Consider the following 57,671-nt stretch of genomic DNA (forward strand, 5'->3'; position numbering starts at 1 on the left):
AACTGGTCATATGTCACGCTGCGGCCGATCATCGTCAGGCATGTGTTCATGGCTTGGCTCTGATGGATGATCAGCGGGGCGGGCTCCATATGAATCCGGAGTTTGTCTTCGGACTCCCTGCGGGCCGGCTCCTTAAAAAATTCGCATAGCCAATACGCCGATTCGCCGATTGCGATTCGGGTTTTGACCACTTTGACCGATTGTCCATCAGGATCCGTTGCATGAAGCATCTCCCGGCTTGGCCCGCCGGGTTCGGATGCGCCCTCGGCGACCGGAATGTCCAGTTCAGGCCGTGCGCCGAACGTTTTCCACTGCTCATATACCACGCTCCCGTTATCCGCTAACACCATCAAGTCGGACGCCGCGGCACGTAAAATCCCCTTCAGCCGCTCGATTTCCTGCCTGCTTTTCGCAAGCCAGCGCGAAACGGTCGCCGCTTCCTTGAACGCATCGAAAATGGATTCCCGGCCGGACTGGATCAAGATCCCGAGCAAGCCGAGCCGCGACGCCGTTTCGAACGTCACCACGTCGCCCATGATCAGCTGGTATCCTTCCTCTTTTAACTGCCGCAATAACGCTTCCGTTTCGCTCTCGTCCCGGATTGTGAACATATCGATCGGAATGTCGAGCAGGTCGATAATCGCTTTCGCGCCGGCCGTAATGGCCGGAAACCCGACGATTGCCTTTTTCCTCGGAAAATCGTTCGCAAGCGTAAGCACCCGCAGCATGTCGTATCCGGACACGCGCACGTCGATCACCGGGATGTCGACCGCTTCGCTGATCAGCTTGGCCGTTCCGCCCCGGCTGATGATGCAATCGAAGCCTTCGGCTTCCGCCTGCTTGGCCAGCGCCACCCCTTCCTGCAGATTGCCTGTCCGGATCGTCAGATCGAGCTCGCTATCCTGCTTCCTGCACTCTTCTATTAAGTTCTCCATTGCCGCATACGGGGCTACGAACAGAGCTTTGATCTTCATGTTAACCACACCTATATCCTTTACTTTTGTATTTCAGTCATAACATATCGGCCGGACCGATGCAACGAACGTCTGACGAAGTCCATTTGCGCTATACCTTTGTCGGAAAATATATATTAAGATGATATCAAGAAACGAGCACTCAGCGAGAAAGGGCTGATAAACGGTGGAACGACGTAACCATATGCAAAACGATATGCACTTGACCCAGTTGGCTTCAGTCGGGCAAATCGCGGCAGGCATTGCCCATGAGGTCAAAAATCCTCTAACGGCCGTCAAAGGATTTCTCCAGCTCTTGAAAGAAAAAAATGATGCGAACTATATCGACATCGCCCAGTCCGAACTGGAGAATGCCATTGACATCCTGCAAAACTTGCTGCAAGTTTCCAAACCCGATCTGGATAACGAGCCCACCGAACCGATTGATTTGACCGTCGAACTGGAGTCGATCATTCAGCTATTTCAGGATCAATTTTATCGGGTGCATTTGCAACGGGAGCTCAGGGACTCGGGGAATTTTATTTACGGCAGGCGCAATCAATTGAAAAAAATGTTTTTCAACTTGATCAAAAACGCGTTCGAAGCGATTCCGGACAAGGGCACCGTCACGATCGGCCACCAGGCCTCCGACAATCATATCACCGTTTACATAGAAGACACCGGCAGCGGAATTCCGAAAGATAAGCTCAGCCAGTTAGGCACTCCTTTTTTTTCGACGAAAGAAAACGGCACCGGCATGGGACTTACGCTTGTTTTTTCCGTCGCCTACCAGCATAAGGGGGAAATCTCGGTCACAAGCGAAGAAGGCGAAGGAACGAGGTTTACGATCGTTTTTCCGAAAGGCGCCGGCAACACCGGAATAAAGGAGGTGAATCGTTTGGACCTGGAGACGTTCAAAGGGGGCAATTTATCCGAGTTTTTCATTTACAACCGCGACATGTTCGAACAAAGGCTTTTGTCCGAGGCGGTTACCGTCAGGGATAAAATCAACGAGATTTTGGACATCGGAAACTTCAACCTGCTGGATAATGCCCATAAGCTCGTGCTGTATATCGTTCAAGGAAAAGAATACGAGGTCATCTCCTTCGCCAAGGCGGAGGGCATCACGTGGGCGAAACATTCGCTGACCCTGGCCTTCAAATTGGAATGGATCCAAGCGGTACGGCGCGTCATGTGGGAGTTTCTCTACAACTACGACCGGATAAACGGCCATACGACGAACAAAGAACAGTTTTACGGGCTGGAGAAGCAGATCAACGAACTGATGGATCTTTTTTTAAGCCATTTTTTCATGAATTATTCCCAATTCAAAGATGATCTGATCCGGACTCAGAAGGAAATGGTCATGGAGTTGTCCGTCCCGTTCATCCCGCTCAGCCAGTCGATTTCGATCCTGCCCCTGATCGGCTCGATCGATAACGTCCGCTACGATATCATGGAAGAGAAGATTCTGGATCAAATCGGCAAAGAGAACATCCAAACGCTCGTCATCGATTTGTCGGGAGTCGTCGGCATCGAAGCCGAAGCGGTGCACCGGCTGATCAACCTGATCGACGGGATCAAAATGATGGGCTGCAAGACGATCATTACGGGACTCCGGCCGGAAATCGTCAAAATGATGATCCGAAACGGGTTGTCCTTCGAGTCCAAGGCCGTGACGAAAGGAACCTTGCAGCAAGCGCTGGCAGACTATCTGACCCATTCGAAGCTGGGCGGCCGGCAAGACCGGGAATTGCTCCCTCCTTCTTCGGGAGCCGCGCTGAATCTGTAGGAATACGGGGAGTGAAAAACGATGTTGATGGACAGCCCGGGAAACATCATGTTAAAGCGCCTCCTGCCGGAACATGCGCAGGAGCTGCTCGAACTTCGGATCCGCAACCGCCAATATTTGCAGCCGTTCGAGCCGATCCGCGACGCGTCTTATTTTACGGCGGAAGGCCAGGAAAAGGATATTTTGACCGGAATGGGCGATAAGGATCAGGCGACGTCGGTGTTATTCGGCATTTTCCTGAAGGAAACGGACGAGCTGGCGGGCAGGGTAGCGCTCACCGGAATCGCGCGCGGCCCGTTTCAAAACGCAAACCTGGGGTATTTTATCGGGCAAGAGCATCGCGGAAAAGGACTCATGACCGAGGCGGTGCGGCTTTGCGTAGGGTATGCCTTTGAGGAAATGGGCCTTCACCGCGTTCAGGCCGGCGTGATGCCGAGAAATCGGCCTTCGCTGCGCGTGCTGGAAAAGGTCGGATTCCGGCGCGAAGGACTTGCCAAACGATATCTGCAGATCCATGGCGTGTGGGAGGATCACGAGCTGTTCGCCATGACGCGGGAGGATTGGGAGGAACAAAAACAACCCGGCTCATAAGAGTCGGGTTTTGTTTTTTCGCCGTAACGTCCGTCAATCTTCGATCGCGGCCTTGCGGGAATTGATGCGCCGGATGGTTTCAGGGTCAAACTTGGCGCGTCTGTCGTAGGTATACAGCCCGTTCACTTCCTGCTCCACGTCGTACAGCTGGGTATAACAAAATCCGAAGATCATCGGATGCTCCAATAATGCGCTTGTCAAGCCCTCGTAACGCTTCATAAACGCTTCTTCGGAATCGGGTCTGTCGCCGTATCCCCATGCCTTGTCGTCCTTTTGATCGGGATTCCACCAAATGCCGCCGTACTCGCTGACGAAATAAGGCTGCCCCTCGTACGTCTGCCGGTCCGGGAAGGTGTTGTACGCCTCCCCGCCGCTTTTCATCGGTTCCAGTTTGGCCCGGAACGTCTCCGGATTTTGGTCATAATCATGGATGTCGAAAATATCGGTGACGACATGGAAGTTTCCGCTGGTATCGATCACCGGGCGCGTCGGGTCGATCCGTTTCGTCATCTCGTACACGATGCGCAGCACGTCGTCGTTTTGCTTGACGCCGTCCTGATCCCAAGTCTCGTTAAACGGGCACCAGCCGATCAGGGCAGGATGGTTGAAATCGCGCTCCACGCCTTCGATCCACTCGGGCAAAAACCGCGCAAGGCTTTCGGCGCCGGTAATATCCAGTCCCCAGTTGGCATGTTCGCCCCATACCAGATAACCCAGCCGGTCCGCCCAATACAAGAAACGCGGCTCGAACATTTTTTCGTGCAGCCTGGCGCCGTTGAAACCCAGTCCCATCGATATTTCGATATCCTTGCGGAGATCTTCGTCGCTTGGAGCGGTGTAGATGCCGTCCGGGTAAAAGCCTTGATCCAGCACAAGCCGCTGGAATACAGATTTGTCGTTGATCCGGAACGCCATGCCGTCCAGCCTTACCGTCCGCAAGCCGAAATACGATTCGACCGTATCGCTGATCCGATCCTGCTTGTGAAGGGACAGCCGCAGATCGTACAGCCTGCCGTTGCCCGGTTCCCACAAGTGGATTTCCGATAACGGAATCGTAAGTTTGACCGCAGTGCCTTGGATCAGCGCGCTGGCACGGCCGACGGGTTTACCGCCGTAAAACGCGGCGGCTTCGAGGTTGTCTCCGGCTGCATTGCCGGCGATTTTCACTTCCAGATGGACGCAGGCGTTGCCCGGATCGGCCACCAGCTTCATGTCCGCCAGATAGGATTCAGGCACGTGCTCCAGCCACACGGTTTGCCAAATCCCCGTCGTGCGCGTATAGTCGCAGCCGTGCGAATGGTACCTTCCGCTTTGCTTCCCGCGCGGCTGGCTCCCCGAACGGACATCGTCTTCGGCATACACGGTCACGACGTTTGTCCCCGGCAGGATGTGCGAGGTGACGTCAAAAGCGAAAGAGGCGTATCCTCCGCGATGTTTGCCCACGGAAGCTCCGTTGACCCATACCTCGGTTTCGTAATCGACGGCCCCAAAGTGCAGCAAAATCCTGCCGTCCTTCCACGTTTCGGGCACCGAAAATTCCCGTTTATACCATACCGCCGCCATGAAATCTTTGTATTCCACGCCGGACAGCTTGCTCTCGGGACAAAACGGGACGGTAATCGTTCCCGACAGCCGATGCGAGGGCTCTGCATATCCGCGTTCTTTTCCGCTTTTGCCGTGATCGATCTCAAATTGCCAGGGCCCGTTTAAATTGAGCCAGCTGCTGCGCACCCATTGGGGGCGGGGGTATTCGGGACGGGGAATCGAAGACATCTGTTCCACTTGCAAAACTCCTTTGCAATTATAATCGGATGATTCATTTAGTTAACATATAAGTTAATCATTAATTTATCAATTCTCGAGTAGATCATAAAATAACCGGAAATTTTAGTCAACATTTTTCTTTTTGATTAATTTATACATTAACTAATGGTTGCCATTTTCAGTTTGCTCACGCAAAAAGCCACCGTTCCTTCAAACGGAACGATGGCGGTTCATGAAGCGCATTCGTTTTCAAATAGCGAAAAAAACCGCGGTCCAGCATGAACGTTTCAGGCGGGCAATATGACGTCGATCGTGGTTCCTTCATTGACGACGCTGTTGATGTTGATGCCTCCTTTATGGTCGCCGATGATTTTGTAGCACATCATGAGGCCAAGCCCCGTCCCCTTCTCCTTCGTCGTAAAAAAAGGCTCGCCCAACCGGGGAAACTGGCTTTCGCTGATGCCGACGCCTTCGTCGGCAATGCGAATCATGACGCTGCCTTCCTGCACGCGGGCATGGATGCGGATCACCCCGCCACACGGCATCGCTTCGATGGCATTTTTCAAAATGTTTACGAATACCTGCTTGATTTCCATTTCCGAACATTCGACCAGAGGAAACCCGTCTTCCACTTTGGTGCGGATTTCTATATTGTTCAGGGCGGCCTGGGCCTCCAACAAGGTGATGACGCTTTGCAAAATATGGATGAGGTCTTGCTTTTGGAATTTCGTGCGAACCGGTTTGGCGATCACCAAAAATTCGTTGACGATGCTGTTGATCCGATCGATTTCGGACAGCATGATGTCAAAGTATTCTTTTTTGTTAGCCCGCCCGGACTGCATGATTTGCAAAAATCCGCGCAGCGAGGTGAGCGGGTTCCGGATCTCATGCGCCAGTCCGGCGGCCAGTTGGCCAACGGCGTTCAATTTATCGGCTTTGCGGTAAAAATCCTCCGATTTTTTCCGTTCGGATATGTCCCGGGTAATGCCGGTCAAGGCGATGATGTCGTCGTTTTCGTCTTTGATCGGGGACAGCGTCAGAAAAACGTGAATGGTTTTGCCGTCCTTCCGCGGCCTCACCGTTTCGAAATGGATCGCTTTTTGGGAATGCAGATGTTTGCAAATTTCATCAAAACGGTTTTCCAGATGGGCCGGGATCATCGGCGCCTGCCTCCCGATCAGCTCGCTCTCCGGCCAGCCGTAAATTTTCTCGAAGGCATGGTTGATGCGGATGACTTTGCCGCCAACGTCCATGATGCAAATGCCGTCGACGGAGCTTTCGTACAAGGATTCCAGCAATTCCTTCGTTTCCCTCAGCTCTTGTTCGCGGGTTTTCAGTTCCGAAATGTCGACGCAGGAGGCGATCAATTCCACGACCTCCCCGAGTCTTCTCATCGGCTGCAGGGAAACCAGATAAAACACCCCGTGAAACTCGCTTTCGTAAATGATCCCCTCCTTCCCCTGCCATGCATCCCGGTAAAACGATTCCTTGTAAGCCGCCAACTCGGCGGGATAGAAGTCCCCCAGCCGTTTGCCCGTGACCTCCTGGGGAGTCAGACCTATTTTGGATAGCAGCCGCCCGCTGCAAAACGTATGTATAAACTGCCCGTCGATCTTTTTGACCTTAAACGTCATTCCCTGCTGCTCGGACAACATTTCGATCAATTCAGAAGAAGAATACTCCAAAAACTCACGCGGCGGTTTCCCCATCGGCATCCACTCCCTCGGTCGATAATTAAATTTTTAACATTTCATTCGACGAGCGGACACCCGCCTCCTTCCCGGGAGAAATTTAAAAAATCCGGTTTCGAAAGCTGCATTCCGGCCGCGGATGGTCCGAACCCGATTTTAATTCCGCCCGGCCATGTTATAATAAGCGCAAGGTTACATTGAGCTTGAAAAACGGTGCTGCAATCGGCAAGGCATAATACCGCCAGATTCAGAGCAGCCGAATTCATCATTATGGGTGTGAAAACATGGAAGTCAATCAGGCAGGATTCAAAGAAAAAAAACCGCTGTATATCAAGGTGTACGACGAACTGTACAAACAAATCATGAACGGTACCTATCCTTGCGACAGCCAATTGCCTACGGAAACGGAACTTGCCAAAACGTTCAAGGTCAGCCGGATGACGCTCAGGCAGGCGCTTGCGCTTCTGCAGGATGACGGGCTGGTCAGAAGCGTGCACGGCAAAGGCAGTTTCGTCACCAAACATCGGCAGGCTAACAAAACCGCAGGTTTGGAGAAAATCGGGAACCCGATTTACAAATGCCTCACCGAACCCATCGACCAGATCGAACTCGACTTCAGACTGGATTTGGAAAGCGAATATACCCAGGAGATTTTGAACAGAAGGGCCGCCGCGGTCGTGGCAATCGAACGGTGGTATAAAAGCAAGGGGGTTGCCGTCGCGTTTGCGTTTACGTTTATGGCGATCGAAACCGTATCGGAATTGAACCTGGACCTGCAGGATACGAGCCAGCTGATGGACCTGCTCGAAAACCGGGTATACGAAATGGCACATTCCGCATCCATTGAGATCAAACGTTCGAGCGCGATCAATTCCCCGTCGCAAAAATACATCATCGCCGGGGGAGCCGATCAATGCGACTTAATTTTGGAGAGCCTGTACGCCAACGAGGAGCATCCGATCGTCTACAACAAATTTTATATCCCCGAGGAATCCAGCGTGATGAAAATCAACGCCGTCAAATAGCCAAGGATAAAAAAACAGTATCTTCCTTTGAAAGAGGGGGATACTGTTTTTGCGTTTGTTTCCGCCAAAATCAAATCTGGCCGCCGTCAAATTTTGTAGTTGAACAACAGACGCTTTATGTGGTATTTTTACATAGTACAAATTAGACAACTAACCATACAACAAATATAGTTGTAATAAGGAGACTGAGAACATGAAAACGCAAACACCGAAGGAAACCCCACACATTAAACCCAACGGGGCGGAAATCGCCGAAACGATTCTGCTCCCCGGCGACCCGCTGAGAGCAAAATTCATCGCCGAGACTTACCTGGAGGATGTCGTCCAGTTCAACGAGGTTCGCGGCATGCTTGGCTACACGGGTACCTACAAAGGAAAGCGCTTATCCGTGATGGGAACGGGCATGGGCACGCCGAGCATGAGCCTGTATTCCTGGGAACTGATTCACGTGTTTGGCGTCAAAAACCTGATCCGCATCGGATCCGCCGGGGCTATCCAGGATCATTTGCAGCTGAACGACATCGTATTGGCGATGGGTTCCTCGACCGATTCCAATTACATGCATCAATTTAACGTTCCTGGGCATTATTCCATTACGGCGTCGTTCGATTTGCTTGAAAAAGCCAAAAAGATCGCCGACGAAAAAGGCCAGAAGGTCCATGTCGGAAATGTCCTTTCAAGCGATATTTTCTACAACGTCGATCCGACCGCGCTCGAAAGATGGAGCAAGATGGGCATCTTGTGCGCCGAGATGGAATCGGCAGGCCTGTACCTGAATGCCGCCTACGCCGGCGTCAACGCACTTTGCATATTGACCGTAAGCGACCATATCTTCAGACATGAGTTCCTGTCCGCCGAAGAAAGACAGACATCTTTTACGAACATGATGGAAATTGCCCTCGAACTCGCATAAACAGACCGGCAAAGGAGATTTTATGGCATGAACCCGACTCATCACGTACCTGACGCTCAGGTTTCTCTTGCGAAAAAAGCGGTTCCCGTTTTGTTGATATTTTTTGTTTTTTCGTTGATCATCGATAACTCGTTTAAGTTGGTTTCCGTCGCCATTGCCAAAGATTTGGGGATCTCGACGACGACGGTCAGCTGGCAGGCAACGTTAGCCGGCCTCGTGATCGGCATCGGGGCGGTCGTCTACGCGTCGTTGGCCGATTCGATCAGCATCCGTTCGCTGCTTGTCGCAGGCATCGGCTTTATCACCGCCGGATCCGTCCTGGGTTTTATCTTCCAGCATTCGTTTCCGCTGGTGCTCCTCTCCAGAATCATACAAACGGCGGGCCTGGCCTCCGCGGAGACGCTTTATGTCATTTATGTCGCCAAACATTTGCCCAAAAACGAACAAAAAAGATTTCTCGGTTACAGCACCAGCAGCTATTCCCTCTCGCTGGTCATCGGATCGCTTACGGGCGGTTTCGTCTCGACCTATTTGAATTGGGCGGCGCTGTTTTTAATTCCGTTGTTGGCGATCGCCTTGCTGCCGCTGATCCTGAAATATATGCCGAAGGAAGAATCGAAAAAAAGCCGCGTCGATATCGTCGGGCTCCTTCTGATCGCTGCGATCGCGACGTCGGTCATGCTGTACATTACGGACTTCAACTGGATTTACATTCTCGTTTTGGCCGCTTCGGTCGTGTTGTTCCTTTTGTATATCAGCAAAAGCAAACACTCTTTTATCGACATTGCCTTTTTCAAAAACAAAAGGTTCGTATCCGTATTGGCCGTTGCTTTCATTATTTATTCGGTGCAATTAGGTTATATCTTCCTGTTTCCGTTCTTATTGGAAAAGGTTTACGGCCTTCACCTGGATACGATCTCGCTGCTGCTTATTCCGGGATACGTAACGGCGGTGGTCGTCGGGGCGTCGTCCGGCACGATCTCCAAGTACCTGTCCAATAAACAAGCGGTTTCGATCGCGATGATCATGATTGCGGCAAGTCTGATTTTGCCGGTGCTGCTTTACGGAGGACCTGTCATCGTGTACGTGATTTCCATGATGCTTTTTTCAGGCTCCTTTGCTTTTATGTACGCGCCTTTGCTCGATTCGTGCGTAAGCGCTCTACCTTCCAGCCAATCGGGAACCGTGATCGGATTTTACAATTTGACGCTAAACGTCGCGACATCGATCGGCATCACCTACACGGCAGCCATGATTGAATCGGTATCGTTTAAAACGATCTTGTCCGCGCTTTCCTTGATTACGCTTTTGGCTTTGTGCGTGTATGGGCTTCTCATCGGAAAAACGAAAGAACACGCATAACGTTCTGATGCCTTCCACAAGATAGATTACGAAAGAAAGGGCGAGGTTGGAAACCTCACCCTTTCTTTTTGTATAAAAAACCAGCGTAAAAAGCCGCTTATTTATTCGCCTGCAAATGCTCCTCAAGCCGATCCATCGTTTCCGTAAATCCTTGTTCCATTCCCATATCAAGCACCTTCTGAAGCGCTTCGGCGGATTCATATACCGCGTGGTTCACGAATTTCGTTTTGCCGTCATGCTCTTCGAACGACAACGTGATCAGAGGGGCCGGCATGCCTTCCGCAACGTTGCCTTCGGCATCGGAGAAATAATCGACGTACACGATTTTTTCGTTTTTCACGATATCCTGATAGACCCCTTTGCCCCAGGATTCAAAACCGTAAAAATCGCCTTGGTTCGGATCGACGCATTTCATGCAATAATGCCAGATGCCGCCCGGGCGGAAGTCGACATGGCAAACCGGGACGGTCCATCCGCGCGGTCCCCACCACTGCTTCAAATGCTCGGCATCCGAAAATGCCTGGAACACCAGCTCGCGCGGCGCATTGAAAATACGCTCAATGAATAACTCTTTGCCTTCCGCTTTCAACGATTGTTTCAACATTCTATTTCCTCCCCAAATGGATTGTTTCCTCCGAATGTTTCTCGTTAGCCTTGCTATGGTTATAATATAACCTTTCGAGAATATTCCCGTCAAGGAATATTTTGAATATATTTTAGAAATTTATTTCTTCCGCGCGCAATATACTGTCTATATAGCCAGCATGGCACCGAAGCTTATCGTCATTCGGTTTTTCGAGAGAACCACTGGGGGGGTCGAAACATGAAGGATAAAAATGAATGGTCGGGAGACATTCCGGCAGCTTTCCATTCGCAGACGGTTGGCGAAGACGGTCCCGTCTTGGAACAGGACAATATCATGCATGAGACGCTGGAAACCTTCATACATAGCAAAATTCCGGAACGGCCCGTGCACGTCAAAGGCTACGGCGCTTTCGGATATTTTCATACTATACATCCCATGGCGGAATATACCAAGCTCTGCTTTTTGCAGCAGCCCGGCCAGCAGGTTCCGGTCACCGTCAGGTTCTCGCTTGCCGTCAGCACGAAGGGCACCCCGGACACTTCCCGCAACGTGCGCGGCTTCTCCACCAAATTTTATACGGAGCAAGGCGTTTTCGATCTGCTCTGCAATCACATCCCGGTATTTTCCGTCCGGGACGCCATGCGTTTTCCGGAAACGATCAACGCCTTCCTCCCTTCCCCGAAAAACAATCTGATCGACCCCGAACGCTTCTGGAGTTTCGTCGCCAGGGCCCCGGAGTCCACGAACTTTCTCGTCTGGCTTTATTCCGACGTAGGCACGGTCAGAAGCTTCCGCTTCATGAAGGGGCACAGCGTCAATACCTTCGTTTGGCGGAATGCGCAGGGCGTCCGCACATACGTGAAGTACCACTGGATCCCTTTCCGCGGAGAGCAGTACATCGATCGGCATGAGGCCGTCCGGCTGGCCGGCGAAAATCCCGATATTGCGGGCAAAGATCTGCACGATACGATCGCGGCGGGAAAAACGGTCGATTACGGGCTTTACGTGCAGCTGATGAACCCCGAAGACGCCGCCCGGCTTCCCTACAACCCGCTGGACGATACCAAGATTTGGGACGAGAAGCAGTATCCTTTGAAACCCGTCGGACGGCTGATCCTCAACCGAAATCCCGATGACTATAAGGAGCAGGTGGAAAAAATCGCCTTTTCGCCGTCAAACCTGCTGGAAGGCGTCGAGCTGTCCGACGACAAAATGCTGCAGGGCCGCGCCAACATTTATTGGGATTCGCAGCGGAGGCGCCTGGGGCCGGATTTCCGCAGGCTGCCGGTCAATCATCAGGAAAACTGGTCCCCGGAAGCGCTCGTCACCAGCGGCGGCGGCAGATTCGTGCAAGGAAAGCTGGTGCGTGCCGACCTGACCGAACCGGATGATTTTGCGCAAGCCGGCGAGTTTTACCGCACGCTTTCCCAGGTGCAGCAGGACCATCTGGCGGATAATCTTGCGGCCGATCTGGCGGGCATCTCCCCGGAAACGCGGCGCATCGTATTGGGGTATCTGAGCAGCGCTGATCCGGAGCTGGGAGAACGGGTTTCACGGCAGATCGGAACGTAACTTCGGGACGTAACTTCGGAACAGCGACATGCCCGGATTCTAAGATTCGCGTTCATGAACATCATTGGGTCGGTCGCTTGAGAAACGCAAAAAAACACCGGTATCCCCGGTGTTTTTTGGGTTATGCGGATATTCCGGATCCGCGGCGCGTTTTTCGATACATCACGCAGCGGCAGCAAAGCCCGAATCGCCGCAAAAATCAGCTTCCGGCGGGACATCGCGGCCCGGTTTCGTTGCTTGATTTGCCTATAGAGCGAAAACCCTCCCCACAGAACGGTAGCTGCGCTTCAAATATCTATTACTACGAACGGAACCCGCGCCCATGTGACAGACTCTCCAAAATAATGAAACGGGCCGTACCCGCGGGACCTTGATTGGATTCTATTCTATCGATGTATTGACACCGATCAGGAAAACTTTTACACTCGGGTCTGGATTACAGAAGCAATGAAAGGAGTCGAAACGATGCAAATCCGCCTCATGAACGAAGAGGATATGGACGCCGTCATCAGCATATGGCTGGCCGCATCCGAACAAGCGCACCATTTCATCGATGGCGCCTATTGGCATTCCAAGCAGGAGGACATGCGCAGCGTTTACCTGCCGATGGCCGAAAGCTACGTGCTGGAGAACGAAGGGGAAATCGCAGGATTTATTTCGGTCGTTCAGCATCTGCTCGCCGCTTTGTTCGTGCACCCGGACCATCAGGGCAAAGGTTACGGCCGGGCTCTGATGGAATACGCCAAGGAACGCGTTCCGAAACTCGAGCTCAAAGTATACAAGGACAACGAAAATGCGATTCTTTTTTATGAACGTCAAGGCTTTACCGTCTTGGAGGAAACCGTGGACGAGGAGACGGGACAAGCGGAATTCGTCATGGGATGGCAGGCTTCTTCCTGTTCATAGCCCCCTCGCCGCAACCTCTTCTTAAAAAAGGGGTAGTCGAGCAGATGAGCAGGCTTTTCGGCCGCCAGGATTTAGCGTAAAATTTTTGCGCCTCCCTTATAGCAAAAAAACAAGCCGACGATCGGTTCTGGACCGAAATCGGCTTGTTTTTGCTTTTGCCAAGTCGCCGGCTCATCGCCCCCAACCTTGCTGCGAACGGTCACCCCGTCCTCTCCTTCATCGCCTGAACCAGCCCGCCGTAATACCGGAAGGATACGTAACAGGTTTCGCCGTTGGCCATCAGGATGATCCGTTTCCGCTTGTCAATTTCGCGTATATTGTCCAGATTGACGATGTATGCCTTGTGGCAGCGGTAAAACCGGTCGTCCAGCTGTGTTTCGAGCTCCTTCAACGTTCCGTAAAATTCGATCTGCCTGTTTCGCTCATGCAGCTTGATTTTGTGGGGCGAAAACGACGTTTCGAAAAAAAGCACGTCCTCATATTTGACGTTGATGATGGATTCTTCGGTTTCGATCGTCATCCGGCGCGGATCGCCGCCCTTTTTCAAATGCCGCTCATACGCCTTGCGAAGGCAGTCCTCCAGCCTCAAGGCGAATTGGCCGGGGTCATCCTTGATCATAAAATCAAACGCCTCCACTTTGTATTGGAAGGTCAAATAACTCAGCTCCGAATGGGTGGTGATAAACGCGATCAGGCAATCGGGGTTCCGGTCGCGCAGCATCCCCCCAAGCTGAATGCCGTTGATGTCGGCTTTCAGATCGATGTCCAGCAAAAACAAGGACGGATGGCCGTCTTTCCCGGACTGTTCGAGCAATTCGCGGTAATCCCCCGTCGAGCAGGCCACCTCCATATCCAGCTTGTGCTTGATGATCGAATGCGTCACGAGCCGTTCGATTTGTTCGCGCTGCCGCTCGTTATCCTCGCATATATAAACGTTAAGCATCACGTCATCTCCTCTGCTTTCGGATTCGTTTGTTCGCGGACGGCTGTTCGGACCACGAGCCGCTGCGTCAATATCATCGATTCGGGATCGATTTCCGTGTCCAGGATGGCTTCGGGATATTTGCGGTCGAGCAATTCGCGCACGGCGGGCAAACCGATGCCCCGGTTCTCCCCTTTCGTGGAAAATCCCGCTTCAAACATTTTATAGATTGGGGGCGTCCGTACCGGGCAGCTGTTTTGGACGATAAACAAAACCTTGTCCTTACGGGATACGATCCCCAGCCTGATGATCGGTTCCGTCGTTTCCCGGGCGGCTTCGATGGCGTTGTCCAGCAGGATTCCCATGATCCGGCACAAATCAAGCGCGGAAATGTCCACCTCATGGATGTCTTCCTCGATGTCGACAAACACGTCGATTTGCTCCGCGAGAGCCTTCAACATTTTCGAGGAAATCATGCCCTTGAGCGGCGTGATCTTGATGCGCCCAAGCAGGGACAACCTCGTGTTCATCTGCAGCAGCTTGTCCGAATAAGCGCATACGTCCCGATAGAAATAGGTTTTCAGTTCCTCGTATTTTTCTTCCTCGATGAACCCCTGCAGAGTGGACAAAATGTTGGCATAATCATGTTTGAATATCCGCATGTCATGCAGCACGTCCTCCAGGGAATCCGCGTATTTTTCAAGCTGCCCCAGTTCCTGCTTCAACTGCCGCTTCTCCATTTCCTTTTTGAACGTGTATGTATATAGCCGGTGGCTTGAAACGATGACCGCCATATAGACGGTCAGCAGCAGGGTGTGCAGCACCATGTCCTGTCCCCCGCCGGCATTGGCGAAAAAAAAGAGCGAAAGATAGACGCCGCCCATCATCATGCACATATTGCCGAACGTGATCCATATACGCTGGCGCAAAGAGAACAGATGCTGCGCCCCAAAGCCGCTCCGGCTCCCGCCGCCCCGAAATAACCTGCCGGCCAGATACGCGACGACCCCGATGAACGCAAACAGAAAAAGTTGTTCCGCGGCCGGGTCCCGGACCTTCAGCATCTCGTCCATAACGATCCGGCTGATTTGCATGGCGAACAGGCAATTCACGAAATTAAGCACGCCGAACAAGGCCGCTGCCGCCGCGTCTTTCGTTTTCAAAAAAAACAGCACAAAAAACAACAGGACAATCCATGCCGTACTAAAATCCATGCCGAGCCACCGGCTTCCGCACACCAAATTCCATTACCTTTGGGTCCTCCCTTTTCGGATTGCATACAGAAGGCACCCTGCAAAAACCATCTGCAAGGCCCCTGCAAACCAGATCGACATATAAGAGTATACCATCAAGGGAGCCGAGACGGTGACCGAGATCAGCCACAGCATATACTTCCGTTTATGTTCGAACATTTGGCGGGGATGGCTCCAATCGAAATTCGGCCGCTTCATATCGTAATACAGCTTGACGAGCGTCGTTAATCCGAGGGATATCGCCATCATCGCAAGCAGCCCCCAGCGATCCAGGCCGGGCCCAAATGCGCAAACGATGCCGTAGGCAGCGGCATATAAGGGAAACATGATCGCCAAGGCGAATATATATTTGCCGGCGAATAGGCCGCCGCGGGAGACGGGCAGCGACAGAAGCAGCTGGCGGTACGGTTTCTCCCAAGAAAACAGCACCCCGGGAGTCGAGCATGTCGACAGCAGCACCAGCAAAAACAGGATCAACTCTACGCCGGCGCGGGAGACCGCGGTGGACATGTACAAGAAAAAAACCAGAAACAGCGAATATCCGATATGGTTCAGGAAAAGCACCTTTTCGCCCGCAAAACGCACGAACTCTCTTCTGATCCAGCCAAACTTCATCGCCGATCTTTCGGGCCTAGACCGCAAAAACCCCCGGTCGTCCAAAAAGAAGACCGCGCTTATGCCGCACCAGCACGCTGCCAGCCCGGCGGCCGCGCACATCAGCCACGTGCCTGCGCCCTCCAGCAACGTAATGTTTCTGTATGAAACGTTTGAGGCAAGAATGGCCAACACAAAGGGCATCACCCGGAACCCGATATGTTTGACCCATACGACGGCGGCATACAGCAACATCAGCGTCGTTTTCCCCACCGGCATGGCGAGCAGCAGCTTGTATTTCCGGTCCTTGAGCTTGGATAAGCCGGAAAGCAAGGACAAATACAGGGCGGCGGCCGCCGTTCCTTTCAAGAGAACGCCGAGGGATCGGGCTTGAACAGCCGTATATTCCGAAGGAACGACGCAAAACAGGACGACGATGAGCACGAGGATCGCCGCCAATTCCTTCAGCGGCCGCCTCCCCTTGATTTCGTCCAGCAGCAGCACGCGAAACAAGGCGCGAACGTCATTCATGGCCGATCACCCGAAAAAACGCCGCTTTGACCTGCTCTTCCCCATTTACGGCGACAGTTTCCCGTATCGTTCCCTGGTGCAAAATCAAAGCCTCATCGCAGATCCGGCTAACGATGGGGAATAAATGCGTGGACAGCAGCACGGCATTCCCCCGCTTCGCATAAGCGCGCAGTTCCCCGTAAATCCGTTCGATCGCGACGGCGTCCAGGCCGACCAGCGGTTCGTCCAGAATCAGCAGCGGACATTCCAGCAGCAGCCCGTTGATCAGTGCCGTCTTCTGCCTGTTGCCCAGCGACAAGGCGCCGATCTTCCGGTGAAGGAACGTCTCGAAGCCGAAGGTCTCGCATAACGCCGCCAACCGTGGCGAATCCACCGTTTTTCCGTATAAGCGGTGCACGAAATCCATAAAAGCAAGCGGCGACATTTCGTCGAACAAGGCGGGATGATCCGGTATGAAATACCGATAACGCTTCACCCGCTTGTCGTTTTTGCCCGTCAGCTTCTCGCCGCAATAACGGACCTCCCCGCTGTATTGGCCGTGAATCGAAGCCAGGACGTTCAGCAGCGTCGTTTTTCCCGCGCCGTTGGCGCCCAGCAGCGCATATACTTTTCCCGGCTCGATTTTCAGATTCACCTGCCGGATCACCGGCGCATGTTTCGTATACCAGCCCGTTACATGCCTGGTTTCAAGGATCATGTCCGCACCTAACCTTCCCGGTCCGGGCTTTTGACCGCGCCGTAAAGTTTGGCCGCCATGGCGAGCGCAACCACAAATGCCGCGATGGAGAACAGCGGGTTGCTTTTGACCGCATATATGATGCCTGCGCCTCCCCATACGGCGACCATGATGCCATAAAATAACATTTTTTTCTTTTTGGAATTCAGCAGCATCGCAGCTCCTCCTTCGACGTTGATGCCGCCATTGTAACATCTTGAACGGTACTCGCCTGCCGTTTTGTCTTCTCCGGCGGCTCATTCGCTCCGACAGTGCTTCCGAAGAGTTCCGGCATGACGTTCAGGACAAAATCGAGCACGTTCAGGATAAGCTTGCCTAAAAATGAAACATATCCCTGATTTCCTTCGTCTAATATCTGTAAACCACGAACACATCTGTGGATCAAGACACAGGAGGGAAACAAAATGAAAAAATTCAAATCCATCACTTTATCCGCCGCGGCCCTGTCGCTGCTGTTGTCGGCCGCTCCCATCTATGCTGCGCCTCAGACAAGCCAGGCCGATGTGCAAATCGCTCAATCCGCCCCTGCCGGGCTGGATCAGGCAACGCTGAACGAATTGACGAAAGTTTTGAATAAGCTCGCCGGAAAAGGCAAGATCGATTTCACGCAAGCGGATACCGCCGGAGCCACCTGGATCATCAGCGGCTACGTCAACGGGGCCGTGAAGGCGGAATTCGAGCAGCTGTACAATCCGGCCAAAAAACGGGTCGAGTCGACCAGCATCATTTACAAAACTTCCAATACGAACGCTGTGCTGGGGGCGACGCTCGCCAACAAAACGGCCTCGTTCCTGAAAACCTTCGATACCGACCGCAAATTCAAAACGGAAGCCATCTGGCGGGTGTACTCCCCTTATCAGGATAACGTTCCGCGGAACTACTGGGTTCTCTGGGGGAACAGCCAGAGCCTGTACATCGATTTGGATCAAGGCAACCAGATCACGGCCAGCATCACGTATCCTTTGAAGAACATGCAGGCTGCCCTGGTCAACAAGGCGAACCGTTCCCTTAAATCGCTCGGCAGCCACGTGATCAAGCCTCTCCAATTTGCTTCGCGCGAGAAAAAGGGGGACAAGGAATTCGTCTGGAACTTCCAGGACAACGAAAATGTCAACCATGTAGCGATCGGCGTCAAAACCGGCAAAGTGTGGGAAGTGGAAAATCTGCATGGCCAGGATTGGGCTAACGACCAGGATTTCGCCAAATCGTTCGCCAAACCCGTGCTCAGCAAAAACCAGGCCCTTGCCGCGGCCAAACCGAAAGTCAAATCCATCTTCGGACTTCAAATGAACGGTTATTCGGTACAGATCAAGAAAAACGAATACACCTTCACCAAAAAAGGCGCTCCGACCATCAGCGGAAAAATCAACAAAAAAGGAGCGTTCTACGCCCTTAAGGTAACGCCGGCGAACGGCGTTCGCAACTGATCCCGCCGGAGGAAATAAAAACAAAGTTCTTTGCGGTGAAAGACACCCGGGCCAAGAAGAGATGCAGCGGCCCGGGTGTCTTGGACTTTGCGCGTCGCATGCCCTTGCCGAAAGTTTGCAGGGGCTGCGACGCTTTTGCAGCGTTAGGCCCTTAAAAAGAGGCAGGCATTGCAAGGTTCAAATCGTTTTCTATGGAATGGAGCGTGAATCAACATGTGCGAAAATGAATTATTGAGGCGCCAGGATCAGCTGCAGGCCGAAGCAAGCAGGGTAGCGGAAGAGCTGGACATGGACGACCTGCTGTCATTAGCCGGCAATCCGGTACGGGTCGGCAGCGCAGCTCTCGGATTAATGGCATGGAGGGATCTGGACATAACCGTGGTCTGCCCCAAACTCGACATGGATCAAGTGGCGGAAATCGCCACGATGCTGATGGTCAAGCAGGGCATCAGGGAGCTTCGCTTCCTGAACGATACGGGGATCTGGAATACAGATATCAACTACCCCGACGGGTTTTACATCGGATTAAAATACCGGGCTCAAAGCGGCATGGATTGGAAACTGGATATATGGTTCGTGGACGAGCCGGACAAGCAGCCGGACCTGAAGCATATCGAAACGTTGCCCAAGCGGCTCACCCCCGAGCTGCGCGAATCCATCCTGACGATCAAACAGGCATGGGCATCGCGCCCCGAATACGGAAAAGAAGTGAAAAGCTTCGACATTTATACCGCCGTGCTGGACGATCACGTCAGGACGCTGCATCAGTTCGAGGAATGGCTGAAAAGCAAACCCCGTTCGTAACAACCCGTGATTCAAAAGGGAGCAGCCGCAGGACCGGAAAAACCAAAGCGGCGGACGCTAAAACCGGCCATGCGCGCCTGAGGAGCGGCCCGGAAGGGCTGCTTTTTGCTGTGGAAAGGGTGGAAAAAGCATAAAAAAGCTACCCCTCGGACTTCGCGTCCGCGGGATAGCCTCTTCCTTGCATGATATTAGCTCTTAACCCCAACATTGCTTTTTGCCTTCAGCTCTTTTAAACCGGCGGCGTAACCCCCATTTGTATCCAACCTTCCTTGGAGGGCCCATACACCGCAGGGATATTTAATCCCGCCTGACGCATAAGCACGGTAACCTGTCCCCGGTGATGGACGATATGTTTGATCAATCCCATAAAGATGGACGCATTCGTTTCCTGTCTGCCAAAAGCGTTCTGCACCTGCTTCAAATCGTCGTCCGTCCATTGTTTTTCAACCGCTTGGGCTGCACGCTCGCTTATCTTTTTAAAAGTCTCGGCGATTTCTTGGGCGGAAGGCACATCATCCGGATTGGGCACCCGCTCGGTCGCAACCCCGAATTCGGTCAAGTAATCCGGGATGTTCGAGACGAAATGCCACGCAATCCTTCCCAGCGTACGCCCTCCGGGATACACCTGCTGCTTTAATGATTCATCGGTCAAGGCGTTCAAAATGTTTTGGGTTAATGCAGCTTCCTTGTTCCATTCCTTGATCAAATCCGAAACCGTCACATACATCATGGATTCATCCTTTCTTGAATGAGCTTGCCGCCGCCGCCTGATCAGCATCGGTCGGTACATTTTCATCATAACCGCTAATAGTGACAGGGTCTGTCATAATCATCATTTTTATTAGCGATTCGGAATGATCCCCTTGTGGCCAAAGTTTCCCGCTAAAGCGGCCAAGACAGTTCAATGCCCTGGTCCTGAAGCAAGCGCTGAAAATCCTCCAGCAGGGAGCCTTGCTCATGAACATCCGAGGGCATTGACCCGCGATTCAGGCAAAATGCAGCCAGCAAACCCGCCGCCTCGCCGATATTCCATTCCACCGGGTGCAGGCGGTAGCAGCCGTTCGTAATGTGGGTCGTCCCGATATTTTTGCAGGCCGGCAGAAGATTGCCGCCGTGCTCCGGAATCAGGCTTCCCAAAGGAATCTGGAACGGAACGCTTTCCACGTCGATGTAATTTCGTCCCGCCGTGCTCGGATGCAGGTCGATGTGATAGAAGCCGATGCCGACGGAGTCGCGAAACGGCGCGGCCAGCTTCGTGCCCGTACAGTCCGGATTGACGTGCTGCTCCTTGACTGTAAACCGCGCGCGGATTCGCCGCGATTCCCGAATATAGACCTGTTGGGCCAGCCCGTCGTCCGTCCCGCACACGTCCGCTCGCAGCCGAAGTCCCGGGTATCCCTGCTTGCCGTCCGGCCTTGGCGCTTCGGTCTGCATCCAATACAGCAGCGAAAGGCTGAGCTGGCGGGCGCCCTCCAAATGGCGGAGCCGCTCCTCCTCCGGCACGTCAATGACCGGGCCCAGCCAATAGTCGTTTTGCGGCCAGTTCACGATCGTGATGTCGCTGGCAAAAGCGCCTTCGCGGAAAAGCTTCTTGTCGATGATCCTCCGGTAATTCCACAACGAAAAAAGTCCGTCCCGCGGAAACAGCGCGTATTCGACCTTTTTCAGCGTCCGCGGCTGCGGCGAAAACCAGCTCAGCTGGCGTTCCGGCCAAAAATCCGCCTGATATTGCCGCCAAAACTCGTAATCTTTCGGTTTATTGATCGTATGGTCTTCGCCTTCCAGGTAGTCCACCGCAAAGCAGTGCGTCACCGCCTGCATGTCCATCGGGTCGGCGGCTCCCTCCAAGGCATGCGGTTCCCCGGTTTCAAGCCGGGATTCGGCCCCCGTGACGTAGTCGATGCCGGCAAGCGGGAGCAAGTCGCCGCATTCCGTCGCGTCCAGCACGAAACGGCCGGACAAGGCCATTTCGTCGCCGCTGCCCAGCTGCGTAACCGTGACCGCTCTGACCTGACCGTTGTCCGCTTCGCAGCCGGTAGCCTTCCAACCGGTAAAAATACGCAATCGGCCGCTATGTTCGTACGGGGCAAGCATTGCCTGCAGCACGGCATGGGCAACCCTCGGGTCGTGGCTGATTCGGCTGACCAGGGCATTGCCCGGATTGAGCAGCGGCTGGACAGCAGCGTCCGCGGTCAGCGGAAAAAACGTCCGGTAATACCGGCGAACCTGCTCCCGGTAATCGCGATAGCTGCGCGTCGCCCCGAACTGCTCGATCCATTGATGCTCATCCGGCGGTACCGCCTGATTCGTCAGCTGTCCGCCGATCCAGGCGCATTCCTCGGTCAGAATCACCTTTTTCCCAAGCCTGCAAGCCGCCAGCGCCGCGGCCACGCCGCCAACGCTGCCGCCGATGATCACGATATCCGCTGTTTGTTCCTTCATGTTGCCGCCTCCTTTTTCCTGCTTTATTGGAAGTCCGGCGGGCTTTTGCCCGCGTGCTTCTTGAACACCCTCGCAAAAAACTAAGGATCCATATTGCTAATCCAGATCCGCCACCTCATGGACCATTACCCGCTCGACTTGCAGCCGACGGATGGCCCGCTCCATTTTCAGCATCTTCTCGGGTCATATTTTCATCCATATGCTCATCCACGAATAGCATGACCTGTTGAATGATTTTCGCCAGCAGATTCCGATGGAAAAAACGGTACAATGGTTTGTGACTTTCTTAAGCTAAAAAACACCCGACCATCGCATCGATAGCCGGGTGTTGATCGGAAAGCAACGATTCACCTTATTGAACAAGGCGCTATTTTGCAGCCGGTAGCGGCAGCGGTTCGGACGGACTCCAGCAGCTTATGCAGTTGAACCGCATCATGAAAATCGGGCGACGCAAAAGTGCCGTCAATAATGTCCCTGGCCAAAAGCTCATGAGCCTTCAAAACATCCAGCATCGGCCAATGCAGCTGCTCCCCTTTCCTATTTTTAAAGTTTGTGCGCCGCTTTATTTGATTTGATCGGTACGCAACAATTCATCGACTTGAACCCCTTGATCCGTACGGACCAAAATAAATTGGGATTTGAACGATTTGGTTTTCATGGATCCGTCGTTGTAATAAATGTTGTACGTTTCCCGGGTATACGCTTTAAACCGCTCCTCGGACAACCGCTGAATCGAAGTCACCTCGGAAGAAATAAGCTCCTCATAGATGCCTTTTTTCTGCAAGTAACCCAAATAGTCCTTGGCCTCCTTGTATGCCTTGCCCGACGGATTCAGATACGGCTCCATGACGCTGAAATCATAGTTGGAGGTCGCCCGAACCGCGCTGTTCAAATAACCGACCATGGCCGCTTTGATGGTAATGTCCGGAATGTGTTCCGCAGGGTGTTCTCCGCTAACCTGAACGTCTTTCTTGGCAGCGGATACGGCGGAATTAGGTTGATTCGGGTTGGTTGCTCCGTTTACCAGCACTTCGCTTTGCGGATTGCCCGTCAGATTGATCAGTTGCTGGTACTTTTCGAGCATGCGAGCCGCTTCCCGCCGATGGCTTTCCTGCTGCTGAAGCTTTTCTTTGACGATCTCGTTATTGTCGGATGCGTTTTGATAGGCCTCGTCGGATAAATTATAGTATGCGCTGCTAAAATAAAAGCTGTTGTTGCCCTCCTTGATGTATTGTTGAGCCAATCGGCTTTGCCTCTCGGATTCTTCCCCGGCTTCGATCGCCGCCACATAAGCATCGTTGGCCGCCCTGCTCTCCGTCAAATATTTTCCACGGTATGTAATGGCCTCCAGAAACCGATTATGCGCATGCTTCAAATAATTGTGGACCAGCGTTCCCGCCAGCTCGTCGCGGATTTGGTTGTTTTGACCGATCAAGTCGGATACTTTGGAATCGTAGTCGCCGATGGTCGTGGTCGTGGAGGTCTCCAGCACTAGGATGTCGTCGTCCAGGACGGCATTTTTCTGCAATAAGACTTGGATATTGTCGATGTCGCCCAAAATTTGATTCAGCTCATTCGAAGCTTTTGTCATCATTAAGGCATCGGCCGACATTTTGTTTTTGACGCTTGCGTATTTGGGATTGTTGTTTAAATCTTTAAGCTGGTCTTCGAACGTGTTTTCCTTCTTCAGTTTCTGGTAGTAATCCACCAGCTCCGGGAAACTCAAGGATTCATCCGGCGTCGAGTTGATTTTGTCGGCAAACGTCTTTGCCTTTTGCTGCAATGCGGAAAATTGTTTCTCGTAATCTCGTGCTGCGCTATAACTTTCATATTTCTCATAGCTAAATAGGCCTATTGCGCCCAGCACGCATATGCAAAGAGCGGATATCGGGATCCATATCCATAACTTGCGTTTTTTAGGGGGGGCGACCGTCAGCTCGTCCATTTTACCTATACCTCCATACTGGTCATATTTTCCTATTTTACAGGCAACCCGTTCGTAGTATCAATACTTTTTGCGCAAGTTTCGACGTCTGCACTCTGTTTTCCGATTATGCCGATGTTTCCCCATCGCAGGAAGATCCGCCCGGCCGGTCCATTTTCTGCAAAATGAACTTTCCGCTCCGGAAGCCAAAAAAATACCACAAGTCATTCCTAAGATGCTCAAATACAGTATAATTTGGTAGGTAAGCTCTGGTTGTTTGGAATGCGGCAATGTATTGCTTGGAGAAGCAACCACGGGTATCCCTATGTAAGCAAAATTCAAAGAACGGGGGTTCCAGCATGAACGATTACATAACAAACGCAGTAAAAATCGCACATCGCGGCAGGGACATTTTCGGCATTTCCTATATGCCAAAGCATGAAAAAAAGTGTCCCGTCGTTATTTTCAGTCATGGCTACAACGGAACAAATGCCGATTTTACGATGCATGCCGAATATATGGCGTCCCGTGGCGTGGGGGCGTATTGTTTTGATTTCTGCGGCGGTTCCGTGAATTCAAAAAGCGATCTTAAGACGACGGAAATGACCTTGTTTACGGAGAAAGAAGATTTATGCGCCGTACTGGATCATGTGAAAACATGGGAAAACATCGATGCGGACCATATTTTTCTGTTTGGAGGCAGCCAAGGGGGGTTGGTCACGGCGTTGACCGCCGAGGAGCGTATGGATGACGTGAAAGGCGTTCTGTTATTATATCCGGCATTCTGCATCCCGGACCAATGGAACGAAAGATTTCCTACGCTTGAAAGCATTCCGGACACGCAAGAGCTGTGGGGAATGACGCTCGGCCGGGCGTTTTTCGAGACGATTCACGGGTACGACGTATTCGAACATGTAGGCAGATATAACAAAAATGTTCTGGTATTTCATGGCGATCAAGATGCGATCGTGGCGCTTGAGTATGGCAAAAAAGCTTCACAATTATATCCTCGTGGGAGGATCGAGATATTTCCAGGCGAGGGCCATGGTTTTACGGAGGCGGGAAATCGGCGCGTAGCCGAAATGACGTATGAATTTGTGAAGGCGAATATTTGAACGGTTTCCGTATTTGAACGGTTGCCGTAAATGGATTGGCGATAAATTGCTGCATCGGACCCGAATTGTTCGTCGCGCCCTGTTGTGTTGGCAGTTGCGTTGGGGAAAATGGCTGATGTCCGCTAGCGAAAAGGAAAGCAATGGTTGCGGCTGGCTCCGATTTCGGCGTTGGCGGTGTAACCGCCCTTGCGGGAATGAAGCTACTTTGAAAGTGGCGGGTTGCGCGGGGAGTTTGCGATCGTGAGAAGACAACGGTGATCGTGGAGAGTAAGGCGGACGCGAGGAGTAATGCTGATGGTGAAGTGTTAGGCGCTCGCGGGGTGTCATGCTCAAGGTGAAGTGTTAGGACGACGCGGGGTGTCATGCTCAAGGTAAAGTGTTAGGACGACGCGGGGTGTCATGCTCAAGGTAAAGTGTTAGGACGACGCGAGGAGTTATGCTCAAGGTGAAGTGTTAGGCGCTCGCAAGGCACATGCTGATGGTGGAGAACTGTTGATGAACGCAGAGATAACACGGTTCTAACGGTTGCCACTGCGCTTAATGCCAAGAAATTGTTGCTTTTGGAATTTTAACGGTTCTGGTTGACGTTATTTAGGTATTATGGAGGAACATTAGGGGATAATCTCGTAAATAAGCTCGCTGGTAACCGTTAGAATTTGCAGATAGCTATTTTGAGCTACATAGACGCTGTCACAACCGTTAGAATTTGAAATCGGCCATCAGTGCGGGATTCCTCCCCTGGAGCAAGTGCTCTTCCCCTAAAAAAGGACACCCCAATGAATTCCCAATGGATGTCTTTTTGGTGTTATGGATTCTAAAGAGTACGTTCATGAATGAATCGCGGCATTCTGCCATTTCAATGCAGCGGCACGATCCCTGTGAGAACAAAACATGCCCGACCAGGCGCGAACAAGTTTTATGAAGACTATGGCTTAACCTGACTTCTTTTGCCCAAGATTGGGTCGGTTTCAATGCTCCAATGGAGCAGTTAAGCTTGAATATTTTCCCTTTTAGTGGTACATTGTATGCAATTATAAGGTGTGAAGCACATACCGCTTTGTTACGTCATGTTCATGCGAGCATGGATGTATCGGGGCGGTTTATTTATTTTTCGGATCGGATGTGAAATGAAATGAGCAGGTTTGATGAAATCTATCAAAGTTGGATGGAGCAACAGATTGCCGAAGAGAAAAGCCCAAGAAGACGAGAGATACTCCGGAAAGGATTAAGCCGCGGATCGCTTGATTTTTTGCGCTTGGTCTGGTTTCCGGCCATAGGCAATCTGGATCACTTATACCCCGAATACGAGGTTAGGGATTTTAATAACGGGTATCGCTATCTGGACCTTGCGTACATGCCCGGGAACGTCAAAGGATGTATCGAAATTCAGGATTACCGAAGCCATGCCAGGGATATTGAAGTCAGCCGATTCAAAGATTTATGCATGAAGCAGTCCCTGCTGGTTTTGGATGACTGGCTAATCCTTACGATTGCCTACTTATCCATCCGGGATGATCTCGGGGTATGCAAGCAGCTCGTCCTGTCCTTCGTTGGAAAGTTTCTAGGCAGCGCCGTACCTTCCGGACTCCATTGGGCAGAAGCCGAAACCCTGAGGTATGCTCACCGACTGCTGCGGCCCTTTACGCCGATGGAGCTGTCAAGCCATTTGCAGCTTTCTGAACATCGCACACGAGTTATCCTTCGCGCCCTTTTGGAGAAAAAACTGCTGGAGGTGGCTAGCGGAAAACAACGATATCGTACTTACCGGCTACCCGGGGATCATGTCGAAAGTCCGTTTGATCCGCACCGCTAGTTCAAGGACATGCCGGCAAGGGAAATCCCGCGATGAAGACGTTGTTAACGCTCTTTGTTCATAGGGAAGCAGCACGCTCGTTAAACCAATGAGCAAATGAAGTCAACGGAAGAAGAAAATTGAACGCAAGGAGATAAATGAAGCAAGGATATAAATGAACGGGGAAGGCGTAAGTGAACGTAAGAAGAAAATTGAACGCAAGGGGATGAAGTGAAGCGATCGATGAGACAAATAAGCGCTTGGGAGATGAAGGGAAAGGTTGAGGAAACAATGGAGCACGAGAAGATGTAGTCAAGGTGAGCGGACGAGTCGAAGTGGGAAATAAATTTCTAACGGTTGCCACAGCGGTTAATCCCGAAAAAATGGAGGTTTTGAAGTTTTAACGGTTCTAGTTGACGTTATTTGGGCTTTATGACGGAACTTCTTACGGTAATCTTGCAAATTAGCTCATTGGTAACCGTTAGAACATACAGAGAACCATTTTAAGCTACATAAGCGATGTCACAACCGTTAGAATTTGAGAACCAGCTTAAGCGCTAGTAGCGAACTTGTACCTTGATTGCCTCCGCAGACAGTCAGAGGACGTTGAATTTCGCCAAAGCGAATGTTGAAATCATATTCCCTTTTTATAGTTATAAATAAAACGCAGCAAACTCGGAGCAGTTTGGCGCAAATCTCTGCGCATAATGAAAAAGACAGCCGCCCGGCAGGCAGCTGCTTCGCAAGTTTTGATAAAGCTGGGCGTTCTTTAGTTTAGTTTTACTCGAAGCTCGTCATCCGGATTTTTGGTGGTGTAGTTCCATACGTACAGGTCCAGATCGGTACCGTTGAAGTTTTTGTACATATCGGTATGCTTGTTGCCCGAACCAAAATAAAACTGCGGAATCAGGTACATCGATTCTTTCCCCTCAACGAAATAGGTTTGATTGATGCCGCCAAAGCTTGCATCCGGACTTTCGGATTCGACGTACAGGTTATTGTCCTTGATATAATAGGTCCAATGGACCGGATATCCTTCGTAGCTCGTCCGTATCGTCTGCGGCTGTGAGGAAATATCGGTCAGACGGACGGGAACATCGCTGCCCTTATGAACATCCACCCGTTCCTTGCCGATCAGCGTGATTGGTGTGTTTTCTAGAGCAGCGATATCCACGGTAATGGAGTCCGTAGGCTCGAATCGGAGAACGGTCTTACCGGCATGGGAATCGCCCTCCTCCAGTCCCACTTCCCCTTCAAATACCCGGCCGCCAACATCCAATTGCAAGGTTTGGTACGGCATTCGGAATCGGCGGTCCTGATGATTCAGAACGAGCCTAATTTGGGTCGGTGTGACAACCAGTTCACGGATGCTCGCCTCTTCGGACAAGGTATGCAGCGGAATATCCATACTTTTTCTGAACGAACCGCTCTCCATCTGCTTCCGGGACAAAGAGAGATTCACGTTCCACGAGCCGTCCGTGCGCCCCTTCTCATGGGTATATACCAAAGCGAAACGGTTCCCTTTTTTCTTCAACAGCTGCTCGCTAAACTTCTGTTGGCTTGTATACTCCCCGGTCGCACCGCTTGTACCATAAGCGGGGGATTCCGTCTCCCGGATTTTGTTACCGAGGCTGTCGTACGCGGCGATTCTGGCCCAAGTCTGCTCCTGAACCGCAGCGTCTGTAAAGGTTACGAAGGAGTTAAGCAGGATTTGGCCCGGAGAGGATGCCAAGGCCTGTATTTTCACCGTTTGGATGCCGTCCTTTTGAATGGTGAATTGCTGAGTGCCCGGATCGTTTGGATTCCAATGGATCTCCTGCTCCAGATCCTCGAGATACCGGACATTCGTTACGGAAAATTGCAGCTTGGACAGGTCCTCTTTCATCACCCAATTCGTCTCAAAATATCCCTGATACACGCCCTGCTCCGCGTTCCACTTCTGAACATAATGCCCTTCAATAGGCGCGCCGCTGCTGTCCTTGAGGACGATCCGGTCGTATCGGATCTCTTGTCCTCGGGTGGCTTCTTCCGGTTTTAACGTGTACAGGAGGAACGTCCGGTTCTCATCGGTAAAAGCGGTATGCACCGTTAAAGTGACGCCATGATCCGTTGCACTCTGCTCCACCTGCTGACCATAACCGGCCTTAAGGGCTGCTTCAATGCCTGGTTTCTTGGACAAAATACTGCTCCAATCGTATTGAACGGCTGCATAAACAGGCGTTGCGAGAACGGCCACAGACACACCCGCAATGATCGCCACACTCGTTTTGCGCCGCTGCGGTCTGTGATATGTTTCGTCTACGATCCTCAGTTCATTTTTTTCAATGCTGCTCAGCATTTGATCAAAGTCGGGATACTGCACCGTTTCCGTGCGCTTCATGTGATTTCTAACGTTGAGCTCAATAGATTCCAAAACGATTCTCTCCCCTCATGATATATTGTTCCTGGCGCTCCAGTTTTTTGCGGATCAGCTTGAGCGCTTTGTACAACCTGGACCGGACGGTATTCTGGGGAATGCGGAGCGTCTCTGCAATTTCTTTAATGGACAGATCGCCGATATATCGCAGCGTAACGACGCTAAGCAGTTTCTCCGGCAGCTGAAGCAGTTGTCGCTCCAGTTCATCGTAAGAAAGCTTGTTTACAACGATGCTGTCAACCGGACTTACGGCCCGGCTTGCTTGATCATGAAGCCATTGCAGTTGTCCTTGCTTCTCGTGCTTCGTTTTGTTTTTGCGGATCACGTTGAGGCAATGGTTCATCGTAATACGCATAATCCAGGCCTTCAAATTCGTCACGCTGCTCCAGTCCTGGCGGAACACCGTAACGAATACGTCGTGGCATACATCCTCGGCATCCTGGCTGTTTTTGAGCATATACAGACATGTACGGTAGACGTCTTTATTGTACGTATGAAACAGTTCATGCTCGGTCACGCCCGGCTCTCCTTTCTTGTTGGGATATATTATAGACAAGTCAGCGTGGAATCCGGCTCACTTTTTTTTCGGAGTCCGGCAACAGAGGCTGTGGAGCGGCGGATTCGACTTCAACTGACGGCATATCCAAGTCATAAGGCTCATATCAAGAGCAGTAGATTTTTACGATCAAGTGTTTCGAGTAACTTACTAAAGGGAGCCGCAGCACAAGGAACACCATTTCCCTTTCCGGATTACGGATGCCGGGCAGTAGCGTGTTCACAAGGCATTTCCCATTATAATCCGCTTCAAACAATAAAAAACGCACCTATCGGGGAACCGATTAGATGCGTGCATCGCAGTTCGTCATATGAAAGTTGGGCATTTTTTCCAAAAAACCCTTTTGTCCCCCATTTCATTGAAATGACGCCAAAGAGGGGCTTAAATAGCTCTAGAGCTGGATTATTATTTTTTCCGTTAATACTATTAAATGGATTTTCTTGTCCCCGTTCTGAAAGGTATATTTTGAGCCCAATCGATCTGCTTCTATCCAGCCTCGTCTCTCTATTTCTTTGCGATAATAGTCCGGCAGTCCGTTTTCTTCTTTAACGTCTTTGAAGGCGTACTCTTCCGAGTATTCCTGTTTCTCCTGAAGTTCGGCTGTTTTCGGGACTGGAAAGTCTTGATTTAAGCTTGAATGATTAAAAGGTTCATCTTTTGGGGAACAACCAGTAACACATAAAATAAAAATCAGAAAACATGATATTCCAAATTCTCGAAATTTAACGAGCCGCCGTTCTGGATTTTGAACCTTCGCCAAAAGCTGGTCATATTCGATCTCCATTCATATACTCCCCCTTGGCATCGAGACCATTCGATTGTCAAAACTATTGATGCGTTACGCTCGTATAAATGTCTAATTAATATACACATGGGGATAATTGCGGGAAGCAAAAGCACTTGTCGTTCCCATTAATAATGAAGTAATCGCAGTAATTACAGTTGCTTTATGTAGGGAATAAGAAAAAAAGGATGATACCTGTATTTTCTCTATTTTATTGGTAAATATCAAGCGTTGGACATTATCATGCTCCGGGTCCAAGATTATTGTAATCTGTACTTGAATCCCGGTCCGCATTGCAGTCCCCCCCTTTTTCTGCTTTCCATGTTTGGTTAAACTCACTCAGCAGCCCGCCCGACTCCCCCAATAAAAGAGAAGGATGCCATGGAATGACATCCTCCTTAAACGAATGGAACTATATAATGTTTGTCAACATGATTAAGATAAATAGATTTAGACTTGCTGCGCCTCGAGCCGTTTCTCGTTCACACGTTCGATCAGCTCGCTGACGACCTCATCCGGAGACCGCTCCATCATCCAGTTTTGCCCGAACATCTGGAAGATTTTAATGACCGGGAAGTCCTCCCAAAATCCCAAGAACTCATCCTGGAGAGATACTTTGTCCTTCACGTGCTTGTTCATTTCATCGATGCACTCTTGCAATACGTCCTTTGCGATCGGGTCGCTCACCCATTCATTGAGCAAGCTGAATTTATGAAACGTGATTTCTTCCTTGCCGAAGTCGCAGAACAGCCGGTTCGTCACTCGGATATCGCGGGACGAGCTGCCTGCGCAGAGTTGGAAATATCCGCTTTCGACTACCCAGCGATTGTATTTCGTGTTGTAATAGGCAAAATCTCTTTCTTCAAGCTCAAAAACGATCTTTCGCTTCTCGCCCGGCGCGAGCTCGATTTTTGCAAAAGCTTTAAGCTCCTTCTCGGGACGCACCCATTTGCATTCCTCATCATGGACATACAATTGAACGGTTTCCTTTCCGGTGCGCTTTCCGGTATTTTCTACTTGGAGGGAAACGGTAACTCCCTTCTCATGCTGTGCCGCTTGAAGATCCGTGTACTTAAATGTCGTGTACGACAAACCATGTCCGAACGGAAACTGCGGAGCCATTTCCTTACGGTCGTAGTAACGATAGCCGATAAACAGTCCTTCACGATAATACAGCTTGCCGTTTTCGCCCTGAATACGCATATGCGACGGGTTATCCGACAGCTTGACCGGGAAGGTCTCCGACAGCTTGCCTGAAGGGTTCGTGTGCCCGAACAGGATTTCGGCAATGGCTCTGCCCATCCCCTGCCCCGTCAGCCAAGAATGGATGACCCCAGGCACATGCTGCACCCATGGATGCATCGCAAGCGCGTTCCCGCTGCTTGTTACCACCACGCAGTTGGGCTGAACGGCTGCAACGGCTTGGATCAACTTCACTTGATGCTCTGGGAGGTTAATGCTCTTCAAGTCATGCATCTCGGATTCCGCATATTCCGGCTGGCCGACGAACAATACGGCAAGATCGGATGTCGCCGCCAACGACACGCTCTCCTTAATCAGTTCCTCGCGAATCGAGTCATCTGCGGGATATCCCTCAGCATAGCTTAGCGTAACCGACTCTCCAGCCAGCTCCTTGATTTCGTCCCACGGAATATCGACCCGCGTTGGCGTAACTTCGGCGCTGCCGGCCCCTTGAATTCTTGGCTTCTTCGCAAAACGGCCGATGATTGCAATCGATGGCGTAGATTCAGGCTGAATAGGGAGAATGCCGTTCTCGTTCTTGAGCAGCACGATGCTTTCGGCAGCTGCTTTTCTCGCAAGCGCGTGATAGTCTTGAACAGCGCCCGAAACCGTTTCTTTTGGAGCTGTCACTCGCTCTACAAGCTTTAGAATACGGGCAACGCTTTGATCAAGCTTCTCTTCGGAGAGTTCTCCGCGCTCCACAGCCTCCACGATTGCCTTCGTATTGTAGTGAGCCGGCCCCGGCATTTCAAGATCAAGACCAGCCTTAAGTCCGCGAATACGGTCATTGACGGCGGTCCAGTCCGACAGCACGACACCTTCGTAGCCCCACTCTTCCCTCAAAATATCATGGAGCAAATGCTCGTTTTCGCTTGTATAACTGCCGTTGAGCAAATTATATGAGCACATGACGGTCCAGGGATCGGACTTCTTAATGATCCGTTCGAAAGCGCTAAGATAAATTTCGCGCAGCGTCCGTTCGTCGACCTCCGAGCTCGTCACCATCTTTTCGTTCTCCTGATTGTTGCAAGCGAAGTGCTTGAGGGAAGCGCCCACGCCTTCGCTTTGGAGCCCGTTGATGAAGGCTGCGCCAAGCTCGCCGGTTAAGCAAGGGTCCTCCGAGTAGTATTCGAAGTTTCTGCCGCCAAGCGGCGTCCGCTTCATGTTAATGCCCGGGCCGAGCAGCAGCTCCACGCCCATTTCCTTGGATTCCTGTCCAAGCGCTACCCCGACTTCATGCAGCAGCTCGGTGTTCCAGGAGGAACCGATGGCCGAACCGGTAGGATAGCAGGTTGCCGGAACGTTCTCGGACGTGATGCCCATTTCTTCATCGCTGTTCGTTTTCCGGATCCCGTTGGTTCCGTCGTACATATGCACAGCTGGAATGTTCAATCGCTCGATGCCTTTGGTCATCCACATATTCAATCCCGCACAGAGGGATGCTTTTTCCGTTAGCGTCATTTCTTGTATGATTTCATGAATTGTTCGGTTCATTTTGTCTCCATCCTTTACACATGACTTGTTGAACTTGCTTCCCGCTCTTTCTTCAGTTCTTGCGCATCATACAGCTTGAAGAACGGAAACCATACCGCAAACACAATGAATAAGACAACGGCCAGAAGAACAAGACCGCCGAGCCCGGACATCATGTAGGTAGACAGCCCGATCGGGGTATACCACAATTGAAAGATTTGGCTCGGAATTCTCACCAGCCCCATATCGAGCGCCAAATACACAATGATCGGCGTAATGAGACCGTTGATCCACATCGGTACCATGAGCAGCGGATTAAAAGCCACCGCGCCGTAGACGACCGGCTCGTTAATATTAAACAGGGAGGGGATAATCGTCGCTTTGCCGACGGATTTGAGCTTTTTCGATCTGGCAAGCAGGAACCAGACGACAAGCGGCAAAGTAGCCCCCATACCTCCGATGCCCAGCCATCCGGAGAAAAAGGTTTCAAAAGTATTGATATTGACCGGGTCCAGCCCCTTGGCCACCAAAGAAGCATTTTCTTCAATGGCCGGAATCCAAATCGTGTACCATATCGGCATCAATACCCACGGACTGACCCCGAAGGAATACAGGACAACGCCGATAAAGTTAAACAATACGAACCCGATGAGACTTTGCCCCACAGCATTAAGAGGTTCAAACGCATTTACGATGAGTGCAAAAATATCAAAGTGAAGCTGGTATACCAGGACCCATCCTGTAGTTAAGATGATCGCGATCGGAATGAGAAAATCGAACCATTCCTTAATGAACTCAGGAAGCGAGCTTTCTGTTTTAAAGAAAGAGAATTTGCCGCAGACATTCATGATCACCGCTACGAACACGCCCACAAGCAGTGCCGTAATCATGCCCGTCGCGCCAAAGCGTTCAAGAATAAACTTGACGGTCCCATCCTCGTTGATGGTCGGGTTAAGCAGCATGATGAATAAAGACAAGCCGGTCATCCCTGCCAGCAGCTTGATTTTGTGGCGCTCCCTCTTTTCCATGACCATATAAGGCGTTAAGAAAGCAATGAATAAACCTAGCAGACCGAAGCTAAATGTCGTGATCGGCGAGAGATCCGGCATTCCCGGTAAAAAATCCTTTAAAATCGAAATCAACGTAATTATCGAGCCGATAAATATCATCGGAATCGCGACCATAATGGCGTCTTGAATAGATGAAACCCAAACATTGTTTGTAAACGCCTCCAAACGAGGCGCAAACGATTCCGTCATCCATTTCATGAAACGCTTCATCTTGTTTTCCCTCCTGTCATTCTCGTGCGGCTGTACCTTAAGTATAGGGGTTCTGTGGGAACGCTTTCTTGTTCTAAGTTGTCGTGAAGAGGGGCATTTTTTGCCTAGTTGGCTTCTTCCGTTCTAGCTTGTGTATCACGCTCGAAAATAAACAGCAAAAAACACCCCTTTTATTAAAAAGGGATGTCTTGTTGATCTGTGATTCGATTCATTTCGATCATGCTAATACTGCCTGTCTAACGTTAGCAGCATGACGCCATGAGGCGGGAGATCAATTTCTTTGCGCCAGCTATCCTGCCGGAGAAGCTCTGTCCGAATGACCGGCCCGCTTCGCTTGTGAAGATAGGCGAGCTCCTCCTCCGAAAGGAATTCGGGAGCCCCCATGCGAATCCATTCGTCGAACACCGACCCATGCTGCCGGTCCAGCCGATAACTGGTACATTTATAGGTTCCGGTAAGCCGGCTTAGCGATAGCTCGAAGTTTCGGTTTCCTTTTTCCTCAAACACATCGTAACGGTTCGTGCTGGATAGTTCGGACCAGTCGCCGCTTGAAAACAGGGGATCCACGTGCACGTAGTGATAGAACAGAAACTGCATGCTGCCATCCTTGGTTCGCGTTCCCACATAACCATCCCCTTGCACCAGAAGCTCGTCGCCCAGCTTTTGCATCAGTTCTAAGGCATAATAGCTCGGCTTTTTGAGCCCGTCCCGGTTGATCAAGCCAAAACCTCCATAGAACGGTGAAGTCGGCACCGTGCTTTCTTCGAAGACGTCGGTAAAGGACCAGAAGGCCAATGCTTTCACCGCGCCCAGCGTGTTCATCGCATGATAAATGACAAAAGGGGCCATAAACATCGTGTCATGCAGCAAGTTGCGGTCGTACATGGAGAAGTTCCATTCCGTAATATGAAGCTCCACGTCGCCATAGGCAGCCGCTTTCATTTTCTCACGTAAACGGTCAATGCTTTCCCTATAAAATGAAGGAGGCATAATCTTGGTCAGATGCTCCCTTTCTTCCTTAAGCCGAGGGTATTCCGAATAAATATGGAACGAAAAAAAGTCGAGAGGCACTTCTTGTTCCCTGCAATAGTCCATAAAGTCATCCGCCCAAGGATCATTCCATAACGAGCCATAGCCCATCGCGGGTCCCCCTGTCCTCAGCAGAGGCCAGACCGATTTGATCGCGCGAACCGTCGATGCATAAAAAGCAAAGTATTCTTCCTTGCTCCCGGCCCAGCACACCCCGGACAAATCCGGTTCATTCCATACCTCGAAATACCAGCTTTCCACTTCCTTCGCCCCGTATCGATTCAGGCAATGGCGCACGAACTCCCGCACAAGCGCGTCCCATTTGTTTTGATCGGCGGGCGGTGAAATATTTCCTCTCCACCAGAAGATCGTTTCCTTGGAACGGGCGAGCTGGCTCGGCATGAAGCTGAGTTCGACAAACGGCTTTACTCCCTGCTCCAGGAGAAAATCATACAGCTTGTCGACATACGACCAATTATATATAGGAGTTCCGTCTTCCTTCTCGCTGTACACCATCATCTCATCGTTAAAAATGCCGTGGAAACGGATATACCGGAACGGAATATGCCCTTTTAGTTCACGCAGCTGCCGGCGCCAGTCTTCCCTTAATCCTTCGATTGCCCTGCCTGCGGTTGTCGTGACATTCCAGTGCCTTTCATACCTTGCCGAAGGCCCATCGGCTTGAACCTCGACCATCTTCCGCTCCGCCGTAAGCGGGGGTGATGGGTTTAGCGCCTCGAGCTTCGTGTCTGCTCTAGCATCCAGATACCGATATAACGTGCCCATGGCATTCCATGTATCCATCTCATAATAATCGCCGCTTGAGGACTCGTCGTAAGTTAACGGCTTGCGATCCGGCCGATCAGCTGCCTGGGCAAGCAAGGCGTCACGATAGGAGCTCGGGGTGCAGCCGTATTTTTCTTTGAAATATTTATTAAACAGCTTCACGTTTGCAAAGCCGCAATCCAAAGCGATTTCCGTGATGCTTTTCTCGCTTCCGGCAAGCTCGGCCTGCGCCTTCTCCAGACGAACCAGCGTCAAATACTTCTGGAAGGGGATGCCGATTTTATCCGTAAAGAAGTGAGAGAAATAATGGAGGCTCAAATGCTCCAGCTCTGCCATGGTCTGCAGCGTAATCTTTTCATTATAATGCTGGTCTACGTACGTAAGGACCCTGTTCAGCCTCTTATAGTCATACTCTCTGCCGCCCTCTTCGGCTGCGGGATTCGTTCCATCCGCAAAATACCGCAGCAGGCAGCCGCACAACGTCTGCAAAATTCCCATCGTGTAGCTTTGATAACCCGGAGCCTTCTTGTTGATCTCCCAGACCATCTGGGCGAGATTTTGCTTGATACTCTGCAGCTGCCGGTTCTGCTCCAGATCAGCAGCAGAATTGCACGAGATAAACGCTTGATTATTCAACCATTCGGGACCGAACTGCAGCGTTAAAAGCACGTTGTCTTGGCTTGTCCGCTCGATCTGATGCACCGACATGCTGTTCACGACAATGACATCATCTTCATGGAGCGTATACTGTTTCTGATCAAGGTACATGATGACGGAGCCTTGGAGAACATAAACGATTTCCACCTCTTTATGCCAGTGAAAATGAATATGCCGCACGCTGTTCACGAAAAGCTTGATCGGAAGATCATCCTGATGCTCTATAAATTCATAAAGGTAGCGAATACGCTGCTCCTCCCTTCATATAGCCTATTATATGCACATTTTGGCAAGGTTATCAAAGCTCTTAGGCCGCCCAAATTGAGGAAAAGGCCCCCTTCTAACGTGCGGAAAGTCCTTAATAATCGCTTTTGAGAATCGGGATATATGAGGTGTAAGAAGCCCAGTTATTGATTCCCGAACGGAGCCTGGCTCCTTGTGTTGAACTGCGTTCATTTTCTAGAAGCAAGATGTTTCAGTTTGCTTGCGTATTTCCCCTTGAGAGCAATCGAATAATCCTTCGCACCCTTTTTGGTGAAAAAGCAGCTGCGGCCAACAGGCGGTCGATCGCACCGGAACGCTCGTCCTGCTTGCGGCATCGCTTCGGCCGACGACGGTTGGCCTGTAAGCCTGCGGCGTGGCTCCATCCCTCCCGCGCGCCGCCCTGGCTCTGCGCTGATGTGGCGGGCCTTCGAAGCTGGAGGTGGTTAGGTGGAAAACAAATATAGCGTTGTTGCCAGCTACCCGAGGATCAAGTGAAGATGACGAGACGCTAGAGAGATAATAGAGGGAGGCGTGAATCAAGGGGATAAGGTGAGCGTGAGGAGATCGAGTGTACGTGAGGGATAGGGCGAACGTAAAAAGACCATGGAACGCAAGGAGGTACGTGAACGCGAGGAGATGTAGGGAACCATGGAGACAATTGAGACAGGAGAAGATGTAGGGAATCCTGAAGACAATTGAACGCAAGGAGATATAGGGAATCCTGAAGACAATTGAACGCAAGGAGATATAGGGAATCCTGAAGACAATTGCATGCGAGGAGATGCAGTCAAGGTGAGGAGACAAGTCAAGTGTGGAAGTAAAGTGTGGAAGTAAGTTTCTAACGGTTGTCACAGCGGTTATTGCCGGGAATATGGAGATTATAAAATTTTAACGGTTCTGGTTGACGTTATTTGGGCATTTTAGCCGAGTTTCATACGGTAATTTTCCAAATAAGCTCATTGGTAACCGTTAGAACTTACATAGAACCATTTTAAGCAACATAGGCGCTGTCACAACCGTTAAAGAGACCAATTGAACGCCAGAGACGAAGGAATCCCGAAGACGATCGAACACGAGGAACTGAAGGGAAATCAACGAAGACAATTGAACGCAACCGTGTGGCCGGCCTTTGTCTAGGAACGCTTGGCCCTGACTTTCTCCTTTGGTAATGTCCAGCCCAACTACTAGATTCATCGTTTGTATCACCTTCGCATTCCATCTTCCTGCCTCTTGTATAAAAGCAAAAAAGGATAGACGAATACATTTCGTCTACCCTTGTTTGCTGTTACTGCCCTCAAACCACAAGATAATAAGTATCTGGATGACTTACAATTTTCGCCGAGTAGAACCCTTTCCTTAACGGCTACCAGAATACCGATTCTAGTTTAGTTTTGAAAATCAGTGCCGCTATAATCCATAGTTTTAATTTTCAGTTCTATCCCCCCCTTTAAATACGGCTTTAGGTCATATACCACGTTACTCAGCACATATTGTCCGTTGTTGACAAAGATTTCAATCAAGTTGGGCTCCACAAAAATATCCAACTGATACCGACCTTTTAGCTCCGGTGTTTGAAATTGCAGATCATAACCTTCAAGCCCGGCGAAAACCTCCGAGCGGTCCGTGTGCAGCCGGTCGCCTTCAACCCAAATTTTATAACCGCCGATGTCTATAGCATCGCCGGATTTTAATTCCGTTTTCATACGAAAAGGCTCCCGGAAATCTAGCAATTCCATCGCCTTCATTTCCCGCGAGAAGCTGCGCTCCACTTCAGGATGTACGCGGAAATAAATATGATCGTCCTCCACCTCAATAACTCTTGGCATACTCATCATGCCGACCCATGGCTCCCGGCCGTTCTCCTCCTGAACCGCTTTCGGCATCCGCATCCAGGCGATCATGACCCGTCTGCCTTCCGCATCGACATTAGTTTGCGGTGCGTAGAGGTCCAGTCCGTAATCGATCATTTGATATGAATCAGACATGGTCAGTTCGCAAGTTTTATGATCAAAGGACACCAGACTGCAAATGGCATGGCTGGAATAAAGCATACCTTCCTTAATGCCCTCGGGCGACATGATCAGCACATTAGCCTGCTGACAATCGTCCGCTGGGGCAGGAAATAAATCTGGGCATTCCCACATGTAGCCTAATCCGGGTCTCATATAAGCGTTTACGAACTCCCAATTCTCCAAGTCAGCGCTGCGGTAAAAAAGCAGCTTGCCCTCATTTTCGGCAGTTTTTGTGCCAAGCACCATGTAGAAGTCGTCCTGATGTTTCCATACCTTGGGGTCACGGGTATGTGTCCGATCGCCAAGCTTTCGGTCTGCGATGGGTCGAATAATCTGCCGCTTGGCGCCAAAGTTGTCAAAACGGTAACCGTCCTCGGTAACCAGAAGAGCCTGACTGGATTCAAATTGTTCGTTAACGATGACATGTATGTTCTCTTCGTTGAACGCCTCGTATTTCACAGCCGTGTAGAAGAGATACAGCTTGTCGTTTTCTTCGATTGCACTCCCAGAAAAACAACCGTTTTGATCATATGATTTAGTTGGAAACAACGCAACTTTTTGATGCTCCCAATGGATCAGGTCCCGGCTGACGGCATGACCCCAATGCATCGTTCCCCATTCCAGCCCATAAGGGAAAAATTGATAAAACAAATGGTATTCACCGCGAAAATAAATGAAACCGTTCGGATCGTTAATCCAAGCTCCCGGTGCTTTCAAATGCAGTCGGTCTCTATACTGCTTCATAGATGAACGCCCCCTTTTTAGTGGATTCCATTCCTTTTGTTATTTTACCGCGCCTTCGGTAACACCTTTAATAAAGTATTTTTGCAGGCACAAATATAACACGACAACCGGAATAATAGAAACCAATACTGCAGGAAAAATCAGTTCCCAAGGATTGCTGAATTGGCCGGACAGCATTTTGGCATAATATAGCTCCAGCGTCAGCGTTTTGACTTCGGCATTGCCCAGCACCAGAAACGGAAGTAGATAGTCGTTCCAGATCCAAAGCGAGTTTAGGATAATGACCGTTACTGTAATTGGCTTGACAAGCGGGAATACGATTCCGAAAAATAAACGGAAAATGTTCGCTCCATCGATCAAAGCCGCTTCCTCAAGCGCCATCGGAACTCCCTTAATAAAACCATGATAAAGAAATACTGACATTCCCAAACCAAATCCGCCGTACATCAGCACGAGCCCAGCCAGATCCTTGAGACCCAAAACTTCAAACTCGTGGATCAGCGGATACATCAGAGACTGGAACGGGACAAGCATGGCTGCAGTCAGCAGCATCAAAATGATTTTGCTGCTGATCGTCCGACTGCGCACGAGTACCCAGGACAGCAAGGAAGAACAAAAGACTATAAGGGCTACGGCAATAATAGTAACCACTGCTGTAATCCACACAGCCCGGCCGAAATGAATCTGCTCCAGAGCGCTCGAGATATACGTGAAGGACCAGCTTGAAGGCAGCGACATCGGCGAGGCTACAATCGTTCCTTGATCTTTAAAAGAGTTGATCAGAAGGAAAAACAGCGGGGACAACGTGCACAAAGCAAATATAATCAGCAGCGCTATCACGATAAATTTGCCAACTGGCATTTTTGGCCGGACAGCCATACTTTTAGCCTGTATAGGCGCCACGACGTGATTCATGCCTCAACCTCCCGTTTCTTTGTAATGAATACCTGAATCAGACCTATTATCGCAACAAGAATAAAGAAGACGACCGCTTGTGCCTGCGCCTGTCCGTAATCCGGTGGTTGCGTAAATTTGACGGTCCGCAGGATTTGCAGGGACAGCATGGATGTGTTGAAAGCCCCATTCGTCAAAGCGACGTTCTGATCTAGAAGCTTCAAGCAGTTCGCCAGGGATAAAAACAGCACAATGGTAATGGAGGGCATCAGCATTGGCAGGGTGATGTAGCGAAATTTTTTGATCCCGTTGGCACCGTCGATCGCGCTTGCCTCATACAAATCCTTGGGAATATTGTTAAGGCCAGCCACGTAAATGATCATCATGTAACCGGCCATCTGCCAGGTGACCATGATGACGAGCGCAAACAGGTTTTTCGTCGAGTCCTGCGTCATGTTCATCAGAAACGGAATATGCAATCCGCTTGGTCCGAACAGGATTTTCGAGAAGACATTCTGGAAAATGAACTGCCAGATAAAGCCGAGCGCAAGGCCCCCCAACAGATTCGGCAAGAAAAATACAGTGCGAAATAAACCAACCCTTTTACCTACGTAATCCAACATTTGGGCCAATGCCAGAGCCACTACATTAATGACGATGACGGCGATGACCGTAAATTCAAGCGTGTATACGAGAGAATGCAAAAACTTGTTGCTTTGAAAAATCCGTGCGTAATTGTCCAATCCCACAAAGGAGTTCCATACGCTTCCGCCCACAAAATACGTCCCCCGCCAGGAAGTAAATGAATACAATAAACCTATCAGAAACGGCACCAACACAACGGCAGCAAATAAAATCAAGCCGGGCAGCGCGAGGGGCCAAAACCATCTTTTGTAAAAGTTACTCATCTCAAACCTCCTGTTCATTGAAAGAAACAGCTTAATACATGGCATCCTTCCAGCCTTGGACCGATTGCTCGGCAATATACTTGTAATCTTCTTGGGTCCAAGCCTTTGGTGAATTTAAATAGTTTTCCTGCAAGATCGTACCAAAAACCTCCTGCCCCCAATAGCCGCCACCAGCCGGAGAACCGTTAAACGGATTAGAAAGTGTATCCCCCGCTACCTTATAGGCAATTAGGGAGTTATTAAGCGTATTGTCCAGCTTGACGCCGGCATCTGCGTTGTAAGGAATAAATTCAAAGTCTTTCACAATGGCCTTACGTCCTTCCTCAGATGTATTCAGCCAGACCAGAAACTGCTGGGCCAAATCCTGCTCTCTCTTCGTCACCTTGGTGTTGATTGCATAATAAGAAGGTACAAATTCAGGAACGGAGCGGTTAAATTTTTCGACCGTAAGGCCTGGGACTTTAATATCGCTCTGCTCCAGAGGCAACTTAATCGGCAAAAAGGTCAAATGCGGTAAAATGTCCGTATTCAACTTGGCGATGTTTGGGTATACCCAGTTGCCCTGTTTGAGCAGCAGTGCTTTACCGCTGGCGAAGAGCTGCACGGAAACGTCATAGCTTGCCGTCGTCGAATTGATGTAATCCGGTCCACGTTCTGCAGGACCGTTCATACCGGCAGCATGCTGGGAGTACAAATCCAAAGTTTGAACTACTTTCTCCACCGGAGACAGCAGCTCATCTACCTGCTTATCAGTCGCGTTTTTCGCGGCAACTGGACTCTCAAAGACGGCATTCAGCGCCATATTGCCCATATGGTCTCCATACGTCCACTTTTCTGCGCCAGCTTCGGCGAAGACTCCAGTCAATTCCTTCGTCAAAGCTGTTTTTTTGCTCGCAAACGTATACGTATGACCGTTCAGGGATACGCTGCCCGGTTTATCCGTTTGGATGTAATCGTCGACCGCGACCACAAAGGATTTGAACTCGTTGTAGCTCGCCGCCTTAAAGTCCTCAAGAAACATCGCTGTATGCTCGGGACCGAACAAGCCGTCAACCATGCGGGTATCGATGATAAGCCCGTAACCTTCAATGTTGTATGGGATGCCATAATTCTGCGTACCGTCCATGCTGAGCCTCATGCTTTCCGGAATTTTGCTCGCTAGCTCCTTCAGCTCTGGATTGGTAGCCCGATTTAAGTCCATAATGGCTTTGCTTTCAGACCATTCAGCCACGGAGCCGATATTGGTCGAGAAAATGGCAGGCTTATGGCTGGAATTCATCTCGGAGCGAAGCGTTTCCGCACTATCGGTTGTACCTAGGGAAAACACTTTGATTTTCAAATTGTTCTCCTTTTCGTACCGCTTAACTACCTCAGCTAGCGCATCGGCATTTTCAGTTTTGGCGTTAAAGATATAGAAATCATAATCCTTAGGCGCCTTCGCCTCTTCGCTTCCGCAGCCGGAAAGTATCGCCGTTCCCAGCAGCAGGCTGGTCATCGTCAAGACAACACGTTTCCATTTTTGGTTCATGCCGTTCCCTTCCTTTCCCATCTACATTCTACTTTCTTCCAAAACCATGGAATGATATGGATTCAACTTTAAATTTCCGCCTTCCGAGCGGTAATTCGTCTGATTCGTTAACAAACAATCTTTGACTATAACAGGAATCTCCAAAGGTTCGGTGCTCATATTGCACACTACAGTAAGCGTTTTACTTTCGAAGCTACGCCGATACGCAATAAGCGAAGGATACTGTTCCAGAATCGGCTCGAAGCTGCCGTAAATCAAAACGTCCGACCATGCCGATTCCTTCCGCAACCTGATCATCTTTTTGTAGTATGCCAATATCGAGTTCTCGTCAGCTTGAGCTTGTTCCGCATTGACCGTTAAGTAGTCCGGATGAACTGGCATCCAAGGAGTTCCTGTTGTAAACCCAGCGTGCTCATTGCAGTTCCACTGGAAAGGACTGCGTCCGTTATCCCGTCCGTTGTCATTCAGCTCCTTCAGCATCTCTGCTTCAGATTTCCCAAGTGCCAGGCCTTCCTTCCAGAAGTTATGTGCCGAAATGTCTTTAAACTCTTCGATGCTGCTTCGCACTGCATTGGTCATCCCGAGCTCCTGCCCCTGGTAAATCAGCGGCGTGCCCCGCAGGAAGAAATAAAGCGTAGCCAAACTCGTGATGCTGTCATAGCTATGGCTTTGTTTATCCAAAAATTTGTTTGGTGACCGTGCCTGATCATGGCTCTCCAGGAAATTTGCACTCCAGCCTGCTTTCTGGATCTGGAGTTGACTCTTGAATATTCTCTCCCGCCAAGCGGAAACGGCTTCAAGAGTACCTTTGAATTCTACGCCTCGCATATGCTCCCAGCTGAAATCGAAAATCATGGAAAAATATCCATTTTCCCCTGCGTAGTCGCCGAACATTTCCGGAGGAACCCCCGGAGCTTCTCCAACGGTGAGGCAGTTATATTTCTGGAATGTTTCTTGCTTCAGTTCTGTCAAAAACTGCCCAATTCCTGGATAATTTTGATAGTTTTCTATCGGATACAGCTGACCTTTTTCCGTCTCACGGGAAACAAAAGTCGTGTCCTTTTTGATGAACGTAATCGCATCCACTCGGAAGCCGCCGATACCTTTGTCCAGCCACCAATTAATCATAGCGTAAAGTTTCCGGCGCAGTTTGGGGTTCTCCCAGTTCAAATCCGGCTGCTCTTTGGAGAAGGTATGTAAATACCAGCGCCCGTCCGCGGTTCTGGTCCAGGCGGGTCCGCCAAAGTTGGACCGCCAGTTATTGGGAGCTTCATCCGTATCCGTTTTCAAAAAATAGAAGTACCCGGCTTCTTCGCTATCAGGCTCTTGAAGCGCTTTCTGAAACCAAGCATGCTGGTCAGAGCAGTGATTGATGACCAGATCCAGGATAATTTTGATACCCCGCCGGCCGGTTTCCGCAATCAGCTGCTCCAAGTCCTCGTCGGTGCCGTAAATCGGGTTTACCCGGTAATAATCGGATATATCGTAGCCGTTATCAATCAGAGGTGACTGAAAGATAGGACCGATCCAAATGACATCTATGCCTAGAGATTCAAGGTAATCCAACTTCTCTAAAATTCCCGGCAAATCTCCTATGCCATCCCCATTATGGTCCTTAAAGCTCTGAGGATAAATCTGATAAATAACCGACTTCTTCCACCATTGTTCTGTCATGTTAGTATAATTCTACCTCCTGCATTAATGTGGAACTGTTCCACATTAGAGAAAAATAAAATTTCGTTTTCGGAAGCCGAAACTTCTTCTTTGGAAGCCCCGCCCGAATACGAATGATTATAGTGGAACTGTTCCATAGCTGATAAAAAAAGAATGGAACAGTTCCATATGCAATCAGAGTAAACCTATTTTGCTTAAAGATCAATCTTTTTTTTGATACCCTCGAAAGATTGGCGGTTTTTACGGGGTTGTTTCGCCCTGTTGTAAGGTTACCTCGATTTGTATTCTGTCTTCGGAGAGCGGTTTATCGTTTATAAGTTTTAAAAGCACAAAAACCGTTTGTCTGGCTATTTGATGTACATCCTGAACGATGGCCGTTAGGCTGGTGGAATTAAAATCCGTAATAAAAGTGCCGTCATAAGCGATGATCTTGAGCTTGTCCGGCACGGTCATCCCAAGGGCTTTGGCAGCCTTGAGGAAAGCAGAAGCCTGTAAATCGGAGGCCAATATGCCGTCAATATCAAGGTTATGCTTCAATAAAGATTTCGTAATTTTAAAACATCGGGCAAAGTCCGTCGTATCTTCCCATGAAATCTCTTTTCTTATCGTTTGCACTCCATGTGCTTGCAAATACTGATCAAACGCATCGTTCCCCTCGTGGGACGGCAGACGGTAAGTCCGGTCCCCGCAGGTATACAGCACCTTGCGGCAGCCGCTTTCGATCAGCTTCTTGGCGGCCAATTCTCCTCCCTGCCGGTGATTGGAGCTCACTACCGGAAGTCCGGGAATGATTCGGTCCAGAAAAACGATCGGTTTCTTCAGTTTAGTATAACATTCATCCGGAAGGGAGGCTGTCCCTAGGATAACACCGTCAAACAAGTTGCGTTCCAGCGTATCCAAATACTCCCGCTCCCGCTGAAATTCACCACCAGTGCTGCACAGCATCATGTTATAGCCGAATTTCCGGAGCTCCAGCTCCAAGTGGTTCCATAAAGATGAGAAGAACGGATGAATAAGTCCCGGAGCAATCACGCCGATAATTCCGGTGCTTTGTCTGTACAGATTACGAATCCATTGATTCGGTACATAGTCTAACTCGGCTACCGCCGCTTTAATTTTTTCCCTTGTTTCCTCTGCTACGTAACCACTGTCGTTCAGTGCTCTCGAAACAGTGCTCGGTGCCACCTTGGCCAAACGTGCCACTTCCCGAATGCTTGCCATGCTTTGACCTCCTACTACTCGAACCTGATTAAGTCAAATTATATTATCATGTACGATCAGGATTCTCAAGAATTAAGCATTGAATAATTGAGGACCAACGGGATGAATAACATCAGACTCTGCGGTTTTTAAGGAGTTGCATTGAATTTACTAGAGATTTTATAAATTGATGACGCTTTACGGGAACATTCCCCCTTCTGTTCCCGCATGCGCTTCAATTGCCGAATCTGCCGGTACAAAGCCTTTTCTATCCGGAGACGAATGATCCCCTGGTGAGATCCTGCGAATAAGCGAGCATTCGTGACAAAATTACATATGAATGGATCTACAAAACTAAAATATTTTAAGTAATTTGAAAAGCCGCTTTCCCAATTGGGAAAACGGCTTAACTCTTGATGGTAACATGCTTCTGTCTTTATTTATCCATCACATTTTTCTAAAAACAACTTTCTGCTTAGAGGTTTTCTTTATAGAAAGCTTCCAGTTTTTTCACAGCCTGACCAACAGCTTCCGGTTGGTCGTACAAGTCATAGTGACTTGTACCTTCAATAACAAACAGATCCTTTTTTTCTGAAGCTGCTTTATTATAGAGTTCATGACCATCTTGATAAGCACCGAATGCACCTTGAACGCTGCCTACAATAATTTGTAAAGGCTGAGTTAACAGCTCATCTGCTAAATGGAAAGCATCAAAACCTAGCACTGATGCTAAGCTAGTGAATTTTAACTTATTCGGAGAATTAGGGTGTTGTGCTCTAGGTGTTGTGTAATAATCAACAGCTTCAGTTATATCTATATCATTGATACCAGCCTGTTCTCTTTCCTCATGACTATTAGGAATCCAATTTGTGATCATTGGTTCGGCCCCCCGTGCTTCAGCAGTACGTTGTTTACCAATTGCCTCTAATGTTTTGATAGCTGCACCAGGAGAACCATCACCTAAACGATTTACACGTCCGAGATTGGCAGGAGTGACTGCACCAACTGCCTTGATTCGACGTTCTGTCATTGCGGCATTTACTGCATAAGCTCCTCCTGCACAAACGCCTAATACACCAATACGATTTTCATCTACATAGTTTAGCGTAGTCAGGTAATCCACTGCACAACGTACATCTTCAACACGCGCAGCAGGTTCTTCAATATATCGAGGTTCACCACCGCTTTCGCCCTGATAAGAGGCATCAAATGCAAGGGTCACATATCCTAATTCAGCAAGTTTCCCAGCATAGAGACCTGAAGTTTGATCTTTACAACTACTGCCTGGATGAACGGTGACGATTGCAGGATATTTTTCATTTTCATTAAATCCTTCCGGTAAATAAAGATGCCCTGCGATATTAATAGTACCATTTTTAAATGTTACTGATTTTCTCATGATTTATTCTCCTTTGATCATTAATTTTGTTCCTGCCGTATTTTTTAGTCATCATAATTTTGATGAACGATTGATAATCGTACCTTACAGATTTGCACCGTAAAACTCTGATAATTTCGTTACAGCTTGATCTACATATTCTGGGATATCGTACATAGCAATATGCGTTGCACCCTCAACTTCGAACAGTTCCTTTGGTCCATTTGACAATGCGTAGAATTGGTCGCTATAACCACGTGTGTCTGCCTCGGTCCCTACAATTAATAACATAGGTTGGGTCAGATAGGTACCGATTTGGGCACTTGCTGAGAACGACAAGATTTTATCAACGCTGGTGAATCTGAACCGATTCGGAGAATTAGGGTGCTGTGCTCTAGGTGTTCTATAGTAGTCATAAGCTTCACGCATAAGCACAGGGGTATTTTCATCAATATCTTCTTGTGAATCAGGTGCCCAAGTTTGTAGATTCACTTCTGTTCCATTTGCTTCTGCAGTACGCTGATTCGCAACTGCCTCAAGTGTTTGTAATTGAGTTTCAACGCTTGCTTCATCTCGGAACATAGCACCAAGATCCACTGCACTGACAGTCGCTACTGCCTTAATCCGGCGTTCTGTTTGAGTTGCTGCTACGGCATAACCACCACCGGCACAAACACCAAGTGCTCCAATCTTTTCTCGATCAACATACGGAAGGGTAGTCAAATAATCTACTGCGCAACGCACGTCTTCCACTCGAGCATATGGGTCTTCTAACAAACGTGGCTGCCCCTCGCTATCTCCCTGACAAGAAGCGTCAAATGCTAATGAAATATAGCCTTGATTAGAAAGCTTTTCGGCATATAATCCCGCAGTCTGTTCTTTTACACCTCCACCAGGGTGTACTACAACAATTCCAGGGTATTTTTTGCTTTCATCAAATCCCTCTGGTAAATAAAGATGCCCAGCCATATTTAAAGGACCATTTTTAAAAGAAACTGATTTTTTCATGTTTTTTCTCCTTCTATAATAAATTTTTGCTCCTAGCAACCTAGACTTCGAAAAAGTATTTTTTTATTCATATGAATCCTGGTTTGAAGCAAATTCTTTAGTAACAATTATGAGTAACACGAAATTCAATTAATCTACATCAAAAGTCCGATGCTTCATCACTCCTTTAGTTGGGATTTCCTGTTCCGGGTAATGTAAAACGAAACAACAGAGAAATAATGCATGTTGATGTATTATCACCTCTGTGTGTATAATATATAAGAAATACAGAACGTTTTCAAACGTCATTTTCAGTGAAATCAAGTATTAATGCACAAATTCAATGAAATTGTGTATAAATTTTAAGAAAGATTGGTGACTAAACAATGACCAAAGTTGATAGAAGGATACTTAAATCTCAAGAATCCATAAAAAATGCGTTTATTGAACTCATGTTGGAGAAAGATTTTGATAAGATTACTGTAAGAGATATTTGCGATGTTGCGAATGTGGGGAACAGAACGTTCTACCTTCATTATCTCGATAAATTTGATTTACTTGATAAACTCATTGAAGAACACTTAGCTGAGTTGAAAGTTATTTGCCAGCAAAAGAAAGACAAGGGCTTAGAAGAAGGGACCATTATTTGGTTCGAATATTTTGAGCAAAATAAGTCTTTCTTTGCCCCTTTGTTCTTAAGTAACGGGACAATCAAATTTAGAAATCGTTTCTTAGATTTTGTTATTGAAGAAATAAAAGAAAAAGCGGATTTAAAAAATGGTAAAAATAAAGGAATTAGTGAGGAAGTGTATTTTCGATTTTTAGGAATGGCCATTGTGGGGGTTATGGAATTGTACATGGTAGACGCAACAATAGAAAGTACCGATTCGATAGCTAAACAAGTAAGTATGTTACTTGAAAGGAATTTATAAAGATCGTTTCTTCCTACTACAATCGAACACTCTCCAGAAGGGATGCCTCCTATTGCGATGTGCAAGCAAAGCTGCAGTCTCAGGCAGTTCTCGATCAGGAGTAACCTCAAAGGAAATTAAAGAGGTAATAATAAACATTTCGTCCCCAATTCGTCCCCAACTTCAAATTTTATTAAGCCAAACGGAAAATAAAAAAACAAAAAACCCTTGATTTCCAAGGGTTTTCTTCGTATGGAGCCTAGGGGGATCGAACCCCCATCGCTGCCAATGTGGTATGCGTTGTATCCCATAATGAACCGAAGTGACCGAAAGCCTGCTGCAGTGCGGGTTTTCGGACTTCGGTCTGTTTTCCTGTTTCCTCGGATTTCTGTCCGTAATCCAGGGTTAGTGTGCAAATACGTGATCACAAATGCTTATGATAAAATGTACAACTTTACGGAATTCGGTAGCGAGATATAATCGAGGTTGGTTATGTCTCAAATGATGCGATGTTCGGATCCTGAGCCCATTATAGCTTAGCTAGGGCTGTCGCATTATGCCAAGTATTTATATCTTCTCCTCGGAACGAATTGTTGTTTTCAATTGAAGTCAGAACCCTCACCATTTCATCTGCAATCTCCTCTCTTCGTAACGCCCTAGCAATGCGGATAGGCCCAAATGAGAAAGCAAATTCTTGTTGAGTCCATGCAGACAAAAGTGTTAGAATAGCCTTTCCAGAAAGTAAGGATATTCTTTTTTCATAAGAATCCCAATGCCTGTTGACAATATCTCTAGCAATCGTATTAGCCTTCTTTACTTTTCCTTCCTCAAGATATTCTGTAGCTATCGCGTCAATTGCATCATCCTTCAGACCCTCGGTAATCTCCATGATTTTCCCTATGACTGTTTCTTTTGTTACTCTCGATCCTTGTTTTTTTCGCGATATGTTCACGATCCTAGCTATAGTTTCTGGAACAAGAAGATAATTCTCTATCTCCTTTTTACTCCAAATATGTAACTCTACTCCTCGCTTTTTGCTTTCCTCAAGCCTATCATTAATTTCTGATTCAGTATGATAATCCCTGTCTAACAGGCAAAACACCCTGATTGATTCATTTGAGGCATTATTTAATAGCATTGTTGATCCAATCGCATAATTCCAACCCCCCCATCCACCTATTGAGAGGTTTGGAATCATATCTATTGCCTCCTGGCTATCGGGAAATAATGTATGATGTATATGCTTAAGAAGTGATAAATCCTTGCCTTCAACTAAGAGGCATTTCCGAGAAGACCATAACCTCGCCAACTGAATGTTGTGGATACCCCCTATACTATCAATGAGTCTTTGAACAGCTGGAAGCTTATTGGCGAATTTCGATCTTGGTTGGGATCTATCAACTACTAAGATATTTTCAGGGTACACTTCAGCCATGATTTCTACAGAATGTGTTGCAACAATCACTTGTTTGTACTCGCCAGCTATTAATTTTATTAGCTTGCGCTGAAGATCAGCGTGCATATAAATGTCAGGCTCGTCCAGAATGATTGTGGATTGCTTAGGAGTCCTTGCAAGAAACCACATAGTTTGAAGCCACATCTGTAATCCATGGCCCATCCAACCAACTTCCGCAACAAAATCATTATCTTGAACGAGGAGCGTAACAGGCTCACCATGCTCATGGGCATTACCTTCCAGTGATCGCACACGAAATCCATTCCAAGTCGATTCAGCCAAGGTAACAAATCGACCGTAAAACTCACTTTGAAGAAGCAATTGATTCCTAAAATGTAGTGGTGCGAGCGGAGATGTTAAAGCGCCAAGTACATAGTCCCTTCTCAAAACCTTTTCCTCTCTTTGTAAAGGAGCAACCTGTGGTAAGATATTTAACATTGGCATATGAGTACGACCAGCTTGTGCCTTGTTTCTTATTGGTTTATTTTCAGAATCATTCAGGATTGCAAAAACCTCAGCATCAGGACCCAACAATACTTCTACTGATTCTCCTTTTTCAAAGGTTGATTTTATAATTGCTGGTGGGCTACCGTATCTATAAAATAGACTATCCGAATTGAACTCCATACCCTTCGGGGTAACACCTCGAACTGCCCTAGGCAGACCAGTCCAAGCTGGGGGTTCAACATAAGCAAGGTTTGGATACCTATGGAGTACTAGTGCGATCAGGCGTAATGCCTCAACTATAGTGGACTTGCCAGCGTTATTTTTTCCAACGATAATTGATATATTTTTGAACGGTATCGTGTGCCTCCGATAGCATCGAAAATTAGTTATGCTGAGATCCCTTAACACAAGTACTCCCCTCTTTCTTCTATGTTTAGCGTCTAATACTAGATTATCACTTGGGTTAACGATAATATCTGATTAGCATCGATACTAATATCATCATCTAAACGGATAATGGGGTTATGCCACTGATTCCATTCATCTTGCCTTATCTTACTTAGATAGTAAAACGCATGACGTAACATGCGAAACTGCGTCTGTCTCCTATTTAGTTTGTTTGAGCCACCAAAGATGATCCCGCTTATTGGAGCCTGGAAGGTGATAACATATGGCTTAACATTGACTCGCCAGTCATCAATTGCCTTCCGTTTACCAAGTACTCTTAGGATGTTCTCTGCGAACTCAGGCATAACCGCAACATGGTTAAAGAAGGGTTTACTGGCACCTTCGAACAATTAGCAGAATATTTGTTGAAGGAATCATTGTAAGCAGAGCCACGATAAGTAAATAGCAATTTCCTTTCCAAACTTTTGGAATATCGAGTTAGCCCAATTTCTCTGCATTAAGGTGAGAAATTGGGCTTTTAACTTTGAAATTTCTCTAACTTTATAAAACGGGGTAGTTGGCCGGCATATGACTTACGCCGGCGCGGATCGAGATGTCTTCACAGATGGAGTCATCGACGACGTCTATCGCTTTTCCAGCGGAGCAGCTCGCCTGATTAACAAACTATGCACTATATATTTCGCCCTTGGTTACAGCGCTTGGTTTTTCTTGTTTTCCGCTCAAGAGCCTAGATTTGCAAAATGCTCAGATAATAATTTTAATCTTTTTTGATTTAATTCATAAATCATCTGACAACAATCAGAAACTGTATTATCATGAGTAACAATAACGAGTGTCATACCTTTTTTATGTAACATATTAAAAATGTTTAATATAGATCTCTCGGTGTCTTCGTCCAATGAACCTGTAGGTTCATCGGCAAGAAGTATTGATGGATTTTTAACAATTGCCCGTGCGATCGCCACACGCTGACGCTCGCCACCTGACAAATTTATAATTTGTCTCTTTAATATGCGTTCAATCTCTAAGTCACTAGCTACTTCTTCTACCATGCTTTTAGTTTCCTTGTTTGAAATTTTTAGATAACGTAACGGAAGAGCAATATTTTCATAAACATTCCTGTCATCAAGTAAATGGAAGTTTTGAGTGATGAAGCCAATATTTTTTTTTCGATATTCTGCCTTTTCATTTTCAGTCATTCCTTTAATGCTATTACCTTCGAATATCATATCCCCTTCTTCAAAGTCTATTAAGCCTCCTAAAATGTTAAGTATTGTGGATTTACCAGAACCACTTTTCCCTCTAATCGCAATCGAACTGCCTTTTTTTATTTTGAAATCTACACGATCCAAAATTTTTGTGCATTCTATTCCATTTTTAAATTGTTTGGTTATTTGTTTAAGTTCAAGAAGCATATAATTATATTCTCCCTTCAAGATCATCATTTAGCGAGCTTATAATTGACTTTCGTAATAGCTGAAATGCTGGCAAAAAACAAGCAGTCATACTCATCAGTACACTCAGAATAAAAAGATAAAATTGAGTGCCAAAATCCCCAATCATAAACACTTTGTTTAAGAGAATATAGTTTGTAATATAAGCCAAGAAGACCAATACAGCAATTTCAACCCATTGTATGAGAACTAATTGAAATCGAGTTGAACCGTTCATAAAATAAACAGCTAAAGTCGACATTCTTTTCCTTTGTAACAAAAATAATATTGCATTTATCAAAATGATATTAAAGATCAAAAACGAAATGAATAATGATTTTACTAAATTGCGGTCTTCTGAAATAATGGTCATGAGTCCCCTGTATTGATTAAAATAAGGATTCAACCCAATAAAAGAGTATTTACCGAACGCTGAATTTTGTGCTATTGCCTCAATTCTTTGCATTACCATTTGATTCTCTAAATTATCATTATTGGTAACAACATATCCATTAATCATCGCGAAATAGCAAGCTTCTTGAAATTTTCTGTCAATTGATGTTGTAGATTTGAAATCCCACTCAATGTAAGGCAAGAGTACATATTTATCAAGATAAAATTCAGTATTATTTTGAAAAAAGACCTTACTATTGGATTCTAGAAAACCGATTATTTTAATTTTAACTAATTTATTGTAATAATTTATTTGTGCAACATCACCGACTTTATAATAATTACGATATTCACTGCCTAAGAGAACTGGTATTTCGCTTTGTTGATTTTTAAAATCACCTTCATTCCACAAGTGTCCCTCTGATGTCTTCAAATTAAAAAAATTCTGCGCTTGATAGTTTAGTTGAAAAGCTTTAACTGCTGTATAGGGCTGATTATTTATTATGATTTGATCTTTATTACGTCCCTGTTCGTATCCGTGATAAACATCAGAAGGTATTTTGGTATCTTCCATCATTATCGCTTGATTAAACATAGCTAAGTATTGGAATTCACTAGCAGTATTAAGCCCGTTATAAAAGCTTTTTAAACGAGTTAAGTAACCCTCCTCACTAACAAACTTCTGATAATCTTCTGGATCATAGTAACCATCAATTAATTGATAAATAGCCTTACCTTCATAAATTTGTTGGAGATCCTTACCTTCAAAATCAATCTCTTTTATCAGTGTCATAAAAGTGCCGAAAGAAACCAAAAATAGAGTTATTTGTATATATAAAATTACAACCAGTATTAAATGCTTCCTAAAGTAAAATTTTAAATTATTTAATATCACTATTAGCTACCTCACTTTTGTGTCTTAAACTATCATTACGGATAAAGATATAAATAGATATCCAAGATGCAAATAGAAAGATGCAGGCATTTGTAATAGTTTGCGACAGCGGCACGGAATTAATTATATAAAATAAACCATATGAAATAAAATTAGATAATAGAATAAGTAGACTTGCTTTAATTACTAAATTTCTATGAATAATCTTCTTCGATATACCTAATAAAAATAACACCTTTATCTCAACTTGTTTTTTTTCAAACCAGTAACGCAAGAAGGAGAATACCCCGACAAAAACAATAAGATATACTTCAACCCACAATAAATAATAATAGTAAGATAAATTCCCTGTCCTATATAAACCTCTCTGCGTATTTTCGATTTGAGTAATAGATGGATTTAAATTTAGAATCTGCTTGCTTATTCTTTTAACCGCCGATTTACTATTACCGTCTAAAATAAGTCTTCCATCTGTTGGAACTTGCGGATTGGGGTTATGAAGTATGGCTAGATAATCACTTGAACTCGCATAATGTTGTCCGATTATACCCGTTACATAATATTTATCTCCTTGAAATAATATATAATTTTTTCCATTTTCTTTTTTTAAATAATTAGTCATTTCTTTGCCAATAACAGCTTTTAATTCTTGATCAGTTTCAGAAAAAAAACTTCCTGACAACATTGGTGGCTTCCATTCTCCATGGTTTTGTATTAAAAAACGAAATGAATTATTAACTTCAAAAAAAAGCCTATATTCTGATTTCCCTAAAATCTCGGACGGTACCCATTTATTGTTATTTACAAACACAGCATGATTTTTTGTGTAAAGATCATTGGATAATTCGGAATATAACCTTTGCTTATCAGAGAAAATCTGAAACGAAAAGCATAAGGAATATAAACAAACAAATATCAAAATAAATGCTATTTCTTTTCTTTTAACTGAAAGCATATGCCGCTCCTTTTTCTATAAAATAAAAGTTAAAGGTTATTTTACCTGAATTTCAGGTAAAATAACCTTCTTATCATGAATTATTGTGGCCTTAGAATTTCAAAAATTATTATTAAGTCCCCCAGTATGTTCTCGCTTCTGTATTTTCAAATAAACTTTTTGGAAGATACCATGGAGATTGTGCACTTGTTTGATTATAGCCATATTGTCTTCCGCTAGTTGTCTTCACTGTACCATTGGAGAGTTCCATTTGTGCTGTTGTATAATGGTACACTCCCTGCCATTTAGTCTCTCCATACGCTGCGTATTCATTGTCTCCCCCAGGCATTACGTGAGTCAACCTTTTTCCTGTATGAGAATCTGGGGTTGTACCTGCAAAAACACCTATCGAATCTGTTTTTACAGAATCTGACGAATTCACATAATAACCCATTGACTCACTCCAACCACCAGAAATTTGTTGATCTTGCTGATCACTTGCAAAAGTTGGAATAGCAACAACAAGACTAAGCATTGAAGCAGCTACAGTAACTTTGAAACTTTTATTCATCATAATAAAAGTCCCTCCAATATAATACTTTTAGGTACACAATATGAAGACGCACATCCTGTTAACCACCAGACTACACGAAAAGGAGGACAAAACTTATTCCTCAAAAATTCGTGTCTTGACAATTGGGAACATTGCATTACCTCCATTTCCCAAAAAATATAGGAGTCACCTAATTTTATTCCTATTTACACCAATAATAGTAACATATTCCATCTATAATTCCATATAGGTAGAATATACTAGTTTTATAATGTTTTTTTATGTCGAAAAATAATGTAATTCGACAATGATTTACAAGGGGATCCCTAATTATTGCTTTTTCATGATGTAAAGATCTATTTCGTAGATCCCTTACTCTGCTTGGCAACAAAGTTTCAACGAAAACGGTAACGGACTTCTTTGGGAATTCTTCCTCAAAGGTATGATTTTGCAGAAGTTACGATGAAGAACTACTTCATGCCGTTCATCCTTTCAACAACCGTCCTCATAATTGTTTAGGATCACGAATCTTTCATGGCTGAGTTGTCGCTCTTAGCTTGATAATCCGTCTAATATATAAACAACTATTCTATAAGGATGGTTAGTGTAATTACTAAAAAAACTTACGATTTTGTACATGGACCTTGTCATTTATGTGCATGGAGTAAACATTCATCATAAAGCATGCCGTTGCGCTGCTGCCATTTTCTTTTCCTTGTCTCGAAAAGCATGCTTTTTGAGACTATGATATAAAGCTTGTATTCCCGTTCCAAAATCCCCTAAAATGACTTTAGAAACGTCCCAAAAACGAACCGTTATTTTTTGATACTAGAAGGATAAGACAATGAAGCTTGCTTATGCTCGGGTCTCTGCGAAAGATCAAAATCCGGAAAGACAGCTCGTGAAGTTCCGGGAGCTTGGAGTAGAGGAACGTTACATATTTGTTGACAAAATGAGTGGCAAGGATTTTGAGCGTCCCAAATATCAAGCTATGCGAATGCTGATTCGTAAGGGAGATTTAGTGTATATGGATGCGCTAGACCGGCTTGGACGCGACTATGACGGAATCATCCGTGAATGGAAGTACATAACCCGGGAAGTCGATGCGGATGTCGTATGTTTGGATAACGAAGCCTTATTTGATAGCCGAAAGTTCAAAACAATGGGTGACACTGGAAAGCTGCTTGAGGATCAATTTTTAAGCATGTTGGCATACGTAGCTGAGCAAGAGCGCAAAAAGAACCGGCAGCGGCAGGCGGAGGGGATCGAGGTTGCGCGGGCAGGTGGTGTAACATTTGGCCGTCCACGGCATCACATTAACGAAACTTTTATTAGAGCCTATGACGCATGGAAAGCAGGTCAGCTCACAGCAACAGCCGCTATGCAACTAGCCGGACTAACGAAGTCCACCTTTTACCGCCGTGTCCAGGAGTATGAGGCTAACCGCTAATTTAATATTCGGTTTTTAAAGCAATTTAGACCCTTGGTTAGTTCCAGCAGCTTGCTTATTTTTGTATGAAAGCCGAACGTTAATTTTATGGCCAACATTTTTTGAGCCTATTTCCCGAATATTGAGAGCAAAAACCTTTTTCGGTGGAGGGTGAAAAAAATGGAAGCGGATGCTGCTCGGCAACAAAGTGCGCTGAAGCCTCTTTAAAGCTCTTTAAACGATAGACGTTTGCCGTACATCAGATCTTTTAAACAGCTCCAGGAACATGGCTTCGGCGTTTTCTT

44 protein-coding genes and 1 pseudogene (2 of these 45 only partly in view) are annotated in these 57,671 nt (G+C 47.9%); 14 read left to right on the forward strand and 31 right to left on the reverse strand.

Features of this window, described 5'->3' with window-relative positions; genetic code table 11:
* On the reverse strand, positions 1-974 hold the 5' portion of the coding sequence (locus MKY58_RS19725) for a PrpR N-terminal domain-containing protein (protein ID WP_339321740.1). The gene continues 724 nt to the left of window position 1, outside the view; the window shows 974 of its 1,698 coding nt (coding positions 1-974); its start codon is at positions 972-974; the stop codon falls past the left edge of the window.
* A 166-nt stretch (positions 975-1,140) separates the two neighbouring features.
* Between MKY58_RS19725 and MKY58_RS19730 the strand changes: the two genes are divergently transcribed.
* Complete coding sequence (locus MKY58_RS19730) at positions 1,141-2,745, forward strand: ATP-binding protein (RefSeq protein ID WP_339321741.1); 1,605 nt, start codon at positions 1,141-1,143, stop codon at positions 2,743-2,745.
* A gap of 21 nt (positions 2,746-2,766) precedes the next feature.
* Positions 2,767-3,336 (forward strand): GNAT family protein, encoded by a 570-nt coding sequence (locus tag MKY58_RS19735; RefSeq protein WP_339321742.1) that lies wholly within the window; start codon positions 2,767-2,769, stop codon positions 3,334-3,336.
* Between the two features lie 33 nt (positions 3,337-3,369).
* Here MKY58_RS19735 and MKY58_RS19740 read toward each other — a convergent pair whose 3' ends face one another.
* Positions 3,370-5,109, reverse strand: a complete 1,740-nt coding sequence (locus tag MKY58_RS19740; protein WP_339325209.1) for a sugar-binding domain-containing protein — start codon at positions 5,107-5,109, stop codon at positions 3,370-3,372.
* Between the two features lie 278 nt (positions 5,110-5,387).
* The gene (locus MKY58_RS19745) at positions 5,388-6,809 is read right to left on the reverse strand and encodes a PAS domain S-box protein (RefSeq protein WP_339321743.1); all 1,422 of its coding nucleotides are present in this window, start codon (positions 6,807-6,809) and stop codon (positions 5,388-5,390) included.
* A gap of 266 nt (positions 6,810-7,075) precedes the next feature.
* On the opposite strand from MKY58_RS19745, the gene MKY58_RS19750 reads away from it, so the two are divergent.
* The 3 genes from MKY58_RS19750 to MKY58_RS19760 all read left to right on the forward strand — a co-directional run bounded on the left by MKY58_RS19750 (position 7,076) and on the right by MKY58_RS19760 (position 10,091).
* Positions 7,076-7,816, forward strand: coding sequence for a GntR family transcriptional regulator (locus tag MKY58_RS19750; RefSeq protein WP_339321744.1), 741 nt, complete (start codon positions 7,076-7,078; stop codon positions 7,814-7,816).
* A gap of 193 nt (positions 7,817-8,009) precedes the next feature.
* Positions 8,010-8,729, forward strand: a complete 720-nt coding sequence (gene deoD / locus MKY58_RS19755) for a purine-nucleoside phosphorylase (protein WP_339321745.1) — start codon at positions 8,010-8,012, stop codon at positions 8,727-8,729.
* 27 nt (positions 8,730-8,756) lie between these two features.
* Complete coding sequence (locus MKY58_RS19760; RefSeq protein WP_339321746.1) at positions 8,757-10,091, forward strand: MFS transporter; 1,335 nt, start codon at positions 8,757-8,759, stop codon at positions 10,089-10,091.
* Positions 10,092-10,188: 97 nt separating this feature from the next.
* On the opposite strand, the gene MKY58_RS19765 is transcribed toward MKY58_RS19760, so the two are convergent.
* Positions 10,189-10,695: an SRPBCC domain-containing protein gene (locus MKY58_RS19765; RefSeq protein WP_339321747.1), complete on the reverse strand. Its 507-nt coding sequence runs from the start codon at positions 10,693-10,695 to the stop codon at positions 10,189-10,191.
* 219 nt (positions 10,696-10,914) lie between these two features.
* On the opposite strand from MKY58_RS19765, the gene MKY58_RS19770 reads away from it, so the two are divergent.
* The gene (locus MKY58_RS19770; RefSeq protein ID WP_339321748.1) at positions 10,915-12,249 is read left to right on the forward strand and encodes a catalase; all 1,335 of its coding nucleotides are present in this window, start codon (positions 10,915-10,917) and stop codon (positions 12,247-12,249) included.
* Between the two features lie 447 nt (positions 12,250-12,696).
* Positions 12,697-13,155: an N-acetyltransferase gene (locus MKY58_RS19775; RefSeq protein ID WP_339321749.1), complete on the forward strand. Its 459-nt coding sequence runs from the start codon at positions 12,697-12,699 to the stop codon at positions 13,153-13,155.
* A gap of 199 nt (positions 13,156-13,354) precedes the next feature.
* On the opposite strand, the gene MKY58_RS19780 is transcribed toward MKY58_RS19775, so the two are convergent.
* From MKY58_RS19780 to MKY58_RS19800, 5 genes are read right to left on the reverse strand one after another with little or no spacing between them, the layout of a single operon-like run.
* Complete coding sequence (locus MKY58_RS19780) at positions 13,355-14,098, reverse strand: LytTR family DNA-binding domain-containing protein (RefSeq protein ID WP_339321750.1); 744 nt, start codon at positions 14,096-14,098, stop codon at positions 13,355-13,357.
* Complete coding sequence (locus tag MKY58_RS19785; protein WP_339321751.1) at positions 14,098-15,291, reverse strand: GHKL domain-containing protein; 1,194 nt, start codon at positions 15,289-15,291, stop codon at positions 14,098-14,100. The genes MKY58_RS19780 and MKY58_RS19785 overlap by 1 nt, the downstream gene beginning before the upstream one ends.
* Positions 15,292-15,324: 33 nt before the next feature.
* Positions 15,325-16,455, reverse strand: a complete 1,131-nt coding sequence (locus MKY58_RS19790) for a hypothetical protein (RefSeq protein ID WP_339321752.1) — start codon at positions 16,453-16,455, stop codon at positions 15,325-15,327.
* Positions 16,448-17,152, reverse strand: coding sequence for an ABC transporter ATP-binding protein (locus MKY58_RS19795; protein WP_339321753.1), 705 nt, complete (start codon positions 17,150-17,152; stop codon positions 16,448-16,450). Before MKY58_RS19795 ends, MKY58_RS19790 begins: the two co-directional genes overlap by 8 nt.
* An 8-nt stretch (positions 17,153-17,160) precedes the next feature.
* Entirely contained in the window at positions 17,161-17,346 is a 186-nt protein-coding gene (locus MKY58_RS19800; RefSeq protein ID WP_339321754.1) for a hypothetical protein, read from the reverse strand.
* Between the two features lie 249 nt (positions 17,347-17,595).
* On the opposite strand from MKY58_RS19800, the gene MKY58_RS19805 reads away from it, so the two are divergent.
* Positions 17,596-18,618 carry a hypothetical protein gene (locus MKY58_RS19805; protein ID WP_339321755.1) on the forward strand — a complete coding sequence of 341 codons (1,023 nt, stop codon included), beginning with the start codon at positions 17,596-17,598 and terminating at the stop codon, positions 18,616-18,618.
* Positions 18,619-18,831: 213 nt separating this feature from the next.
* Complete coding sequence (locus MKY58_RS19810) at positions 18,832-19,422, forward strand: hypothetical protein (protein WP_339321756.1); 591 nt, start codon at positions 18,832-18,834, stop codon at positions 19,420-19,422.
* Positions 19,423-19,651: 229 nt separating this feature from the next.
* Here the strand turns inward: MKY58_RS19810 and MKY58_RS19815 are convergent, their stop codons facing one another.
* The 3 genes from MKY58_RS19815 to MKY58_RS19825 all read right to left on the reverse strand — a co-directional run bounded on the left by MKY58_RS19815 (position 19,652) and on the right by MKY58_RS19825 (position 23,647).
* Complete coding sequence (locus MKY58_RS19815; RefSeq protein ID WP_339325210.1) at positions 19,652-20,149, reverse strand: DinB family protein; 498 nt, start codon at positions 20,147-20,149, stop codon at positions 19,652-19,654.
* A gap of 155 nt (positions 20,150-20,304) precedes the next feature.
* On the reverse strand, positions 20,305-21,864 hold the full coding sequence (locus MKY58_RS19820) for an FAD-dependent oxidoreductase (RefSeq protein ID WP_339321757.1): 1,560 nt from the start codon (positions 21,862-21,864) through the stop codon (positions 20,305-20,307).
* Positions 21,865-22,426: 562 nt separating this feature from the next.
* A complete protein-coding gene (locus MKY58_RS19825) occupies positions 22,427-23,647 on the reverse strand; it encodes a hypothetical protein (protein ID WP_339321758.1) in 1,221 nt (406 codons plus the stop codon).
* Positions 23,648-24,147: 500 nt separating this feature from the next.
* Here MKY58_RS19825 and MKY58_RS19830 point away from each other — a divergent pair, with 500 nt between their 5' ends.
* Together MKY58_RS19830 and MKY58_RS19835 are read left to right on the forward strand one after the other, a co-directional pair.
* Complete coding sequence (locus tag MKY58_RS19830) at positions 24,148-24,903, forward strand: alpha/beta hydrolase (protein ID WP_339321759.1); 756 nt, start codon at positions 24,148-24,150, stop codon at positions 24,901-24,903.
* Positions 24,904-26,035: 1,132 nt separating this feature from the next.
* Positions 26,036-26,716 carry a transcriptional regulator gene (locus MKY58_RS19835; RefSeq protein ID WP_339321760.1) on the forward strand — a complete coding sequence of 227 codons (681 nt, stop codon included), beginning with the start codon at positions 26,036-26,038 and terminating at the stop codon, positions 26,714-26,716.
* Positions 26,717-27,464: 748 nt separating this feature from the next.
* On the opposite strand, the gene MKY58_RS19840 is transcribed toward MKY58_RS19835, so the two are convergent.
* From MKY58_RS19840 to MKY58_RS19905, 14 genes are all read right to left on the reverse strand, one after another.
* On the reverse strand, positions 27,465-29,108 hold the full coding sequence (locus MKY58_RS19840) for a DUF4179 domain-containing protein (protein WP_339321761.1): 1,644 nt from the start codon (positions 29,106-29,108) through the stop codon (positions 27,465-27,467).
* Positions 29,095-29,628 (reverse strand): RNA polymerase sigma factor, encoded by a 534-nt coding sequence (locus MKY58_RS19845; protein ID WP_339321762.1) that lies wholly within the window; start codon positions 29,626-29,628, stop codon positions 29,095-29,097. Before MKY58_RS19845 ends, MKY58_RS19840 begins: the two co-directional genes overlap by 14 nt.
* Positions 29,629-30,058: 430 nt before the next feature.
* Positions 30,059-30,451, reverse strand: coding sequence for a hypothetical protein (locus MKY58_RS19850; RefSeq protein WP_339321763.1), 393 nt, complete (start codon positions 30,449-30,451; stop codon positions 30,059-30,061).
* A 450-nt stretch (positions 30,452-30,901) separates the two neighbouring features.
* Positions 30,902-33,187 (reverse strand): glycoside hydrolase family 3 C-terminal domain-containing protein, encoded by a 2,286-nt coding sequence (locus MKY58_RS19855; RefSeq protein ID WP_339321764.1) that lies wholly within the window; start codon positions 33,185-33,187, stop codon positions 30,902-30,904.
* A gap of 14 nt (positions 33,188-33,201) precedes the next feature.
* Positions 33,202-34,446: a PTS transporter subunit EIIC gene (locus MKY58_RS19860; RefSeq protein WP_339321765.1), complete on the reverse strand. Its 1,245-nt coding sequence runs from the start codon at positions 34,444-34,446 to the stop codon at positions 33,202-33,204.
* A gap of 222 nt (positions 34,447-34,668) precedes the next feature.
* A complete protein-coding gene (locus MKY58_RS19865; protein ID WP_339321766.1) occupies positions 34,669-37,107 on the reverse strand; it encodes a helix-turn-helix domain-containing protein in 2,439 nt (812 codons plus the stop codon).
* A 1,460-nt stretch (positions 37,108-38,567) separates the two neighbouring features.
* The gene (locus MKY58_RS19870) at positions 38,568-39,938 is read right to left on the reverse strand and encodes a glycoside hydrolase family 32 protein (protein WP_339321767.1); all 1,371 of its coding nucleotides are present in this window, start codon (positions 39,936-39,938) and stop codon (positions 38,568-38,570) included.
* Between the two features lie 39 nt (positions 39,939-39,977).
* On the reverse strand, positions 39,978-40,853 hold the full coding sequence (locus MKY58_RS19875; RefSeq protein WP_339321768.1) for a carbohydrate ABC transporter permease: 876 nt from the start codon (positions 40,851-40,853) through the stop codon (positions 39,978-39,980).
* Positions 40,850-41,740 (reverse strand): sugar ABC transporter permease, encoded by an 891-nt coding sequence (locus MKY58_RS19880; protein WP_339321769.1) that lies wholly within the window; start codon positions 41,738-41,740, stop codon positions 40,850-40,852. The genes MKY58_RS19875 and MKY58_RS19880 overlap by 4 nt, the downstream gene beginning before the upstream one ends.
* A 31-nt stretch (positions 41,741-41,771) precedes the next feature.
* Positions 41,772-43,268, reverse strand: a complete 1,497-nt coding sequence (locus MKY58_RS19885) for an ABC transporter substrate-binding protein (RefSeq protein WP_339321770.1) — start codon at positions 43,266-43,268, stop codon at positions 41,772-41,774.
* A 21-nt stretch (positions 43,269-43,289) separates the two neighbouring features.
* Positions 43,290-44,942 (reverse strand): alpha-glucosidase, encoded by a 1,653-nt coding sequence (locus tag MKY58_RS19890; RefSeq protein WP_339321771.1) that lies wholly within the window; start codon positions 44,940-44,942, stop codon positions 43,290-43,292.
* Between the two features lie 240 nt (positions 44,943-45,182).
* On the reverse strand, positions 45,183-46,163 hold the full coding sequence (locus MKY58_RS19895) for a LacI family DNA-binding transcriptional regulator (protein ID WP_339321772.1): 981 nt from the start codon (positions 46,161-46,163) through the stop codon (positions 45,183-45,185).
* 454 nt (positions 46,164-46,617) lie between these two features.
* Positions 46,618-47,541 (reverse strand): alpha/beta hydrolase, encoded by a 924-nt coding sequence (locus tag MKY58_RS19900; RefSeq protein WP_339321773.1) that lies wholly within the window; start codon positions 47,539-47,541, stop codon positions 46,618-46,620.
* An 84-nt stretch (positions 47,542-47,625) separates the two neighbouring features.
* Positions 47,626-48,528 carry an alpha/beta hydrolase gene (locus MKY58_RS19905; RefSeq protein ID WP_339321774.1) on the reverse strand — a complete coding sequence of 301 codons (903 nt, stop codon included), beginning with the start codon at positions 48,526-48,528 and terminating at the stop codon, positions 47,626-47,628.
* 365 nt (positions 48,529-48,893) lie between these two features.
* Here MKY58_RS19905 and MKY58_RS19910 point away from each other — a divergent pair, with 365 nt between their 5' ends.
* Positions 48,894-49,439, forward strand: coding sequence for a TetR/AcrR family transcriptional regulator (locus MKY58_RS19910; protein ID WP_339321775.1), 546 nt, complete (start codon positions 48,894-48,896; stop codon positions 49,437-49,439).
* A 508-nt stretch (positions 49,440-49,947) separates the two neighbouring features.
* On the opposite strand, the gene MKY58_RS19915 is transcribed toward MKY58_RS19910, so the two are convergent.
* From MKY58_RS19915 to MKY58_RS19935, 5 genes are all read right to left on the reverse strand, one after another.
* Positions 49,948-51,729: an AAA family ATPase gene (locus MKY58_RS19915; protein WP_339321776.1), complete on the reverse strand. Its 1,782-nt coding sequence runs from the start codon at positions 51,727-51,729 to the stop codon at positions 49,948-49,950.
* Between the two features lie 719 nt (positions 51,730-52,448).
* Positions 52,449-53,144, reverse strand: coding sequence for an ABC transporter ATP-binding protein (locus MKY58_RS19920; protein ID WP_339321777.1), 696 nt, complete (start codon positions 53,142-53,144; stop codon positions 52,449-52,451).
* 4 nt (positions 53,145-53,148) lie between these two features.
* A complete protein-coding gene (locus MKY58_RS19925) occupies positions 53,149-54,450 on the reverse strand; it encodes a hypothetical protein (protein ID WP_339321778.1) in 1,302 nt (433 codons plus the stop codon).
* Entirely contained in the window at positions 54,437-55,405 is a 969-nt protein-coding gene (locus tag MKY58_RS19930) for a hypothetical protein (protein ID WP_339321779.1), read from the reverse strand. The genes MKY58_RS19925 and MKY58_RS19930 overlap by 14 nt, the downstream gene beginning before the upstream one ends.
* A gap of 112 nt (positions 55,406-55,517) precedes the next feature.
* A complete protein-coding gene (locus MKY58_RS19935) occupies positions 55,518-55,958 on the reverse strand; it encodes a hypothetical protein (RefSeq protein WP_339321780.1) in 441 nt (146 codons plus the stop codon).
* Positions 55,959-56,781: 823 nt separating this feature from the next.
* Between MKY58_RS19935 and MKY58_RS19940 the strand changes: the two genes are divergently transcribed.
* Together MKY58_RS19940 and MKY58_RS19945 are read left to right on the forward strand one after the other, a co-directional pair.
* Complete coding sequence (locus MKY58_RS19940) at positions 56,782-57,387, forward strand: recombinase family protein (protein WP_339321781.1); 606 nt, start codon at positions 56,782-56,784, stop codon at positions 57,385-57,387.
* A gap of 275 nt (positions 57,388-57,662) precedes the next feature.
* Positions 57,663-57,671, forward strand: a pseudogene (locus tag MKY58_RS19945) (tyrosine-type recombinase/integrase); its annotated part runs 237 nt beyond the window's last position; the annotation flags it as partial.

The organism is Paenibacillus sp. FSL W8-0194, from assembly GCF_037969745.1.
GTDB classification, from domain to species: Bacteria; Bacillota; Bacilli; order Paenibacillales; family Paenibacillaceae; genus Paenibacillus_AQ; species Paenibacillus_AQ cookii.

What these genes read in the sequence shown, in the direction of transcription:
- MKY58_RS19735 (WP_339321742.1), top strand. Translation starts at nt 2,767, where the DNA reads ATGTTGATGGACAGCCCGGGAAACATCATGTTAAAGCGCCTCCTGCCG.
- MKY58_RS19740 (WP_339325209.1), bottom strand. Translation starts at nt 5,109, where the DNA reads ATGTCTTCGATTCCCCGTCCCGAATACCCCCGCCCCCAATGGGTGCGC.
- MKY58_RS19745 (WP_339321743.1), bottom strand. Translation starts at nt 6,809, where the DNA reads ATGGGGAAACCGCCGCGTGAGTTTTTGGAGTATTCTTCTTCTGAATTG.
- MKY58_RS19750 (WP_339321744.1), top strand. Translation starts at nt 7,076, where the DNA reads ATGGAAGTCAATCAGGCAGGATTCAAAGAAAAAAAACCGCTGTATATC.
- deoD (WP_339321745.1), top strand. Translation starts at nt 8,010, where the DNA reads ATGAAAACGCAAACACCGAAGGAAACCCCACACATTAAACCCAACGGG.
- MKY58_RS19760 (WP_339321746.1), top strand. Translation starts at nt 8,757, where the DNA reads ATGAACCCGACTCATCACGTACCTGACGCTCAGGTTTCTCTTGCGAAA.
- MKY58_RS19765 (WP_339321747.1), bottom strand. Translation starts at nt 10,695, where the DNA reads ATGTTGAAACAATCGTTGAAAGCGGAAGGCAAAGAGTTATTCATTGAG.
- MKY58_RS19770 (WP_339321748.1), top strand. Translation starts at nt 10,915, where the DNA reads ATGAAGGATAAAAATGAATGGTCGGGAGACATTCCGGCAGCTTTCCAT.
- MKY58_RS19775 (WP_339321749.1), top strand. Translation starts at nt 12,697, where the DNA reads ATGAAAGGAGTCGAAACGATGCAAATCCGCCTCATGAACGAAGAGGAT.
- MKY58_RS19780 (WP_339321750.1), bottom strand. Translation starts at nt 14,098, where the DNA reads ATGCTTAACGTTTATATATGCGAGGATAACGAGCGGCAGCGCGAACAA.
- MKY58_RS19785 (WP_339321751.1), bottom strand. Translation starts at nt 15,291, where the DNA reads ATGGATTTTAGTACGGCATGGATTGTCCTGTTGTTTTTTGTGCTGTTT.
- MKY58_RS19790 (WP_339321752.1), bottom strand. Translation starts at nt 16,455, where the DNA reads ATGAATGACGTTCGCGCCTTGTTTCGCGTGCTGCTGCTGGACGAAATC.
- MKY58_RS19795 (WP_339321753.1), bottom strand. Translation starts at nt 17,152, where the DNA reads ATGATCCTTGAAACCAGGCATGTAACGGGCTGGTATACGAAACATGCG.
- MKY58_RS19800 (WP_339321754.1), bottom strand. Translation starts at nt 17,346, where the DNA reads ATGCTGCTGAATTCCAAAAAGAAAAAAATGTTATTTTATGGCATCATG.
- MKY58_RS19805 (WP_339321755.1), top strand. Translation starts at nt 17,596, where the DNA reads ATGAAAAAATTCAAATCCATCACTTTATCCGCCGCGGCCCTGTCGCTG.
- MKY58_RS19810 (WP_339321756.1), top strand. Translation starts at nt 18,832, where the DNA reads ATGTGCGAAAATGAATTATTGAGGCGCCAGGATCAGCTGCAGGCCGAA.
- MKY58_RS19815 (WP_339325210.1), bottom strand. Translation starts at nt 20,149, where the DNA reads ATGTATGTGACGGTTTCGGATTTGATCAAGGAATGGAACAAGGAAGCT.
- MKY58_RS19820 (WP_339321757.1), bottom strand. Translation starts at nt 21,864, where the DNA reads ATGAAGGAACAAACAGCGGATATCGTGATCATCGGCGGCAGCGTTGGC.
- MKY58_RS19830 (WP_339321759.1), top strand. Translation starts at nt 24,148, where the DNA reads ATGAACGATTACATAACAAACGCAGTAAAAATCGCACATCGCGGCAGG.
- MKY58_RS19835 (WP_339321760.1), top strand. Translation starts at nt 26,036, where the DNA reads ATGAGCAGGTTTGATGAAATCTATCAAAGTTGGATGGAGCAACAGATT.
- MKY58_RS19850 (WP_339321763.1), bottom strand. Translation starts at nt 30,451, where the DNA reads ATGGAGATCGAATATGACCAGCTTTTGGCGAAGGTTCAAAATCCAGAA.
- MKY58_RS19855 (WP_339321764.1), bottom strand. Translation starts at nt 33,187, where the DNA reads ATGAACCGAACAATTCATGAAATCATACAAGAAATGACGCTAACGGAA.
- MKY58_RS19860 (WP_339321765.1), bottom strand. Translation starts at nt 34,446, where the DNA reads ATGAAGCGTTTCATGAAATGGATGACGGAATCGTTTGCGCCTCGTTTG.
- MKY58_RS19870 (WP_339321767.1), bottom strand. Translation starts at nt 39,938, where the DNA reads ATGAAGCAGTATAGAGACCGACTGCATTTGAAAGCACCGGGAGCTTGG.
- MKY58_RS19875 (WP_339321768.1), bottom strand. Translation starts at nt 40,853, where the DNA reads ATGAATCACGTCGTGGCGCCTATACAGGCTAAAAGTATGGCTGTCCGG.
- MKY58_RS19880 (WP_339321769.1), bottom strand. Translation starts at nt 41,740, where the DNA reads ATGAGTAACTTTTACAAAAGATGGTTTTGGCCCCTCGCGCTGCCCGGC.
- MKY58_RS19885 (WP_339321770.1), bottom strand. Translation starts at nt 43,268, where the DNA reads ATGAACCAAAAATGGAAACGTGTTGTCTTGACGATGACCAGCCTGCTG.
- MKY58_RS19890 (WP_339321771.1), bottom strand. Translation starts at nt 44,942, where the DNA reads ATGACAGAACAATGGTGGAAGAAGTCGGTTATTTATCAGATTTATCCT.
- MKY58_RS19895 (WP_339321772.1), bottom strand. Translation starts at nt 46,163, where the DNA reads ATGGCAAGCATTCGGGAAGTGGCACGTTTGGCCAAGGTGGCACCGAGC.
- MKY58_RS19900 (WP_339321773.1), bottom strand. Translation starts at nt 47,541, where the DNA reads ATGAGAAAATCAGTAACATTTAAAAATGGTACTATTAATATCGCAGGG.
- MKY58_RS19905 (WP_339321774.1), bottom strand. Translation starts at nt 48,528, where the DNA reads ATGAAAAAATCAGTTTCTTTTAAAAATGGTCCTTTAAATATGGCTGGG.
- MKY58_RS19910 (WP_339321775.1), top strand. Translation starts at nt 48,894, where the DNA reads ATGACCAAAGTTGATAGAAGGATACTTAAATCTCAAGAATCCATAAAA.
- MKY58_RS19920 (WP_339321777.1), bottom strand. Translation starts at nt 53,144, where the DNA reads ATGCTTCTTGAACTTAAACAAATAACCAAACAATTTAAAAATGGAATA.
- MKY58_RS19930 (WP_339321779.1), bottom strand. Translation starts at nt 55,405, where the DNA reads ATGCTTTCAGTTAAAAGAAAAGAAATAGCATTTATTTTGATATTTGTT.
- MKY58_RS19935 (WP_339321780.1), bottom strand. Translation starts at nt 55,958, where the DNA reads ATGATGAATAAAAGTTTCAAAGTTACTGTAGCTGCTTCAATGCTTAGT.
- MKY58_RS19940 (WP_339321781.1), top strand. Translation starts at nt 56,782, where the DNA reads ATGAAGCTTGCTTATGCTCGGGTCTCTGCGAAAGATCAAAATCCGGAA.